General features: G+C 44.0%; 43 protein-coding genes and 2 pseudogenes (2 of these 45 cut by a window edge). 16 read left to right on the top strand and 29 right to left on the bottom strand.

The annotated features are described in order from the left end of the window. The 6 genes from mrcB to purH form a co-directional block, all read left to right on the top strand. Nucleotides 1-1831: the 3' portion of a penicillin-binding protein 1B gene (gene mrcB / locus A7325_RS02915; protein ID WP_068404464.1), read on the top strand. Its footprint begins 668 nt before the window's first position; only the last 1831 of its 2499 coding nucleotides appear in the window; its start codon lies beyond the left edge, outside the window; it ends in the stop codon at nt 1829-1831. Nucleotides 1832-1861: 30 nt separating this feature from the next. Then, the gene (locus A7325_RS02920) at nt 1862-2719 is read left to right on the top strand and encodes a tetratricopeptide repeat protein (RefSeq protein WP_068404466.1); all 858 of its coding nucleotides are present in this window, start codon (nt 1862-1864) and stop codon (nt 2717-2719) included. 161 nt (nt 2720-2880) lie between these two features. Beyond that, entirely contained in the window at nt 2881-3807 is a 927-nt protein-coding gene (prmA, locus tag A7325_RS02925) for a 50S ribosomal protein L11 methyltransferase (RefSeq protein WP_068404468.1), read from the top strand. A 193-nt stretch (nt 3808-4000) separates the two neighbouring features. After that, a complete protein-coding gene (locus tag A7325_RS02930; RefSeq protein ID WP_068404470.1) occupies nt 4001-5314 on the top strand; it encodes a DUF3426 domain-containing protein in 1314 nt (437 codons plus the stop codon). 321 nt (nt 5315-5635) lie between these two features. Beyond that, on the top strand, nt 5636-5905 hold the full coding sequence (fis, locus tag A7325_RS02935) for a DNA-binding transcriptional regulator Fis (protein ID WP_068404623.1): 270 nt from the start codon (nt 5636-5638) through the stop codon (nt 5903-5905). 199 nt (nt 5906-6104) lie between these two features. Next, nucleotides 6105-7685: a bifunctional phosphoribosylaminoimidazolecarboxamide formyltransferase/IMP cyclohydrolase gene (gene purH, locus A7325_RS02940; RefSeq protein ID WP_068404472.1), complete on the top strand. Its 1581-nt coding sequence runs from the start codon at nt 6105-6107 to the stop codon at nt 7683-7685. A gap of 154 nt (nt 7686-7839) precedes the next feature. On the opposite strand, the gene A7325_RS02945 is transcribed toward purH, so the two are convergent. Both A7325_RS02945 and A7325_RS02950 read right to left on the bottom strand, forming a co-directional pair. After that, the gene (locus tag A7325_RS02945; RefSeq protein ID WP_068404473.1) at nt 7840-9714 is read right to left on the bottom strand and encodes a SurA N-terminal domain-containing protein; all 1875 of its coding nucleotides are present in this window, start codon (nt 9712-9714) and stop codon (nt 7840-7842) included. Between the two features lie 463 nt (nt 9715-10177). Continuing rightward, nucleotides 10178-10489: an HU family DNA-binding protein gene (locus A7325_RS02950; RefSeq protein WP_223808465.1), complete on the bottom strand. Its 312-nt coding sequence runs from the start codon at nt 10487-10489 to the stop codon at nt 10178-10180. A gap of 600 nt (nt 10490-11089) precedes the next feature. Here A7325_RS02950 and A7325_RS02955 point away from each other — a divergent pair. From A7325_RS02955 to fdx, 8 genes are all read left to right on the top strand, one after another. After that, nucleotides 11090-11737, top strand: coding sequence for a hypothetical protein (locus A7325_RS02955; RefSeq protein WP_068404477.1), 648 nt, complete (start codon nt 11090-11092; stop codon nt 11735-11737). Nucleotides 11738-12235: 498 nt separating this feature from the next. Further along, nucleotides 12236-12763, top strand: a complete 528-nt coding sequence (locus A7325_RS02960) for an Rrf2 family transcriptional regulator (RefSeq protein ID WP_068404479.1) — start codon at nt 12236-12238, stop codon at nt 12761-12763. Continuing rightward, a complete protein-coding gene (locus tag A7325_RS02965) occupies nt 12760-13986 on the top strand; it encodes an IscS subfamily cysteine desulfurase (protein ID WP_068404481.1) in 1227 nt (408 codons plus the stop codon). The genes A7325_RS02960 and A7325_RS02965 overlap by 4 nt, the downstream gene beginning before the upstream one ends. Nucleotides 13987-14215: 229 nt before the next feature. Beyond that, nucleotides 14216-14629 (top strand): Fe-S cluster assembly scaffold IscU, encoded by a 414-nt coding sequence (iscU, locus tag A7325_RS02970; RefSeq protein WP_068404483.1) that lies wholly within the window; start codon nt 14216-14218, stop codon nt 14627-14629. A 225-nt stretch (nt 14630-14854) separates the two neighbouring features. After that, nucleotides 14855-15175 (top strand): iron-sulfur cluster assembly protein IscA, encoded by a 321-nt coding sequence (gene iscA, locus A7325_RS02975; protein WP_068404485.1) that lies wholly within the window; start codon nt 14855-14857, stop codon nt 15173-15175. A 187-nt stretch (nt 15176-15362) separates the two neighbouring features. Next, nucleotides 15363-15953 carry a Fe-S protein assembly co-chaperone HscB gene (gene hscB / locus A7325_RS02980; protein ID WP_068404486.1) on the top strand — a complete coding sequence of 197 codons (591 nt, stop codon included), beginning with the start codon at nt 15363-15365 and terminating at the stop codon, nt 15951-15953. A 169-nt stretch (nt 15954-16122) separates the two neighbouring features. Then, nucleotides 16123-18000: a Fe-S protein assembly chaperone HscA gene (gene hscA / locus A7325_RS02985; RefSeq protein WP_068404488.1), complete on the top strand. Its 1878-nt coding sequence runs from the start codon at nt 16123-16125 to the stop codon at nt 17998-18000. A gap of 109 nt (nt 18001-18109) precedes the next feature. Continuing rightward, nucleotides 18110-18448, top strand: a complete 339-nt coding sequence (gene fdx, locus A7325_RS02990) for an ISC system 2Fe-2S type ferredoxin (protein WP_068404490.1) — start codon at nt 18110-18112, stop codon at nt 18446-18448. A gap of 101 nt (nt 18449-18549) precedes the next feature. On the opposite strand, the gene A7325_RS02995 is transcribed toward fdx, so the two are convergent. The 6 genes from A7325_RS02995 to A7325_RS03020 all read right to left on the bottom strand — a co-directional run bounded on the left by A7325_RS02995 (nt 18550) and on the right by A7325_RS03020 (nt 29001). After that, entirely contained in the window at nt 18550-19980 is a 1431-nt protein-coding gene (locus A7325_RS02995; RefSeq protein ID WP_068404492.1) for an adenylate/guanylate cyclase domain-containing protein, read from the bottom strand. Between the two features lie 451 nt (nt 19981-20431). Further along, entirely contained in the window at nt 20432-22675 is a 2244-nt protein-coding gene (locus tag A7325_RS03000) for a neutral/alkaline non-lysosomal ceramidase N-terminal domain-containing protein (RefSeq protein WP_227514928.1), read from the bottom strand. Nucleotides 22676-23038: 363 nt separating this feature from the next. Continuing rightward, the gene (locus tag A7325_RS03005; protein WP_068404494.1) at nt 23039-23470 is read right to left on the bottom strand and encodes an HIT domain-containing protein; all 432 of its coding nucleotides are present in this window, start codon (nt 23468-23470) and stop codon (nt 23039-23041) included. A gap of 253 nt (nt 23471-23723) precedes the next feature. After that, a complete protein-coding gene (gene mfd / locus A7325_RS03010) occupies nt 23724-27443 on the bottom strand; it encodes a transcription-repair coupling factor (protein WP_068404496.1) in 3720 nt (1239 codons plus the stop codon). 238 nt (nt 27444-27681) lie between these two features. Then, nucleotides 27682-28224 (bottom strand): ribonuclease E activity regulator RraA, encoded by a 543-nt coding sequence (rraA, locus tag A7325_RS03015; protein ID WP_082894266.1) that lies wholly within the window; start codon nt 28222-28224, stop codon nt 27682-27684. Nucleotides 28225-28299: 75 nt separating this feature from the next. Next, nucleotides 28300-29001 carry an NAD-dependent epimerase/dehydratase family protein gene (locus A7325_RS03020; protein ID WP_068404498.1) on the bottom strand — a complete coding sequence of 234 codons (702 nt, stop codon included), beginning with the start codon at nt 28999-29001 and terminating at the stop codon, nt 28300-28302. 524 nt (nt 29002-29525) lie between these two features. Here A7325_RS03020 and rpsT point away from each other — a divergent pair. After that, nucleotides 29526-29792 (top strand): 30S ribosomal protein S20, encoded by a 267-nt coding sequence (gene rpsT, locus A7325_RS03025; RefSeq protein ID WP_010200097.1) that lies wholly within the window; start codon nt 29526-29528, stop codon nt 29790-29792. 160 nt (nt 29793-29952) lie between these two features. Here rpsT and A7325_RS03030 read toward each other — a convergent pair whose 3' ends face one another. The 20 genes and pseudogenes from A7325_RS03030 to A7325_RS03120 all read right to left on the bottom strand — a co-directional run bounded on the left by A7325_RS03030 (nt 29953) and on the right by A7325_RS03120 (nt 52961). Then, nucleotides 29953-30795, bottom strand: a complete 843-nt coding sequence (locus tag A7325_RS03030) for a histidine phosphatase family protein (RefSeq protein ID WP_068404500.1) — start codon at nt 30793-30795, stop codon at nt 29953-29955. Between the two features lie 106 nt (nt 30796-30901). Then, nucleotides 30902-31699 (bottom strand): metallophosphoesterase, encoded by a 798-nt coding sequence (locus tag A7325_RS03035; RefSeq protein ID WP_068404502.1) that lies wholly within the window; start codon nt 31697-31699, stop codon nt 30902-30904. A gap of 164 nt (nt 31700-31863) precedes the next feature. Continuing rightward, on the bottom strand, nt 31864-32562 hold the full coding sequence (pyrF, locus tag A7325_RS03040) for an orotidine-5'-phosphate decarboxylase (RefSeq protein WP_068404504.1): 699 nt from the start codon (nt 32560-32562) through the stop codon (nt 31864-31866). 86 nt (nt 32563-32648) lie between these two features. Beyond that, nucleotides 32649-33059: a lipopolysaccharide assembly protein LapA domain-containing protein gene (locus tag A7325_RS03045; RefSeq protein WP_068404506.1), complete on the bottom strand. Its 411-nt coding sequence runs from the start codon at nt 33057-33059 to the stop codon at nt 32649-32651. Nucleotides 33060-33132: 73 nt separating this feature from the next. Next, entirely contained in the window at nt 33133-33438 is a 306-nt protein-coding gene (locus tag A7325_RS03050; RefSeq protein ID WP_068404507.1) for an integration host factor subunit beta, read from the bottom strand. 253 nt (nt 33439-33691) lie between these two features. Continuing rightward, nucleotides 33692-35380, bottom strand: coding sequence for a 30S ribosomal protein S1 (rpsA, locus tag A7325_RS03055; protein ID WP_068404509.1), 1689 nt, complete (start codon nt 35378-35380; stop codon nt 33692-33694). A 235-nt stretch (nt 35381-35615) separates the two neighbouring features. Continuing rightward, on the bottom strand, nt 35616-36371 hold the full coding sequence (cmk, locus tag A7325_RS03060) for a (d)CMP kinase (RefSeq protein WP_068404510.1): 756 nt from the start codon (nt 36369-36371) through the stop codon (nt 35616-35618). A 179-nt stretch (nt 36372-36550) separates the two neighbouring features. Further along, complete coding sequence (gene tadA / locus A7325_RS03065) at nt 36551-37102, bottom strand: tRNA adenosine(34) deaminase TadA (RefSeq protein ID WP_082894267.1); 552 nt, start codon at nt 37100-37102, stop codon at nt 36551-36553. Beyond that, nucleotides 37103-37840: a uracil-DNA glycosylase gene (locus tag A7325_RS03070; protein ID WP_068404512.1), complete on the bottom strand. Its 738-nt coding sequence runs from the start codon at nt 37838-37840 to the stop codon at nt 37103-37105. It lies immediately after the preceding gene. 135 nt (nt 37841-37975) lie between these two features. Further along, a pseudogene (locus tag A7325_RS03075) lies at nt 37976-40027 on the bottom strand (AAA family ATPase); the annotation flags it as partial. 396 nt (nt 40028-40423) lie between these two features. Further along, nucleotides 40424-40549, bottom strand: a pseudogene (locus tag A7325_RS14215) (Clp protease N-terminal domain-containing protein); the annotation flags it as partial. Between the two features lie 676 nt (nt 40550-41225). After that, on the bottom strand, nt 41226-41633 hold the full coding sequence (locus A7325_RS03080) for an ATP-dependent Clp protease adaptor ClpS (RefSeq protein ID WP_068404516.1): 408 nt from the start codon (nt 41631-41633) through the stop codon (nt 41226-41228). A gap of 157 nt (nt 41634-41790) precedes the next feature. Continuing rightward, a complete protein-coding gene (locus tag A7325_RS03085) occupies nt 41791-42690 on the bottom strand; it encodes a hypothetical protein (RefSeq protein WP_068404518.1) in 900 nt (299 codons plus the stop codon). Nucleotides 42691-42793: 103 nt separating this feature from the next. After that, nucleotides 42794-43861, bottom strand: coding sequence for an N-acetyl-gamma-glutamyl-phosphate reductase (argC, locus tag A7325_RS03090; RefSeq protein ID WP_068404519.1), 1068 nt, complete (start codon nt 43859-43861; stop codon nt 42794-42796). Between the two features lie 150 nt (nt 43862-44011). Then, a complete protein-coding gene (gene hemE, locus A7325_RS03095; RefSeq protein WP_068404521.1) occupies nt 44012-45148 on the bottom strand; it encodes a uroporphyrinogen decarboxylase in 1137 nt (378 codons plus the stop codon). Nucleotides 45149-45357: 209 nt separating this feature from the next. Further along, the gene (proB, locus tag A7325_RS03100; protein ID WP_068404522.1) at nt 45358-46530 is read right to left on the bottom strand and encodes a glutamate 5-kinase; all 1173 of its coding nucleotides are present in this window, start codon (nt 46528-46530) and stop codon (nt 45358-45360) included. A gap of 109 nt (nt 46531-46639) precedes the next feature. Further along, on the bottom strand, nt 46640-47842 hold the full coding sequence (cgtA, locus tag A7325_RS03105) for an Obg family GTPase CgtA (RefSeq protein WP_068404524.1): 1203 nt from the start codon (nt 47840-47842) through the stop codon (nt 46640-46642). 321 nt (nt 47843-48163) lie between these two features. After that, nucleotides 48164-49609 carry a glyceraldehyde-3-phosphate dehydrogenase gene (locus tag A7325_RS03110; RefSeq protein ID WP_068404526.1) on the bottom strand — a complete coding sequence of 482 codons (1446 nt, stop codon included), beginning with the start codon at nt 49607-49609 and terminating at the stop codon, nt 48164-48166. Nucleotides 49610-49991: 382 nt separating this feature from the next. Further along, entirely contained in the window at nt 49992-51275 is a 1284-nt protein-coding gene (locus A7325_RS13370; protein ID WP_082894268.1) for a lipocalin family protein, read from the bottom strand. Between the two features lie 561 nt (nt 51276-51836). Beyond that, complete coding sequence (locus A7325_RS03120) at nt 51837-52961, bottom strand: NUDIX domain-containing protein (protein WP_068404528.1); 1125 nt, start codon at nt 52959-52961, stop codon at nt 51837-51839. Nucleotides 52962-53166: 205 nt separating this feature from the next. Between A7325_RS03120 and hemP the strand changes: the two genes are divergently transcribed. Further along, nucleotides 53167-53325 (top strand): hemin uptake protein HemP, encoded by a 159-nt coding sequence (gene hemP / locus A7325_RS13375; RefSeq protein WP_227672156.1) that lies wholly within the window; start codon nt 53167-53169, stop codon nt 53323-53325. Nucleotides 53326-53447: 122 nt separating this feature from the next. Here hemP and A7325_RS03125 read toward each other — a convergent pair whose 3' ends face one another. Beyond that, nucleotides 53448-57671 carry the 3' portion of a translocation/assembly module TamB domain-containing protein gene (locus tag A7325_RS03125; protein ID WP_068404530.1) on the bottom strand. 798 nt of this gene lie beyond the right edge of the window, so 4224 of the gene's 5022 nt are visible here — the last part of the coding sequence; its start codon lies beyond the right edge, outside the window; its stop codon occupies nt 53448-53450.

Genomic DNA, 57671 nt, shown 5'->3' on the forward strand with positions numbered 1-57671 from the left:
TAGACAGGGCGGCTCGACCATCACTCAGCAGCTGATTAAAAACTTTTATCTGAACTCCGATCGGACGATGAAACGTAAAGCCAATGAGGCATTGATGGCGGTGTTACTTGAGCTGCATTATAGTAAAGATGAGATTCTACAAACCTATCTAAACGAGATTTACTTGGGTCAAAACGGCAATCGCTCTATCAATGGCTTTGGCCTTGCCTCGCAATTTTATTTTGATAAACCCCTCAAAGAGCTGCGTTTAGACCAACAGGCGCTACTTGTTGGTATGGCAAAAGGCCCGAGCGTTTATAACCCGCGCCGTCATCCAAACGATTCGACAGCGCGCCGTAATACCGTACTGAATAATATGCTAGCAGTCGGTAAAATTAGCCAAGAAGAGTACGAAAAAGCGATAGAAAAACCACTCGATGTGGCAGACAAACCCGTCGAAGGCAAAAGCCAGTTTCCTGATTTTTTAGATATCGTCAAGCGTGAATTGAACAAAGTCTATTATTCTGATGATCTAAAAAACGAAGGTCTGATTATCATCAGTACCTTAGATCCTATTGCCCAATTGGCAGCGGACAAAGCGGTTGAGAGAAAACTTGGTGAGCTACGTCGTCGCGGTAGCAAAACCAAAGATTTACAAGGCGCATTGGTCAGTGCCAATCCTGAAACTGGCGAGCTGGTGGCAGTGGTCGGTAGTGGCAGTGAATTTACTGGTTTTAACCGTGCTGTCGATGCCAAGCGTCAAGTCGGCTCGTTATTAAAGCCGATTATCTATATGACGGCGCTTGAAAGCGGGCGCTATAATTTGGCAAGCTCGGTCGATGATTCACCGATTACGGTCAATCTGAGTGACGGTACTGAGTGGAATCCAAAGAACTATGACAATCGTGACCATGGTTACGTGCCGTTTACCACCGCTTTGTCGCAATCGTATAATCACAGCGCGGTACGTTTGGGTATGGAGTTTGGCGTTAATACCTTTGCCAAACAGCTACAGCGCATGGGCGTAAAAGAGAAAATCCCGCCTTATCCTTCGGCTTTATTAGGCTCGGTTAATCTTAGCCCAATGGATATGCTGGGCGTTTACCAAGTATTCGCTACCGGTGGTTTCCGCACGCCTATTCATAGTATTCGTAGTGTTATTGATGATCGCGGACATATTTTGCAGCGTACCGGTTTAAATACCCAGCGTAGTATTCCGCCTGAGACCAACTTTTTGATTAACTATGCCTTGCAAGACGTGGTCAAAAACGGCACGGCCAGACGCATACAATCGCTTGGCAGCAACTTAAACCTTGCGGGTAAAACCGGCACTACCAACGACTACCGTGATGCTTGGTTTGCTGGCTACAGTGGCAACTATGTTAGCGTGGTTTGGGTCGGCCGTGATGACAATAAGCCCATCGGTCTAAGCGGTGGTAGTGGCGCTTTGCCAGTTTGGGTCGATTATATGAATCGTCTCAAACTGACCCCTGTCGCGCTGCCAGAGCCCGAAGGAATTGAGTGGTTGTGGCTTGAGAACAACTCTGGCAAGTTGTCTAATGAACGCTGTGCTGATGCGCGCTATCTGCCAGTGATGTCAGCGTATCTACCCGAAGAAGCCAGCAGTTGTGCTATTAGCTTATATCAGCAAGAGCGTGCCCGCGAGCAGATACAATGGCAAAATGAGCAAGGCTCTATCAATCAGCAGCGCCGCCGTGAAGGTTTGGATATTCCTAATGGCGAAGCCGTTGATACGGATAACGACGATGGCGATGCTGATAATGCTGAGCAAGAGGGCGGGTCGAGCAATCGTGCCGATACTTGGTATGACCGCGCCGTTGAGTGGTTCTAGGGTTTTTAAGACTTAAAAAAGGGTTTTAACATGGCTTTATTGATACAGCAAACTATCACCGCTAAGCAGGCTATTACTGCTCCATTTAAAATTGCTCGATTTAAAGTTGCGCCGTTTAACCTGCGAACTAAGCTCGTGAATACTACCCTAACGCTTAGCGCCGCTATCGGCGCAATGAGCTTGAGTGCATGCCAAACAGCGCCGACAGTTATCAAACCCGCTCCTGCGCAAACGTCAGTAGCTCAAAATCAGCAGCGAGCTGCAAAACAGCCAGTAACGGTAACCCAAGCACCCATTGTTCAAGGCGATGATAATAAGTACTCTACCGTGCCCAATACAGTGTCTACACAACCAACTTCGACAATGCAGTCATCCGAAGCAGAACAGGTGTATACGCCAGCAACACAAAGTCCAATCATCACACAGCCTGATAGCCAAGATACCATCATCCTTACGCCTTCTCGTGAAGATTACATCCTATCCGAACCATCGATTCCTTCACATAATGAGCTATTGGAGCGGGCGCGGCAAAACTCACAGCAGCGCCGTCAGCAAAGCACAGCCAATAATAGCAACTTGCCAGCCTTTCGTAATCTCATGCAAACAGGTACAGAGCAATTAAAGTCAGGCAATCTCAATGGCGCTGAGAGCAGCTTTACGCGTGCGCAGCGCCTCGCACCCAAATCATCAGCCGTCTATTTTTATTTGGCGCAAGTCGCTCTTAAAAAGAATCAACCACGTAAGGCTGAAGCGATGGCGCGCCGAGGTTTGACCGTTGCTCAAGACAGCACTCGCCGCCGCAACCTTTGGCAAATCATCTTGCAATCAGGACAAGCACAGGGTAACGCTCGCGTGATAAATGAGGCCAGACAGGCGCTGCGCCAATAGGACACATTCTCGTATTTACTATGACGACTGAATCTATAAGCGCTAAAATAGGCTTATAAATTTAGTCGTTAATTTTTTTATCCAGTTTTTTATTGGGTTTAATGACTGTTTTCTTTTACTCCTTTAATTCTTCACTTTTATTTTAGACTAAGGTTACCTTTATGGCATGGCAACAACTGCATTTACAATGTGAAAAAGACAATGTCGATCTCGCTGAGGCACTGTTATTAGAAGCTGGCGCGCTATCAATCGCTTTAGATGACGCAGGCGATCAGCCTTTATTTGAACCCCTTCCCGGTGAATCACCGCTATGGGATGAGGTCATACTCACAGGATTGTTTGACGCCAATACAGATGCTGGCAATCGTCAATTACTTGAGGAGTTAAGCCATGAAATCGGCGCACAAGTACAAGCCAGCCGAACGTGGGTCAACGCTGTCGATGATAAGGATTGGGAGCGCGAATGGATGTCCAATTATAAGCCAATCGAGTGCGCCAATAACTTATGGATTGTGCCTAATTGGCTAACACCGCCGAACCCTGACGCTACCAATATTATTATGGATCCAGGTTTGGCTTTTGGTACTGGCTACCATGCCACTACTCGCCTCTGTCTTGATTGGCTGACCGAGCAAGACCTGACCGATAAAGTTGTGATCGATTACGGCTGCGGCTCTGGTATTTTAGGTATTGCGGCGCTTTTACTGGGCGCGCGTCAAGTTTATGCGGTGGACATTGACCCACAAGCGGTGCTTGCGACCAATCAAAATGCGGCGCGCAATCATGTTGACGACCGCCTGCAAGCATTTTTGCCAGAAGACTTCAATAATTACTGGCAACAAAACGATATAAAACCCGTAGAAATCATGGTTGCTAATATTTTAGCCAAGCCACTCATTGGTTTAGCGCCTTATTTTGCGACCCTGATGGCACCCAAAAGCCGTATCGTGTTAGCAGGTTTGATTGAATCGCAAACCGAGCAGGTCAGCGAAGCGTATCAGCCTTACTTTTCGCTCGATCCTAAGCATGCTTTTACCGCGCAAGAAGATCAACATTGGCAGCGTTTATCTGGTACATTTACAGGCTAGCAACATTTAATTACATCTGTTACGATAGAGGAGCAGTTAAATAATGTTGTGTATTTAACGCTGCTCTATCGTTGCCTGCAAATTATGATGATTACTCTATAAAAAAAGACATAAAAAACTGGCAGCGGTTGGTAAGTGATTAAGCAGTATTAACATGCGGTATTAATACTGATACCTTTTTGGATTCGACCTTATGACTACGCCAATCAAAACCCAGTGCCCTCAGTGTCATGCTATTTTTAATATTAAAAAAACACAGTTAAACCAAAAAACAGCCAATGTTTGCTGTGAACATTGTCAACACAGTTTTTTGGTCAATAACAACCTTATTGTCACGAATGATACAGAGCCGACTGCTGACACTATGGGGCATGAACCTCAATATGATGCATCCACTACCGCCAATACTTCTATTAAGCAAACGTCTACCGTTACGCCAGAAGCAAAAGCCACAACCAAGCTAAACGTCACCTCTGAACCAGAAGATGCAGATATTCTTATCCATGATGATATGGCTGAAGAAGATTTGATAGAGGATCAGTTGATTCACGATGATATGGATATTGCAGATTTTGAAGAGGAAGATTTAGAATACGGTTCGCTCGACAGTATGGACGCTTGGCTAACGCAAGCAGCAGATAGCACCCCTACCTCAACCACGAACAGTAGTGATAAGTCGACGAAAAGCTCAGCGACAAAGCTAGATAAAAGCGCTCACGCCTCTGTTAGTCCCATAGAAAAACCCTCTTTAGCAAACGCTCTTATAAAAGAGCCAGCATCAGCTGCACAAGTAGCCCTTAGCTCAGCGGCAGCTAATGACATCCATGCCAGTATCGATGATAATAGCGATGAGTCTTGGCTTGAAAAATTGCTCAAAGAACAAAATGAAAACGAAGACGGTCATAGTCCAAGAAAAGACACAGATTTATCAGCGCTGCTCGCAAGCATGGGCGTTTCTATCAAAGACGAAGACAACACGCAGGCCGCACGCCTTAAAAGGCAGCAAGCACAAGCCAAGTTTTCACCAACACCTGCTAAGCGCTCGCTTGCTTCATTACTCTGGACATTTGGTTGTTTGGTATTAGCGCTGCTACTTTTTGCGCAGTATGTCATTTTTAATTTGGATAACTTGGTTAAAAATCCTGCCCATGCTGAGCGCTTGCAAAAAGTATCTGCTATCGCCGCTTGTAGCTTACCTAGCGCCAATCTAGCGGCTTTGAGTACAAGCGATATCACTCATCGACCTAGCCGCACCGAAACTGCCAACACCATTAGTGATATCAGCATCACCTTAAACAATCAAAGCACCCAAGCACAACTCCTGCCGCATGTGAAAGTCAGTGTTTATGATAGTGATGCACTTATCGGCGAATTTATTGCAGCACCGCAAGATTATCTACTCAGTACACAGAGCCAATTGGGCGCGACAAGTCGCAAGCAGCTGTTATTTACCATCCCAGTCGCCAATACTCAAATCGACAAAGTAAACGCCGAGCCTATTTATTAACATCAGGCTTGGTAAAATGCCATTTATAAGCAATAAAATTTATTCAAAAGTTTTGCTCTTTTATCAAATTTGTCTTAAATGTTTTAAATCTGTCATCATAAATGATAATAAATAGCGTCAAGCCTAGAGTAATAATAGGGTAATACCCAATCTATTGTTCTGATAGGCTTTGACTTTGTTATAATAGCGCTTAAACGCCTTATGGTTTACGCTTACGCTTAAGGACATTATCTTATGCCACCACATGCACCGTATAATGCCACTCATTTTGACCAGGATATTGAGAGCTCTGCTGATTATAAAGACGGCTATCATCGCTCTATCCATAAGGTAGAAGCTTCCTTAGACAATAGCCTTCATGCGCACCAACCGTTACGTGTGCATGTAGAGCGCGTGGTGCGGCAGTATTTTGCGATGCTCGATGATGAGATGCCAACCGACTTATATGAGCTTATTTTAAAAGAGATAGAGCAGCCACTATTGTCAGTCGTGCTTGAGAAGTGCCGCGGCAATCAGACCAAGTGTGCGCAAATCTTAGGTCTCAATCGCGGTACGCTACGCAAAAAGCTCAAAACTTATGGCTTAATGTAATCTATGGCTGTATGCCAGTCGCTGTTATTTACGACGACCAAATACTACACTCACCGCCCTTATTAGCCCTGCTAACCGACATTCAATTGTATGGCACGTTTATAGTTTATGATCTTATCAAACCCGATATGCTCTGCACTGCTTGCCATTATTACCTTGCCAGACGTTTACGTCAGGCTTTTTTTATGGAAATTTTCTTATGAGTACAACTCCCCTTGCCCTACTATCGGTTTCCGATAAGTCAAATATCGTAGAATTCGCCCAAGGCTTGCTTAAAGCTGGCTTTGGTTTATTATCGACTGGCGGTACTTACCGCTTGCTGACAGAAAATAACGTCGCTGTGACCGAAGTTTCAGACTATACCGGTTTTCCTGAAATGATGGACGGCCGCGTTAAAACGCTACATCCAAAGATTCATGGCGGTATTTTAGGACGCCGCGGTACTGATGACAGCGTCATGAATGAGCACGCTATTGAGCGCATTGATTTGGTCGTCGTCAATCTTTATCCGTTTGCAGAGACGATTGCACGTAGCGACGTCACCATGAACGATGCGATCGAAAACATCGATATTGGCGGCCCTACTATGGTTCGTTCAGCAGCAAAAAACCACGCTCACGTCGGTATTGTGACTGACCCTGCTGATTATACGCGCGTGCTTGAAGCATTAGGCAATGGAACGACTTTAACCGCTGCCCTACGTTACGATTTAGCGGTCAAAGCCTTTGAGCATACCGCACAATACGACGGAATGATTGCCAATTTCTTGGGCAGCCGCGTGAATGAAAACCAAGAGGCAGAGAATTTCTCTCGTACCTTTAACGTCCAATTAGAAAAAGTGCAAGACCTACGCTACGGCGAAAACCCGCATCAAAAAGCGGCTTTTTATGTCGAAAACCATGCCCTAAAAAGCCAGCAAGCCTCTATTGCAACCGCGCAGCAGCTACAAGGTAAAGAGCTCTCTTATAACAATATTGCTGATACCGATGCCGCACTTGAATGTGTTAAAGCCTTTAGTGCGCCCGCTTGCGTGATTGTAAAACACGCCAATCCTTGCGGAGTCGCCGTAGATAGCGATCAAGTCACGGCTTACCGCACGGCTTTTAGTACCGACCCTGAGTCATCTTTTGGTGGTATTATTGCCTTTAACCGCGAACTTACGCTTGCTGCAGCCAAAGCGATTATTGACAATCAATTTGTCGAAGTCATCATTGCCCCAAGTATCGAAGATGGCGTTTTGGAGGCGACCGCTGCTAAGAAAAACGTCCGTGTCTTAGTTTGTGGCGAGTTGCCAACGCCTGAGCAGCGCGACAGCCAGCTTGATTATAAACGCGTCAATGGTGGTTTGTTGGTGCAAGAGCAAGATTTGGGCCTTATTACCGCCAACGATTTAAAAATCGTTACCGACGTCCAGCCAACCGAAGCACAGATTGCTGATTTATTATTTAGCTGGAATGTCGCTAAATATGTCAAATCTAACGCCATCGTTTATGCCAAGAATCAACGCACTATCGGTGTTGGCGCCGGTCAAATGAGCCGCGTCAATTCAGCGCGTATCGCCGCTATCAAAGCCGAGCACGCTGGTCTTGCTACCGAAGGCGCGGTAATGGCATCAGATGCTTTCTTCCCATTCCGTGATGGTATTGATAACGCGGCCGAAGTCGGCATTGCTGCTATCATCCAACCAGGCGGCTCTATGCGTGATGACGAAACGATTGCTGCCGCCAATGAGCATGGTATTGCCATGGTCTTCACTGGTATGCGCCACTTCCGCCATTAATCAGCGGTTAAGATAATGCTATTAAGAAAACAGCGTTGAGAGTAAATAAAAATTGTAATGCATAAAAAAAGCCACTATTAATAGTGGCTTTTTCATATTTAAGGCTTAATAAAGCTCGTTAAAAAAAGGGTTTAACAAATGCCTTATAGGTCGCTTAACGTCCTTGCGCATTGGCCATATTGGCTTCATTAATCTCAACTTTATAGACCATACGTAGATAATCTAGATAATCTTGCAGCTGATCTTGACCCAAATTATCACGAATAATGGCGGCAGTTTGTGCTCTTTGGGCATCAGATAGCGGCGATTGCTGCTCTGTTTTGATGCGATCACCGACCAATAACGTCGCACCCGTTTCAGTCTCACTCGCTACCGCCACGACGCCATTGGCTGCCGCTTGCTGACTAAAGGCTAAGCCGCGCTCTTTTTCGCTCAATTGCGTAGTCTGACGGTTTATCTCGCCCAATGCTTGCAGCTTAACAGGCTGCTTTACAATATCAGCAGGCGTTTTAATAGTGGCCGCCAATTTCTTCGCTTCTTGTAATGCCAGTGCCGTTGCTTTTTGTTGACGCAATATCTGCGTGATTCTTGGCGTCGCCGCTGTTAAAGACAACGTCTTAGTTGGACGATAATTACTTGGCTGTACCCATACCGTACCATTACCAACCTCAATACCCGCAGTCACCGCTTGGTCTTGAATAGTAAACTCATCAAACGCTTGCTTAATTACCGCCGGCTGCGCCAAAGCAGATTGGTTGTTTTCTTTACGATAATCTTTGATATGTTTTAATGGCACATTTTCTTGCTGAGCGATATCTTCAATACTAAAGCCATCTGCTGCCAAGTCATTAATCGCTGTGACTTTATCGGCATACATTTCCTGGCGTTTATATTCTTTGGCTTTAGCGGTTAGCTCTGCACGCATACTCTCTAGACTTGGTATCTTGCTACCATTGTCCTCAGTCACGGTAAATATCTGATAGCCAAAGCTGGTCTTTACAGGAGCACTGACATCACCAACGCTCAAGCCTGCCAGCGCTTTTTCGACAGCTGGCGCATCATTACCAAATACCGCTGGATTAAAACGCCCGATATCGCCGCCTGTTTCACCTGATGGATCATCAGACTCGGCTTTGGCAACCTTGGCAAATGACTCACCTGTCGCAAGGCGGGCTTTAATTTTATCCGCGCGTGCTTTGGCATCTTTACCGGTTAGTAGGATTTGGCTAATTTTACGCTCATCAACCACAGCAAGATTTTGCTTATAGGCTTCATATTGCTGCTGCAAATCTTCTTGGGTGACTTCATTAACTTCAATCGCTTGCGGATTTAGCTGCAAGTAAGCCAAGTCGACCATGGCCGCACTTTTGAGTTTGTCTTTATTGGCGTCATAGTAAGCTTGTATATCACCCTTGCTCAACTTTACCTGCTCAGCATAGTCCTGCCATTTAAAACGATGCAGCCAAATATTGCGCGACTCTAGCTGCAAATCAATCAACTGACTGACCGCTTGCATCGGATAAACTGCGGTACCGACGATGCTGGCATTGAGCTGATCTAGGCTCAACTGGTTGCGAAACTCAGCAAACAGCTGGTTTTTTGTCATATTGCGCTGACGTAAAAAGTTTGCAAACTGCTCGTTAGAAAAATTGCCCTCTGCATCTTTAAAGATTTCTTCTTGGCGCAGCAAGCGATTGATGGTGTCATCAGAAACCGTCATGCCCAGCTTGCCAGCCTGCTGCTCTAGCAAGGTACGATCAATCAGCCCTTTTAGGACTTGCTCGTGCAGCACGTCTTCATTCAATAAACTGGCATCATCAACTTGGTCTAAAAGCTCAGTACGGCGGTTATTGACGGCAGTTTGATACTCGGACAGTCCCACGCTTTTGTCACCTACTTGAGCGATTTGGTTGGGATCGACACCGCCGCCAAAGTAGCTTTCGACACCCAATAGAGCGAGCGGCGATAGGCACAAAATCAATAAAATGCGACCCGGCCAGCTTTTTAAGAAATCGCGCAATTTATCCATAGTTATCTCTGCTTTATTAACCTATATTGATGAAAGACCATTGTAATACTATTAATAATATCAACGCTGTATAAGCAGGCAATGGTAAGAAGAAGAACGTGTGCATTTTATCGCTATAAAATAAGGCGGATTGACGAAGTTTATAACAAGATTTAATAAAAATTCTTGTTTATACAACACCGCTATCGCGCGCCCTATGATACGTGATTTTTGATATATACTCAAAATATTCAGGCGACTATTGCTACTTAAAGCTACAAATTTCAGCACTAAAAAAAGCACCTAATCTTTAGGTGCTTTTTTGGTCATTCGCTCATGACTTAATGAATCGTTAAGTCATGAGTTGCTATCTATTGTTTTACTGCCAACCAACGCTGTTTTTATTCGTGTATCACGTCGTCAACGAGCATTTGATTATTTTATTATAGAATAGCTAAAAAGAGTACAGCTTAAACAAAGCGGCTTAGTTTAAACGCTCTTTTAGGTTTTTACCGGCTTTAAAGCTTGGTACTTTGCTTGCTGGAATGCTAAGTTCTTCACCAGTCTTAGGGTTACGGCCAGTACGCGCTTTACGGTCTTTTACGCTAAAAGTACCAAAACCAACCAATGAGATGCTGTCGCCAGCTTCTAGCGCTTCACCAACACTTTCCATTACTGCATTCAAAGCTTCGCCAGCTTGAGTTTTATTTAGACCACTTTTTTCGGCGATGCTATCAATTAATTCTGACTTATTCATAAAATTTCCTTCAAGTTTTAGGGGGTAAAAAACGCTCACGCCAAGTATTGTATCGCTCTCAGAGTACTTAAGCAATAAAAACCACTGGCCTCACGCATAAACAGGTTTCGCTTTGTTAACGCCTTTATATCAAGGCAGCATAAGGAGCGCAAGCGATTTTACATATTTTTGTGCACTCTACTACGTATTTGACACTCAATGTTACTTAAAACTGCTGCAAATTTTCTATTAAATCGCTACTTTAGCTTATAGGATTTAACGAAATAAAGCACCTATCGTCAAAGCACCTATCTTTGTATTGGCTCTCTTATGCATTTTGCCTTGATAACCTAAATACTCAAATATGATGCAGGTGCTTAAACTCAGTTTTTATACTAACAAGCAAAATTAAAAACTAAAGCATAAACTTGGATCGAAAAATAGCTGCCAAGCCCGACTAATGCATTACCAGTCATAAATTTTGGTGTCTTTATAGATGAGCAAATTATAAGGTAGTGACTGACCAACTGACAGAAACGTGCGTTACTTTTTATGCTAAAGGCGTTACTATAAGCGCGATTGCATTGTACATTTTGGGTTGATTTTGACCTTTGTTTGTCCTTTTATCTTTAACTTACACAATAAAAACGGATTATTTACATGAAGCGTTCTACGTTGTCTCACTCTTTTCTTAATATCATATTGGTGTTTATCGAGTCGGCGCTGACCCTGTTGTTACGTTTAGACCCAGAACTCCGTAAAGCTGCTTATCCACTCGCCAAGCAAGAGACGGTCGTCGCGCTTAGGTTATACTTGCCTCATGTAGAGGTTTTCGCCACCTTTACTACCAAAGGGGTATTATTAGATGATAGATTGCCTATCGGCCGTAGTGAGCCTGACGTTATTATCAACGCTTATAGCGTTCAGGTGATTAACGCCATCATCACCCACGATACTGAGTCGACTGAAAAGCTGCAAATGCGCGGTGAGGCGGTGCAAGTACAGCTGGTCAAGCAGTTTATTATGCAGCTTGGTTTTGGTAGCTTAATTCAAGGGCTGATCAAAAAGATTAAGGGCGGCAAAGGTAAGACCAAACCTACTGAAGCCGAAATGGCAGAAAAAAAGGAGAGTTATAAGCTGCGTATTAAGGAGCAGCAAACTCAAATCAACACGCTGACCATTAAAAACCGTGAGCTTGAAACCACGGTTAAAGAACTGCAAAGCAAGCAGAAGACCTTTATCATTACCGCAATTATTTTTGCAGTTATCGCTATCGCTGCCATTATTGCTTTATTTATCATGACCTAATGCCTTACTAACTGCAGTGTAACGTGTTTTTAAAGTTATTCTTCTAACCTTGTATCGCGTTTAATAGGATGTAGACTTATTAAGCGCTCTTGCTTCCTTTCTGCAGTTCACAGCCTGCGCGTTCGCGTATTTATTCTCTTTTAAGCCTTAATATTACCTATCATTGTTTTTATCAATGATAGGAATAAGTCGCACTCACCATTCAACCACACTTTAATCTTGACTAAATTACTCGGGATTGAGTATAATTACCCTATCGTTGCACACATCGGGTAAACCATCTGCTGTTTAATAGCGACAAGACACCACTTAGTCGATAGATGATTTTCCTAAATAGAAGCGCAAGTACGGCTAGCTACTAACTAGCTTTTAGCAATAAGTCGATTATAAATCTATTAAATCTATAAAGAACCTATTGATAACCCTGCTCTTTTGGAATACGACAAGACTAAGTTCGTTGTTAAATAAACTTTTTATAAAAAGGATTGGAGATAACACATGCGTTTGACTACTCGAGGCAGATACGCCGTGACCGCTTTACTTGATTTGGCTTTGCAAACCAGCCAACAAGACAGCGCCGTCTCTTTATCTGACATTGCTAAGCGGCAATCGATATCTATCTCTTATCTTGAACAGTTATTTTCCAAGCTTCGTAAGCGCGGTTTGGTCACCAGTATCCGCGGCGCGGCTGGCGGCTATCACTTAGCCAAGCCCCTTGATGAGATTGATGTGATGAGCATCATTTCTGCCGTCGATGAATCTGTCGATGCGATGCAGTGCGGCGGACGCGGCGATTGTCAAAGTGGTACAATGTGCCTAACGCATGATTTATGGTGCGCTTTATCAAATCATGTCGAACAATACTTGAAAAATATAACATTAGCGCAATTATTAGACATGGAACATGTGCAGTCAGTCTCAGACCGTCAGCACCTCACGTTTCCAAACGACATTGCTACAAAAGATATGTCCACAAAAGACATCAACACTATTACTCTATCGACCAGCGAGGCAAACCCAGCATGAGCCAACATAACAACCTTATATACTTAGATTATGCCGCCACGACGCCAGTTGCTAAGTCAGTCGCTGCTAAAATGAGCGAATATCTGACGGTAGACGGCATCTTTGGTAACCCAGCATCACGCTCACATGGCTATGGCTGGCAAGCAGAAGAAGCGGTAGAAACGGCTCGTCAGCAAGTCGCTGAAGTGATTCATGCGGATCCACGCGAAATCGTCTTTACCTCGGGCGCGACAGAATCAGATAACCTAGCTATTAAAGGCGCGGCACATTTTTATCAGTCGCGCGGCAAGCACATCATTACCAGTAAAATTGAGCACAAAGCGGTTTTAGATACTTGCCGTGAGCTTGAGCAAGAAGGTTTTGAGATTACTTATCTTGAGCCGCAAGCTGGTACGGGTTTGATTTTGCCAGAGCAAGTACAAGAAGCCCTACGTGACGATACGATTTTAGTATCACTAATGATGGTTAATAATGAGCTTGGTACCATTACCGATGTCGCCGCGATTGGTGAGATTACTCGCAAAGCGGGCGTTGTATTCCATGTCGATGGTGCGCAGTCTGTTGGTAAAATACCTGTTAATCTTGAAGAGATGAAAATTGACTTGATGAGTTTTTCAGGTCATAAAGCGTATGGCCCTAAAGGTATCGGTGCGCTATTTGTTCGCCGTAAACCTCGTATTCGCCTAAAAGCTGAGCAGCATGGCGGTGGCCATGAGCGCGGTATGCGTTCAGGTACCTTGCCGACGCACCAAATTGTTGGGCTAGGTGCTGCATTTGCATTGGCCAATGAGCGTTATGAAGAAGACCATGCTCACGTGGCAAAATTACGCCAAAAGCTGTGGGACGGTCTACAAGATATCGAAGAGATTTATCTAAACGGTGATTTAGAAAACAGCGTGCCTAACATCATTAACATCAGCTTTAACTTTGTTGAAGGCGAGTCACTGATGATGTCGTTAAAAGACTTGGCGGTTTCATCAGGTTCAGCCTGTACTTCAGCGACGCTTGAGCCATCGTATGTATTGCGCGCCATCGGTCGCCCAGATGAGTTGGCCCATAGCTCAATCCGCTTTAGCTTTGGTCGTTATACCACCGAAGAAGATATTGATACCGTCGTAAAACAGATGCATGAAGCGGTAGACAAATTACGCGCCCTATCGCCACTTTGGGATATGTATCAAGAAGGCGTTGATTTAGACTCGGTAGAATGGTCTGAGCATTAATATTTATTCATAAAACTTTAATAGTAAAAAGGTTTAATGGTTATCAGGTATAAGCATTAAACCAAATAATTCATCAGACAATTATAAATACCATTTTTATAATATGTGTTTGACCCCAATTATCGATGAGTAGACAGACATTTAAACTTAATAAGTGAGTTATTTGGAAAGTTACTTATATAACTTAACATTTAAGTGGCTACTCATCATCTAACTAGGAGAAAACCCCATGGCCTATAGTGACCAAGTTATTGATCATTACGAAAACCCACGCAACGTCGGCAATCTTGACAAAAATGCCAAAAACGTTGGTACGGGTATGGTTGGCGCCCCAGCCTGTGGCGATGTGATGCGCCTACAAATCCAAGTCGATGATAACGGTATCATCGAAGATGCACGCTTTAAAACCTATGGCTGCGGTTCAGCAATTGCTTCAAGCTCGCTTGTCACCGAGTGGCTAAAAGGCAAAAGCTTAGACCAAGCTGGCGAGATCAAAAATATGGATATCGCTGAAGAATTGGCATTACCACCGGTAAAAGTGCATTGCTCAGTCCTTGCAGAAGACGCCATTAAAGCCGCCATTAGCGACTATAAAGGTAAGCATGGTACAGCTGCGGCAGTAACAGAAGAAGCAACCAGCTAAATTATATAAAGCCTTGCGCTTATTTATATAATAGGCGCAAGTAGCGAATTTGAAAACAAACATGAGTAATACGACGTTAGAAGCTACTAACGCCCATAAGGTGACAATAACGCTCATGTAATTGTCACCTTTTATTTATTTTTAACGCTTTACTGGCAGTGGTGTTGATAAAAACGCTTTTGCCGCAATTATTATCTCAATTATTGATAGTCAATGGGAGTTGGCATGATTGAAATGACAGAACGCGCCGCTCAGCATGTTCAAGACTTTTTGGACAATCGCGGTAAAGGTGAAGGCATCCGAGTAGGTATCCGTACAGCAGGCTGCTCAGGCTTGGCTTACGTGCTAGAGTTTGTTGACACGCCTGACGAAAACGACACCCGTTATGAAAGCCGTGGCGTCAATATTTTTATTGATCCTAAAAGCTTGGTTTATTTAGATGGCTTAGTGATGGATTATGAAAAAGAAGGTCTCAATGAAGGCTTTAAATTCACCAATCCCAATCAAAAAGGTGAATGTGGCTGCGGTGAATCGTTTACCGTCTAAAGCTCTAAACCAGAGCGCGCTAAACGATTGATATACGAGCGCTTAGCACCTAAAACCTGAGTTAGCGCTTAGATACTAAGTAAGTACTGAACTTTAAAAGACCAGTATTTAAAACAGACAGTAAATAAAACAGCGCATAAGTAAAAGCAAGTCTTCACAAGAATAAATAAAAACAAAGGCAGACGCTATGACAGACATCACGCCAGACGCACAGTTTGATAACTTCTTTGCCCTATTTGAGCAACCTGTACAGTTTGCGGTCAACCAAGAGCGCCTTGATCAGCAGCTGCGTCTGCTACAAAAACGCTATCATCCGGACAACCTTGTCGCTGATAGCAAAAATGTAGCGGATAGTGCACAAGCTAAGCAGCAATCAGAGCAAGCCTCAGCGCTAATTAACCAAGCTTATCAAACGTTAAGAGACCCTGACAGTCGTGCCAGCTACTTGTTGGATATCGCTGGGCAGGCGCAGAACTTAGAGCATTCGATTGCCGATTTGGACTTCTTAGAAGATGCGATGCAAATGCGTATGGATTTGGACGATGCGATTGAAGGCAAAGAGCTTGCCGCGCTAAAGCAACTACATCCGCAGATTACCGAGCGTCTAAATAAACAATCTGAGCGTTTTGATAGTGCTTATCAGAGCCAAGATTGGCAAACGGCGATTGATGCCACGCAAAAATTAAAATTTTTGGTGAAATTAGATGCCGATGTTACTACAGGGCTTGATGAAGTCGCGTCTGCTGAGCATTTAGATGACGACGATTTATACGTTTAACGTCATACTAATTCATTTAAATTGTTTAACTTCGCGGGTAACAAGCCTATATGTAGCTAAGGTTAAAATAACCACTACTATGCCGTATAATTGTAAACATTAAATACTAGTCAACTATATATTATATTTGTACCATTTCTCTTAATTCATTTTATCTTTGAGTTTTCTTATGTCTTTATTGCAAATTGCCGAACCCAATCAAAGTGCCCAACCTCACCAGCATCGTTTTGGCCTAGGAATTGACCTTGGTACGACGCGCTCATTGGTCGCTGTGGTACGCTCAGGCAAGGCGCAAGTTTTGCAAGCTGATACAACGACCGACACCTTATTGCCGTCGGTGGTCTACTATCCAAGTGCTGGCAAGCCCTTAGTCGGCTATGATGCCCTCGCCCACTTAGTAGATGATCCAAAAAATACCATCGTCTCGGCTAAGCGCTTTATGGGCCGTAGCCAAGCCGATATTAAATTTTCCCATCCTTATGAGTTAAGTGGCAGCAAAGACGCCATGCCAGCCTTTGTAACGGCGCAAGGGGAAGTGTCTCCTGTTGAAGTTTCAGCACGTATTTTAGCCGCGCTTGAACAACGTGCCGCAAGCGCTTTACCTGATGATAGTATACAAGGCGCAGTGATTACTGTGCCCGCCTATTTTGATGAAGCGCAGCGTCAAGCCACTAAAGATGCGGCGCAAGCTGCTGGTATTAACGTTTTACGTTTATTAAATGAGCCTACCGCGGCCGCCGTTGCCTACGGTCTTGATCAGCCTACTGATGACAATAGTGAAAACTACTACTTAATCTATGATTTGGGTGGTGGTACTTTTGATGTATCTATTTTAAAGCTCAGCGATGGCGTGTTTGAAGTCTTAGCGACAGGCGGCAATAGTGCGCTTGGCGGTGATGATATCGACCGCTTACTGACCAATTGGCTGATTAAGCAGTTAAATATTGACCCTAAAGACGTGAGCCTGCACGACAAATCCATACTCGCCCAACAAGCAAAAAGCTATAAACAAGCATTGACCGATGCTGAGCAAGTCGATATCGACATTGTTGTCAATGAGCGCTCTTTTCAAGGTGTGTTACGCCGCGACGATTTGATAACAATTGCAGAGCCTGTCAGCCGCCGCACGTTAAGTGTCTGCGAGCAAGTCCTGCGTGATGCCAAATTATCTGCCGCTGACTTAGATGAAGTCATTTTGGTCGGTGGTTCTACCCGTATGCCTGCGGTGCAGCAGGTGGTGGCAGATTTCTTTGCTAAAGAACCGCTTTGCCGTCTTAATCCAGATGAAGTTGTAGCTTTAGGTGCGGCACAAACGGCGCATCAATTGGTCAATGGCGATAGTGATAATGGCTTATTATTGCTCGATGTGACGCCTTTATCGCTCGGTCTTGAGACCATGGGCGGCTTGGTTGAAGTGCTGATTCCGCGCAACACCCCTATTCCCGTCAAAAAACGACAAGTCTTTACCACTTACCAAGATGGTCAAACCGGCATGGTCATTCATGTAGTGCAAGGCGAGCGTGAAACAGTGGATAACTGCCGCTCACTTGGACGCTTTGAGCTATATGGTATTCCGCCGATGAAAGCGGGCTTTGCGCGTATTGAAGTGACCTTTAGTATTGATGCCAATGGTCAGCTGACCGTCAGTGCGCAAGAAACAACGACCAAGACTGAAAGTAAAATTGAGATTGTGCCATCTTATGGTCTGTCTGATGAGCAAAAAGAGCAATTATTAATCGCAGGCTTTAAGTATGCGGAAGAAGACAAGAATGCGCGCTCGCTAATTGAGACCAAAGTAGAAGCGGAACGTGAATTATTGGCGCTACAGTCGGCGCTTAGCGAGTTTGCGGCGTTAATCTCACCTGAAGAGCAGCAGTCATTGACCGAGAGCATGCAAGCCTTGCAAACCGCGCTTAGCACCGACGACTTAACCGTTATTGAAAGCGCGCAAGGCAAATTAAAGCCACACAGTGATGCTTTTGCCGCGCGTATTATGAATCAAAGCGTCAAAGCAAGTATGTCGGGTACCAGTGCGCAAGATTGGTAGTAGATAGCATTTATACCACTCATATGATAGGCGCTTAAGACACTCACTTAGCAACCTTACTAGATTGACCTTTTTTATTTTTAATTGATTAGCAGCGGACGAATAACTTATGCCAAAAATTACAATATTACCTCACCATGAAATCTGCCCAGAAGGCACCGAAGTCGAGCTAGAATCGGGCACAAACTTATGTAAAGCGCTACTTGAAAAAGGCATCAAGATTGAACATGCCTGCGAGATGTCAAAAGCCTGTACTACTTGTCATGTCGTGGTGCGTAAAGGATTTAACACCTTAGATGAGATGGACGATATCGAAGCGGATTTATTAGACCGCGCGTGGGGTCTGGAGCCTGATTCACGCCTATCGTGCCAAGTGATGCTTGAAGATGATGATTTAACGATTGAGATTCCTAAATACACGTTAAACCATGCGAAAGAAAATCATTAAATAATAAAGCTGAAGCATGAAATGAAACTAAAAAATCCAGTTATGATAAATAACTGGATTTTTCTTTTTATAAATACTTTCAAGTCGCAATCAATCTGTACCTAATTATGACTGATATTTTCCTGCTTACTTGCTGTGACTATCTCAAGCAGCGCCGCCTGCTCTTCTTGTTCGATACGGGCAAGCGCTAGATTCAAGCGATTTCTGATATCTTGATAGTCATTATTTTGCATGTCTTTAAAGTTCAAATGCAAATTAAAACCAGGTAGCGTATGATCTACCCATTTTGACAACTGACCTTTATTTTCATCAGGGTCGAGTACTTGCCACGCGCTTACCTTATTATCAAAACCTTTGAGCTGAAAAGCACCGACATATTCACAGTCATAATCATGCGAAATATAATCATGGGTACTTTCGCTAATAAATATCTGGCCTTTACCCGCGACTGCCTCAAGCCGTGAAGCAAGGTTGGCCTCTTTCCCAATCAGCGTATAGCTCAAACGGTTGTTACTGCCAAAATTGCCGACGTGACAGTAGCCGGTGGTAATGCCGATACGGATATATAGTCCCTCGAAACCGAGCAGCCGCCATTTTTGCCGTAAAGTGCGCATTTCACGGCGCATATCTATCGCCATTGCCACACAATCGAGCGCATCTTGGCGCGGCCCTCGACTGTTCGGCTCGCCAAAAAAGCACACCATCCCATCGCCGATAAACTTATCCAACACCGCGCCGTGCTTATTGGCGATTAACGTCATACAGTGCATATAGGTATTTAGAATGTCCGCCAAATTGTCAGCGCTCAAACTATCGGACAATTCTGTAAAGCCAACAATATCTGAAAACATCATCGTCAGTTTGGCGCGTTTATTTTCGACACTAACGGGACTGTCAGATTTAACGATTGGTTCCCAAACTTGCGGCGGTACAAAGCGCGTCAGTTTATTAATGACAGAAACCATGGTATTTAAACGTCCAGCCGCTTGCCGCGCTCGCGCTTCATAATCTACATAATCACGATAAACATGGCGAAAATGGCACAGTATCACAATCATACTGGCCAATAACACCGCAGGGGTAACAAAGCTGTCGTGACAGTCCATCTCAGTACTATTTAAAGTCACACTGACGTAATAAAAGACAATGACCGTCACTACTGATGCAGCGAGAAGTTTAAGATGGTTTTCAGGGCTACTAAGAATAATCCGCAGACCGATGAGCGCTGCTAGACTGAGCGAAATCACTGCACAAAACTGTATCGAACCTATGACCGCTGAAGATAAAATAATAACAATGTTAGACGTCCAAAAACTGGCTGGCCGGCGATAGTTATAGATTAAAATCAGCAAACTCGGCAGACAAACCACGACAGCGAGCGCCATCGACGTCGGACTAAAGTTGTAATGTATTGCGAGCAATACGACCGTTAGTATTAAAACAAAAATTTCTGGATAATCAAATCGATAGGCATTGCTATTACTACCACCCTGTACAGGAATCTTTGGGCTTGTGGTTTCAAAAAATGCCATGGTCAAGGTTCGCTTAAAGGAAAACTGTCGAAGGTTTGAATAAAAATTAAAGCGGATCTTCTATTAACATATGTTTTTGTGCAGTCTTTAGATTAATAAGTATTTAGGTTAATAAGCATTCAGGTTGCTAAGCCCTTAAGTTAACAAGTAAATGCGTTAATAAGTAAATCGCTTTATCAACATTTGATAATATAAGTAGATAGGAAATCTATCTATTATACGGCTTTAATGCTGACTTACCTAGGACACTGGTAAGTAAAAGCATACCACTTGTCGCTTATTAGCCATAAAAAGCAGTGTGAAGCTCATGGTCAACGAAAACAATCCTAGTTAAAAACGACTTGAGTTAATAACCATGACAAAGACAAAAAAGCCAGATAATATCTATCTGACTTTTGCGAAGTGAAAAATAAATATAAGTCCATACTCAACGACTATTTGAATAAGGCAATTATTGCACGCTAAAACTATTAGAAACGCCTGAATAAGGCTTAATCTTATGCGTCCAACCGTTCTTCCAGTCGCCTTGATGGGTCAAGCGATAAGTGCCTGCTGGGGTGTCCTTAGCTATTCGCCAATCAATGATGGCTTTACTATACGCCGCTCCTTCGAGCTGCCACGTATAAGTGGTATCAAAATCACTGTCACTTAAATAATCGACCCATTTACCATTGTCAAGACGCTGCACTTTTAAGAAGCTGTCTTCGGTACGTAGATTGTTTTTAGGATGAGCGCCGCGGAATACTGCCGTAGCAATGTCACCCTTTTGATAGCTGGCTTTGGGCTGAGTGAGGGTTTGTCCCCAAGTTTGCTTTAAAGGCTTATCGTCGAAGACCACGCCTGGACGCTCGTTAAAGGATTTGCCTGAGCGATCAGGCGGTGTGGTTCTGTCATAGACTTCTATACCATCACGTAGCGCTGCCGCTAGTTGAGTATATTCTTGGATATAAGCAGCGGTTTGATATGGACCATACTCAGTAGACGCGCCTTCGTAATGCTGAGTAGCAAATTCTTCGCGCGTGGTCAAATAGCCGCTATAGTTATTCGCCAAACCATTAATAATAACGGTATCAACCCCCGAGTCTTGTAGTTGAGCAAGCACGGCAGCGCGCATCCGGCGTCCGACCATGGTCGTCGGCTCGGCAGGGATAGCAACGAGAGCAATATTACCGATACGCATCAGTTGCACCGGCTGCTGAGTATTAATCCAGCCCCAACTTCCCGTTGGCAATAAGACTTGTTTTTCCGCCTGACAATCATCTTGGCTAACGGTCGACACTATACCAAACGCGCCGCGCGTTAAACTGCCCAAAAATGATTGATCGACTTTATTGATATCGTCATTGATACGGAAATTTTCTCGGGTCATGCCCTCATACATACCAGGTATGTTCGAGGGGCCATTCTCCCCGCCAGCGGCAAACGAGTAACCACGAGCTGGCATACATAAGACTTTATTACCCGCGCCATTGGTGAATTTACCATCGACCTGATAGCCCTTTAAATCAATCCAGCGCGCGCGTACATCCACGGGTCCAGTAACCGGCACGCCTTGATGCCAAAGCTCAACCGCTTTATCCAGCTGCATCTGCCCATCACGTCTGACGTTTTCCCACTCGTTACTACTACCTTGAAAGCCGGGTTTTGAGTTGGCATTACCACCTATGGCTAACACATCACCCTCGTCAGCATTGGCAAAAGCTGCGACAAACGGCTTGTCTGATTCTCCGCCAAAAATCTTTTCCGCACCGCGCTGAGCAAAGCCCTTATTATCAGCACTTAGATGCATAAATTTATTACTAAAACTGGTTGGATGCAGCGCAAACCAATTAATCAGACCGACTGGTGTGCCATCGGCAGCATCAAGACGTAGCTGGGTCATGGTTTCATTGACATTACTATCAAAATCTTTGGCGTCGTTATTATTGTTATAGGCAAACTCTGAGCGATTGACTGTCGCGCCCTTTAGCTCGCCTTGCGCCAAAGATAGTGTCCCTGGCGTCAAGGTAGCGTGAGCGCGTTTAATTGAGGTGACAATACCATTGACGATAGCATTGAAGTTTTGGCTGCTATAGCCTGCTAGCGTGTCATCGGTACTGGCAATTTGATACAGCTGCTGATGTGAGTAACCGGCGTTACCCACATGGGTATGCGTGGCGGTGAGCATGACATCGTCATCGTTATATAAGTCACCATAATCCGCTTTTAGACGTTTAATGACCTCAAGTTTTACTGCGGTAAACATCGCGCCCATATCTGCTGATACATAGACGACACGTTTGCCCGCATTTTTATCCGCTTCGCCGATAATAAAAGCATGAGAGTACAAACGGTCGTTGATACCTTGTACCACCTGCCCCGCCGCATAACCAAACATGCCAGTTTCGGCAGCAGCACCAGTGATATCCGCCTTACCGCTACCTACTAAATACTGGCTTGTCGGCATCGCTCGCATAGACATGGCAGAAGCACTGTGATTAAACGTGACAGAGCTGTCCGCTGCGTCAGTAGCGTTTTCACGAATCGTTGGCCCCGAATCGGACAAGGCTGCAGCAGATTGCACGGATGCCGACTGTACTGACACAGCTTCCGTTGAATCCGTCTCACATGCCGTTAGGCTCAATACAGTGGTACAAATAGAGATGAGTAACATAGAAGGTCGTAATAACGCTGGAGAAGCAGAAGAAGTAGCCATTTGTTATCCTTAACATAGAGTAAAATCTTCAACTTAAAAATCTCAGTCTAAGATTAAATATCTCGCAACCTATGTGCGCGCTCAATCAATGATAACTATTGATAACTACCAATACACATCAATCCACTAAAATGGCTGCGAGTAGATAAGTTGGCTATATCCATTTAACCAACCCCCTCTCTAATATAACGATTAACAAACAAATGTGTAATATCTAATGGTAACAAAACCTTCCATTACCCTTAAAAACCACTTCACTATGATTTTACTTTAAGCATGCCTACTTAAATAAAATGACTCGAATAAAACGACTTAAATAAAAAGTACTAAAGTCACATTTATCAACCATTATCTAAAGCTTAACTACATTTGCCAATCGAACGGCATTTGATGATGACCACGCAGCGCCATCATCAGCGTTTGCTGCATTTGCGCCAACACTTCTTTGGTATAAGGGACAGCAGGAATACCCCATACTGGATTTGGCCATTGCATGTCGTTTTGATAGCGGACGATATGATGAAAATGTAGCTGTGGTACTTGATTACCGAGGGCGGCGACATTCATTTTATCTGCTTGGAAAGTCTTGGCAAGTTGGCTTGATAACCAGCTCGACTCACGCAAAAACTGCGTTTGGTCTGCCTCAGATAGCTCGTACAATTCTTTGATACCTGATACCCGCGGTACCAATATTAACCATGGAAACTGACAATCATTGATTAAACGACAGGTTGATAATGGGAAATCACCCACTAAAAAACTGTCGGCTGCAAGTTTATGATGAAGTTGGAACATAATGACGGTTCTCTTGTTATGACGCTCAAATAAAAGGAATTAAAATACCGAAAAGCAGAACTGAATTTACTAAACTAAAATACGCTTAAAACATTATGCTTAAAGAAACAGCAGGCTAAATATAAGATGCCGCTATTTTATCAGTTATCCAAGCGATAAAATAGCGCCGTGACCGATTGTCTTAGCGTATGGTATTTGCTGTACTTAAACGATTTCGTAAATGTGCTTGGTTTGCCGATACAAATAAACAAAGCTAAACAGCATCCGTCACCATATGTTCGCTAAAATAGCGCAATAGCTCTTGAATTGCGCTGACGCGCTGCTGCGGGGTTGCCAGCTTATCGGCATCCTGATAACGAATGCCAGAGGCACCATTCATACGATAGCGCTGCCCATTGCTCTGAATCAACTTAATAATCGCTAAGGCATCGACCGGCGTATCAGGTGCAAACTCTAATGTCATGCTATTACTATTGGCATCAATCTTATTAATCTTTAGCGGCTCAGCTTGTATACGCAGTCCGTGAATGGCGAATAACTGCTTGGTTTGATCGGGTAATATGCCAAAACGGTCAATCATTTCGGTACGGATATCGGTCAGGGCTTCTTTATCATCGGCATTACTGATGCGTTTATAAAACAACAAACGCTGATGCACATCGTGTAAATAATCCTCTGGTATCAACGCCGAACTATGCAAGTTAATCTCGCTGGTCAGCGACAATGGCGTACTCAAATCCGGCTCTTTACCAGCTTTAATCGCTTTTGTCGCCCGCTCAAGCATATCCATATATAAGCTAAAGCCAATCGCTTGCATATTACCACTTTGCTGCTTACCAAGTATCTCGCCAGCACCGCGAATCTCTAAATCCTCACTTGCCAGCATAAAGCCTGCGCCCAGTGTATTAGCGCGCTCAATCGCATGTAAGCGGCGCTTAGCATCGCCTTTAAGACCTTTGATAGAAGGCACTAGCAGATAACAATAAGCCTGGTGATGACTACGGCCAACACGACCTCGCAGCTGATGCAATTGCGCCAAGCCAAACTTATCGGCGCGCTCAATGATAATCGTATTGGCATTGGGCACATCGATACCGGTTTCGATAATGGTCGAACAGACTAGCACGTTGAACTTTTTATGATAAAACTGCTGCATCACTTGCTCAAGTTGGCGCTCTTGCATTTGCCCATGCGCAACCCCTACTCGTGCTTCAGGCACCAGTTCACGGACGGTCTCTGCCATACGCTCAATACTGGCGACATCATTGTGCAATAGATAAACCTGTCCGCCGCGTAGTAGCTCACGCAAGATGGCTTCTTTTAATAAAGCATCGGTCTTTTGCATAACAAAGGTTTTAATCGCCAGACGACGTGCAGGCGGGGTGGCAATAATCGACATATCACGCATCCCTGAGAGCGCCATATTAAGCGTTCTAGGGATTGGCGTCGCGGTCATCGACATACTATCGACGTCGGTCTGAATCGCCTTGATACGCTCTTTATGGCGTACGCCAAAACGATGTTCTTCATCGACAATCATTAAACCCAAATTAGAGAACTTCACATCAGGTTGCAGAAGTTTATGCGTACCGATAACAATATCGACCTTACCCGCTGCGAGGTCTGTTAACACCGTATCTTGATGTTTTTTACCACCAAAGCGCGACAAGGTTTCAATACGTACCGGCCAATCAGCGAAACGGTCACGGAAATTGTCTTCATGCTGACCTGCGAGCAAGGTTGTCGGCACCAATACTGCCACTTGATAGCCTGCGCTGACCGCAATGAATGCCGCACGCATAGCGACTTCTGTTTTACCAAAACCAACATCGCCGCAAATAAGACGATCCATCGGCTGGTTCTGTCGCATGTCTTCCATCACCGCATGAATGGCATTGGCTTGATCAGGCGTTTCTTCAAAGGCAAATTGACTGGCAAATAGCTCATATTGCGATGGGTCGATTTTAAAATGAATACCGACTTTCGCTTCGCGCCGTGCTTGCATATTAAGCAGCTCGGCCGCCACGTCATGGATTTGCTCAAGCGCCTTTTGCTTGGCTTTATCCCATTTACCGCTACCAATTTTATGTAATGGCGCAAGTGCAGGGTCACCGCCACTATAACGGTTAATCATTTGTAAATTGGCAACCGGTACATAGATACTGGCGTCATCAGCGTACTTTAGGTGGATAAACTCTTGCTCGCCGTCACCAACATCGAGCGTAATCAGGCCATTGTAACGCCCAATACCATGCTCGATATGCACCACTGGACTGCCTTCGGTGATTTCGGTGACGCTTTTAACCAAGAACTCTTCTGATACCCCACTTTGCCGGCGACGACGCGTTTGCAGCACTTGCCGGCCAAATAATTGCGTCTCACTAATCACGACCAAGCGCTCAGGCACGTAAACGCCGCGTTCAATAGGCGCAATGGTCAATCCGACTTGCGGTAACTTATTATTATTATTCTTCGATTTGTCCGCTGCTAAAAACGCCTCAAAGCTATCGTAAGCTTTGACATCTATTTTGCCTTTAAACAGTTCAATCAAAATCTCACGCCGACCCGCCGTTTCTGCCACAATTAATACAGGTGTTGCTGTTTGCGCTTGCAACTCTAAAAACGCTAACAGTTCGCTAAGGGGTTCGGCTTTTTGATGATTGACTGGTAGTTGTGGCGGCTCTTGCGCACTTAGTGTCACTAGCCCTTGTTTTTTTGGCGGCAGGGTTAATGGTTCAGATGCTAAGGTTGCGTCATCGTTATCAATGCTATCAATCGCAGCGACATCAGTCATGGTCGCAAGCTCATTACGCGCACTCAATATCACTCGCGGATAATGATTAAGATGTTCGTTTAGACTATTTGATAATAAATATAACAATTCAGGCGCAACGATGGGCTTGTCAATATCGTGACGGCGCTCTTCATAACGGCGCTGAATTTGTGACCAATAATCTGCCTGTTTTTCGTTAATCAGCTCATCGGTAATAAACAAGGCATCGCTTGGCAAATAGGAAAACAAACTACTTTCTGCCATCCAATCCTTTAAATCAAAAAACAGTGGCTGATAATACTCAAGTCCGCTACTGGCAATACCTGCCATGACATCTTTATGCAGCTCAGATTTGCGGCTACTGGCATTGGGGAACATGGCGGCAAAGTTGGTGCGGAACGTCTCCCGCCCTTCATCGAGCGGAAACTCTTTAGCGGGTAGTATTTGAAATTGCTTAATGGGCTTTGAGATATCTGGCAGTTTATGCAGCAGCGATAGCGATTCTTTGCCCATGCTGCTATCGTTGCCGCTTATCATGGTTTTGAGGTCATCAACGGTCAATGTGCGCTGGGTCTGCGGATTAAAAAAGCGAATGGTCTCAATTTCATCATCGAATAAATCTAGGCGTAGCGGAAATGGCTGACCCATGGCAAAGATATCAATGATACTACCACGTACGGCAAATTCGCCCGGCTCAAAGACGTTCTCAACCGCGCGATAACCCGCCTTTGCCAATAGTTCGCGCTGAGTATTGATATCAAATCGATCACCGACACTCAAATCAAAATGCTGCCCTATCAACCAGCTTGGCGGTGCGACACGGTGCATCAATGCCTGTACCGATATTAACAATACCCCTGACGTTGGCATATCCGTTAACAGGTTAATACGCTCGCTGACGATATCTTGATGCGGAGACAGCTCATCATAGGTCAGCGTTTCCCAATCAGGGAACACATAAGCATCGACGCCGCAAAATGCCAACTCCGTCTCTATCTGGTTAAGCTGATTTTGGTCACGCGTCACCACAACCTTTAGACGGTCAGCCACATCCCATAGCGGCGTTTGTACCAGACTTGCGAGCCACAAGCTACTGACTGCTCCATGCACAGGCGCCAGCCAACGCCGCTCGGCATTCTGGATAGGAAATAACTGCTGGTTAATAGGGTCAAAGGCGTCGGTCAAAGCAGTGATAGACATAAAGGATAGGGTCAACGTTAAGAGTCAGAAAGCTATTATACGAATATTTGCGCAATTACCAAAATTTATGCCGTAACGGTTTGTCACTTAGCCTTGTTATGAAAAAACCAAAAACTAAACAATTGATAAAACGCATATTCATCTATAACGACAAGCTACTTAAATACAAAAACCTCAACGATTAAGCTGAGGTCTCGGAGTTATAACCATTAAGCTACTGTTAAAGTATAAGCTATTTTTAAATTAATGGTTTTTCGCTTGCGATAATGCCGTTATTGTCGGCATAAACAAACATACCTGAGTTTAACGTTAAATCACCAAAGCGGATTTCAATATCGGTTTGACCTTCATCGCGGCGATTTGATTTGCGCGGGATGCAACCAAGCGCCATGACACCGATATCCATTTGCGCCATATCATCTACATCACGCACGCAGCCATATACCACCACCCCTGCCCAGCCATTATCAATCGCTGATTGCGCAATCATATCGCCGAGCAACGCGCAGCGCATTGAACCGCCACCGTCAACGACCAAGACTTTGCCATTGCCGTCTTTATCTTTGCCATCGCTGTTTAATAAGGATTTTACACGGCTATTATCTTCAAAGCATTTTACCGTCACGATTTCACCGCAAAATCTGTCTTTACCGCCAAAGCTATAAAATGATTTGCCTTCAATATTGGGCAAACATACCTGCGACTCAGGATTGGCATCTAATAAATCACAAGTGACAAAGTTGTCTTTATTCATCGTGGTTGTTTCTGCTGTGTCTGACATCGTGACGCTCCTTGTTAAGTTAAATAGTTGAATTATCTATCATGAAATCTGAGTTTTTATTAATTTATGTTTAGGCTATTTTTTGACTTTGGTCATTGCTAGTAGCTGTTTATTTTCGATAATTTCCGTGTCTGTAATGGTAGGCTCACTACGATATTTATTACGCTGATACACCTCATGCGCACTCATCGCCATCGCACTGGCAACGCGCTTGGCAGAAATAGGATGCAAGGATAATGACTCGGGGACGATTGGCGAGATCAGTTTAAAGGCTTTTTGACCAAAGCTTTCAAGCGGACGGCCTTTATGCTTGCCAAGTAATAGTGATGGTCGAAAAATCACCAACTGGGTAAAACCTAGCGCCATAATAGACTGCTCTGTTTCCGCTTTGACCCGATTGTATAAAAAACGGCTGTCGATATCGGCATTCATTGAGGACAATAAAAAGAAGTTTTCCACGCCTTTCGCACGGCACAATGTGGCAAAATTGACATTATAGTCGTGGTCAACTTTTCGAAACGCTTCATCACTACCTGCTTGTTTTTTGGTGGTACCAAGGCAGCTAAAGGCATCGGTCTTACTATCTGCGCCGACACTGGCAAATATTTCAGCCAAGTTATCAAAATCATTGACCTGATAAAAGCGCATGCTGGCATTGATGTAGCGAGGCGGCCGCCGTGCAATCACAATCAACGTGTCATAAAGCTCACTAAGCTGCTTAACAAGATGCTGTCCGACCAGTCCTGTTGCGCCAATTACAATTGCTTTTCGCTGCATAGCCTATCCATTTATATCATGTTGGGGTGTTTATAATGCTAAAAATGATGTCTTATAGAAATTGTTTGCTTTGGTATCATACCTAAATTAACAACTCGCTAGCGCTATTCTACACAATTTATTGTAAGAGATTTTATCAACGGTTAGGTTTATGGGAATCATTCAGAATTTTAAGTCTAACTTTTGTTATATAATTCACTTGTTAGCGCGATAAACCCTTTAATTAAACCTTTAAGATCGGCTAACATAACTTCTTTTAGCATTAATCATCAAATATATTGTTCTAAGCGCAATAATTTGCTAAGATAACCGGCTTTACACGTCAACGCTGTTTAATTATTCCAAACAGTTCTGGCACGAGCGATGCTCTATTACTATTAGGTGCTTTAATAACAGATAAGTGCCCTCATAATAGACATCGACATCATGTTTGGCGAGAGGCTGCTCGTCACCGATGATTGTTAAACCCATTATTATTGCAATCAACATTCATATTTTTATCTGTCTTTATCAAGGAGATACGCGTGGCTAATACTGCACAAGCTCGTAAACGCGCCCGTCAAAACACCAAACGTCGTCAGAACTCTGCGTCACAACGCTCTATGGTTCGTACTTATCTAAAACGTGTTGATGCGGCTATCGCTGCTAAAGATTATGACGCGGCTACCGAAGCTTACAAAAAAGCGGTACCGGTTCTTGATCGTATGGCTGACAAAGGTATTATTCATAAGAATAAAGCTGCTCGTCGTAAGAGCCGCCTAAACAAAACTATCAAAGGCCTACAAGCTTAAGATTGATTGCGTTTAGACCGCATCGCACTTGATGGTGTGATGACCAAAACCTTGCTACTGGTTTTCATACTGGGGCAAGGTTTTTTTATGCCTATTTAAAAGGTAACCGTTACTATTTAAAAAACATTATAAGGCTAATTAAATACTCCAAAAATAAAGCCTATGTCCATTTTACTTCTGGTGGCAATAGTAATTTGCTTGGATGAAAACCAGCGGCACGGTAGCCCTGTAATAAATCGCTGATTGGACGAATATATACTTGCCCGCGCCAAACGAAATAGGCATTGGCTTGCTCAAAAGGCTTATCATCAAACCACAAAAACACCCCTTCCATCATCTTTGGCCAATCATTCCAATCAATCTCAACCACGTCTAGCATCACTGCCAAAAACGCTGATAGTAACGTATCATGACTGACGGCGAGCATTAAATGCCCATGTTGCGGCTGGTTTTGATAAAAAAGCGATAAAAGATCAAGTCCGCCTTGATAAGCATTTTTCGTGCCTTCAAGATTGCCTTGTAAGAAGCGATTGATAAAGTTTAGCACACCAATTTCTTTAAAAATCGGGTTGGCAATCTCAGGTTCGGTCACCAGACTGCCAGGTTCAACCAGTAGCGATTGATGGGCAATATCACGTCGTAGTCCCGCACCCTCTTGCATCAGCTGCGCGGTATCAATACAGCGACCAATCGGACTTGAGATACTATCAACATCGAGCGAATACGGCAAATGTTCTGCTAGCCAGCGCCCCCAAGACTTTGCCAACACGCGACCTTTTGGCGTTAGCGGCAATTGATAACTGGCAAAACCATTACCATCAGAGCGCTCGCGCAGAGAATGTCTGGTAAATAAAATCAGTCTTTTATCTACCGGCAACAAACCGACCGAAGACATCATACTGTCAGGTAAGTGAGAAGGTGCAGGTGCGTTCGGCCTGAGGTTCGTAGGCTTTTCAGCCGGTGTCGATCGTCCCGATGGGGTATTATTAGGCAATTTACTCATGATAGTAAGCGTAGCAGATTTATTGATGAGAATGAACAAAATATAAGGTCAGTTGCACTATAGCTTATTCCGCTACATATCGATATAAGCGCTTGGTTAACAGGATTTAGCCAATATCCACCACTTTGTTCCAGATGAACGCCAATTCGGTACTGCTCACCTCATTAGGATAAGCACGCGGATTGACTATCACCCGCGTTTTATTAATTTGATAATCAAAGGCTTCATGGGTATGGCCATGTACCCATAGCACAGGTGCCCAGTCCTCATGCATCCAGCTCGATAAATCACTAACAAAGGCGGCATTACTCGGCAAGTTGGCAAATTTCTCAGACACAGATAATGGGCTAATACTATGATGACTCATGACCACCGTTTTTTTACCCAATGCTTGCGCCGTTATCAGCGCTTGCTGTAGCCATTGACGATGTGCAGTATGGATTTGTATCGATACTTCAGGAGAGAACAGCTCGCCACCCGCATAAATTTGCTTATAATCGCGCATAAAACGCCTAGCCGCTGCCATCGTATCGGCATCGGCTTGATATTGATAGTCCGTCCATAACGTACAACCTAGAATCCTTACCTTACCGATGTCAATATACTGACACTGTAAAAAGCGCACGCCCTGCTCTAATTCACTATCATAATTATCCCAAGTGGCAAGCTTTTTATCGAAATGCAGCACATCTTCGCCGAAGTATTCATGATTGCCCGCGATGGTAATCAAAGGTACTTGCAAATGCGCTGCCTGCTCTTGTAGCCATGGCATACCATCATCGCTATTGGCAGTATCTCCCGCTACCAATACCACGTCTGCGTCCGTTTTAGGGATGCGCCCTAGTGGATACGACTGCCGCGCATAACTATCAATATGTAAGTCACTTAAAATCTGTAATTTCATAGGTTTTACTATTATCCAATCAAACTATTTGCAAAAGTCAGCTTTTTCCTCAGCTTACGATTAGCGTGAATTTAACCAGTGTAGCAGCTTTTCGTTAACGAGCAAAAAGTAAAAAAGACAGCGGATTAGGCTGTCTTTTTTTATTATACGGTCGATCTATAGCGCTAAAGACTGTTCAATATCAATTGTAATTTAGCCAAAGGATCAACAGCTTGGGTGATTGAGCGACCAATCACCAAGTAATCAGAACCATCTGCTAACGCTTGCTTCGGTGTACAGATACGTTTTTGATCATCAGCATTGTCGTCTGGCAAGCGAATACCAGGAGTAATCAATTTAAAATCTTCACCACATAATGCTTTAAGTGTTTTTGCTTCTTGTGCTGAGCATACTACCCCATCAAGACCTGCTTGCTTGGTCAATTGTGCCAAACGGCTCACTTGGGCATCTAGGCCGTCGGTGATACCTGTTTGCGTCAGTGCCTGATTGTCCATAGAAGTCAGCACGGTTACGGCGATTAGCAGGGTTTCAAAATTACCGTTCAACAAGCGCTGCTTGGCTAATGACATGGCCTCAAGGCCCGCACTTGCATGCACGTTGACCATCCATACGCCAAGCTCGGCTGCTGCAAGTACCGCTTGTGCCGTGGTATTAGGAATATCGTGAAATTTCAAGTCCAAAAACACGTCAAAATCACGCTGATGTAGCGCTTTAACAATTTCAGGACCACAGCGGGTAAACAGCTCTTTGCCTACTTTTAAGCGACATAACGCTGGGTCTAATTGGTCAGCTAGTGCTAAAGAGGCATCTTTAGTCATATTATCCAGTGCAACGACGACTGGAGAATGGATGGTGTTATTCATAGTTGTGCCACGTTCTATCAGTTTATTAAATGATTATTATTAAATTATTATATAAACGTCTCAATATAAGAATGCTTAGTTAGCACTCAATGCTCACGCTTTTGCTTGGTTAAAGTAGCACCATCGTCTACATCGATAACGCTGCCGTCTTGTACATTGGTCGCTGTCGCGCCGTAAACCGCTTCTTGTACTGATGGTGCGTTTGCCTGACGGTCAATGACGATATTGGCCTGCGTCACCTGCTCTTGCAGATTGGCATTTAGCTTTTGTAACCGTGAGATTTCCCACTTATTTTGTAGCACACGGAAGATAAGCAGCGCGAGTAGCATGCCAATCACAATGCCTAGTATCAAGCACAGAATCAGTAATAAGCCCAAATTCATCGTTGGTGCTTGGGAGAAAAGTAGATTCACCCCAACTTCGGTATTATTGGCCAATACCAAACCGAGCGAATAAGCGAAGCTTAAAAACAGTAATACCAGCAGTAAAATACGCATCAGAGATATCCTTTTATGTTGAATCGTATGAACCGTTTAACAAAGAACGCGACATTCTGACGGCTCTGCTTACCTAACCGTTTGCTACCTTGGCATTGACAGCTTCACGTAGCGCTTTGCCCGGCTTAAAGTGTGGAATGGCTTTTGCAGGTACGGGTACGCTTTCGCCTGTTTTAGGATTGCGCCCCATACGGGCACGGCGATGATGAAGACAAAAACTACCAAAGCCACGCACCTCTACTCGGCCGTCATTGGCTAAGGTATCGGTCATCAAATTTAATATTTCGCGTACTGCATCATCGACGACAGTGTCTGTCATGTTGTCACAATTCGCACTCAGATTACTAATAAATTCGGACTTGTTAATTGCTTGCTGCATTATCACATGGACCTTATTGATTAATGGATAAGATGATATGAAGTAAATGAACCGTTTAGGTCTGTTTAATTTAACTTTCACATCTCGTTACTCAATGTTGCAAATGATAGCGGATATTGGCATAAATAGGAATAAGAGTTTCCTTTTTTACCATAAAACCTTACTAACTTGCCCCATACTCAAATTTAATCACAAAAAAAAGCGACCGGAGTCGCTTTCTTTTTATAGTATAACTATATCAACAAACTACCGCTTACTGCATTTGTTCTTTGATCAAGTCACCAATGGTTTTTGGCTGTGCATCAGAACCGGCAGCAGCAGTCGTACCAGTGCTTCCCAATTCTTTAATCGCTTGACGCTCTTCAGCTTCGTCTTTGGCTTTGATTGACAAGTTGATGTTACGAGTTTTGCGATCAACACTGATGATTTTCGCTTCAACATCATCACCAACAGATAGATGCTTGGTTGCATCTTCAACGCGATCACGTTGAATCTCAGAAGCACGTAAATAAGCTTCTACTTCGTCAGCAAGTTCGATAGTCGCACCTTTCGCGTCTACTTCTTTTACTTTACCATTAACGATAGCACCGCGGTCATTGTTGACTAGGTATTCGTTGAATGGATCAGAGCTTAATTGTTTGATGCCTAAGCTGATACGGTTGGCTTCTGAATCTACAGACAATACCATTGCTTCAACGGTGTCGCCTTTGTTGTAGTTACGGATAGCTTCTTCGCCAGTTTCGTTCCAAGAGATATCAGATAGATGAACAAGACCATCGATACCACCGTCTAGACCAATAAAGATACCGAAATCAGTGATAGATTTAATCGTACCAGTGATTTTATCACCGCGCTCATGTTTCTTATCAAACTCATCCCATGGGTTAGCAAGAGTTTGTTTGATACCTAAGCTGATACGACGACGTTCTTCATCGATATCAAGGATCATCACTTCAACTTCGTCACCCACTTGCACAACTTTTGATGGGTGGATGTTTTTGTTGGTGTGATCCATCTCTGATACGTGGACTAGACCTTCAATGCCTTCAGAGATTTCAGCAAAACAACCATAGTCAGTCAAGTTGGTTACGCGAGCTTTAACAACGCTACCCACTGGGTATGTGCCGCCAACGTTATCCCAAGGATCTGTACCAAGTTGTTTTAGACCTAAGCTTACGCGATTGCGCTCACGATCAAACTTCAATACTTTAACTTTTAGATCTTGACCAACTTCAACCACCTCAGATGGATGCTTGATACGGCGCCACGCCATGTCAGTGATGTGTAGTAGACCATCAATACCACCAAGATCAACGAATGCACCGTAATCAGTTAGGTTCTTAACGATACCTTCGATCTCGATACCTTCTTCAAGCTTGTTCAATAGCTCTTCACGCTCAGCTGAGTTTTCAGCTTCCATAACAGCGCGGCGACTTACCACGACGTTGTTACGTTTTTGATCAAGTTTGATAACTTTAAATTCTAGCTCTTTGCCTTCTAGATGCGTGGTATCACGAATCGGACGGACGTCTACCAATGAACCTGGTAGGAACGCGCGAACTGAACCGATATCAACGGTAAAGCCGCCTTTTACTTTGCTAGAAATAATACCTTTAACGATCTCATCGTTATCAGAGATTTTCTCAAGGAAATTCCAAGTCTCAACGCGTTTGGCTTTTTCGCGTGACAGTAAGGTTTGACCCATACCGTTATCAACCGCTTCAACCACGACGTCGACTGTGTCGCCAACTTCAACTTCAAGTTCGCCTTCTTCGCTTAAAAACTCTTCACGAGCGACGATACCTTCAGATTTAAGACCAGTATCTACTGTGATCCAATCGCTATCGATGGCTACAACAGTACCAGTAATAACCGAGCCACGCTCGATATCAAGACCTGTTTCTTCGATGCTCGCTTCAAATAGTTCAGCAAATGATTCCATTATGTCTACCTTTGTATAGCCGTATCCTGTCCAGCACAGTACGGATCAAATGTATGACTGTATAAAACGAGAATACTGGTTTTATATCTTATGCAGTCATATAAAAAAACGGTTGTTGCTAATAAGCGATTTTTTAGCGAACTCACTAGCAACGACTGTCTTACTTATATTTATACAATTTTATACTAAAACGGAAGCCATAGGAAACCTTTTAGTACTTAAAATGTTGTTTTTATTAACGATTAAAACAAACACCCTTATCTTGACAATGTTTTTTTACCAACTCATAAACCGCGTCAGCGTCTAGGTTTGAGCTATCTAAAACCAGTGCATCTTCAGCCGGTTTTGACGGTGCCGTTGCTCGGTTTTCATCACGCTCATCTCGCGCTTTAATCGTTGCCAGAATCGCGTCAAAGTCGGCCGCCTGCCCAGCTTTTAATAGCTGTGCCACGCGGCGCTCTGCACGAGCGGTAGCGCTTGCGGTCAGATAGACCTTTACATCGGCATCGGGGAAAACTACCGTGCCCATGTCGCGACCATCCGCAACCAATCCTGATTGGGTTGCCATATCTTGCTGCAATTTAAGCAATGCTTGGCGCACCTTTGGATAAACTGCAACTTGTGAAGCATAACCGCCAACGGTTTCATTGCGTACTTGCTCACCAATCTTAGCGCCATTGACAATAATATCCACGCGCCCTGAATCGCTATTAGGCTCAAAAACGATCTGTAAGCTTTGGGTCAATTCTAATAACGCAGTCTCATCAATCGCTTGGTTGGCATCTGCTGTAATCAGACCTGCTTCAAACGCTTTTAAACCAACGATGCGATATAACGCCCCTGAATCAAGCAGCTGATAGCCCAAAGTTTGCGCTAAGCGCCACGTAACCGTGCCTTTACCTGCCCCACTTGGACCATCAATACAGATAACCGGATAGCGCAATGACGGCGTCTCACTATTGTCATTAGTATTAGGTATAAAAGCAGACATAACACTCACTTAATCGTCGGCAGAGCTGACATCGTGGTAAACAAAGAATTTCCCTACGCTATCAAACGCTTGCACGGTAATAGACAGATTCGTAAGCAAATAGGGCGATAGTATAGCAAACATAACTCCCTATCACTAGCAGTGAGACTAATATCTTGTTAATCATTTGAACGGTTTTTTTATCTTTTTTTTCGTTTGGACGCTTGCCGACGTTCACGAAAAAAAGCCTTTAGCATTTGACTGCTATGCTCACGGCACAGACCTTTATACACTTGAATACGATGATTATAAAAAGACTCGGCAGCCAAGTTCATTTGACTACCAACCATACCAGCCCTCGGCTCGCTTGCTGCATAGATAAGTCTATCGACGCGAGCATGAATCAGCGCGCCAATACACATAGTACACGGCTCTAAAGTCACATATAACGTTGTCTGAAGCGGCAAGCGATAGTTGTTTAAACGCGTGCAGGCATCCCTTAACGCGATAATCTCTGCATGCGCGGTTGCGTCATGGCGTCCAATCGGCTCATTAAAACCTTGACCTATAATCTGCTGATTGTGTACCAGTATTGCTCCTACGGGCACTTCTTCACGTGCAGCGCCTTGCTTAGCAAGATTAAGCGCTTGTTGCATCCAGTTGATATCTTCGACTGCCCAAAGTTCATCTGTAGCAAGTTGGTAGTTAATTGCCTGAAATGGCTGCAAGCTTATATTCTGTATATTTTTCATTTACTGTGGCAATTGCCAGTCAATCGGTTTTTGGCCATGTTGTATTAGATAATCATTGGTCTTAGAAAACGGCTTAGAACCAAAAAACCCGCCGCGGTTGGCAGCCAACGGCGATGGATGTACAGCGGTCAGAATCAAATGTTTATCGGTATTGATATATTTGCCTTTTTTCTGCGCTTTACTGCCCCACAATATAAATACCGTATGCTCTGTTTGTTCATTGACCACGTCAATCACGGCGTCGGTAAACTGCTCCCAACCTTTATTTTGATGGCTGTTTGGCGTGCCTTCTTGTACCGTAAGCGAGCTGTTTAATAACAACACGCCTTGCTGCGCCCAATAAGTCAGATCGCCATGTTTTGAAGGAGCGATTCCGATGTCACTCGCCATCTCTTTTAGCACATTATTTAAAGACGGCGGTTTTGGTATGGCTTTTGGTACTGAAAACGATAAACCCATCGCTTGCCCTGGACCATGATAAGGGTCTTGACCCAGTATCACCACCTTCACCTGTGATAATGGCGTTAGATTTAACGCATTAAACATTAAGGGCGCTGGCGGATAAATACTATCATCTGATTGATAAGCTTCTTTTAAAAAAGCGCGCAAGTTATCCATATTATCAGAGGTCAATTCTTCTGCTAAGGCTTGTTTCCAGTCGTCCGGTAAGCGCACATTGTCCAAAATCGCTTGTTTTTGGGCCTCGGTTTTCGTAGATTTTTCATCAAACAATTCCATGATAGGTCCTTTTTTATTTTTTATAGGAGGATAAGAAATACGATTATTCAATAAATTATAGCAATAAAAAAACGGCTACCATTGTAACCGTTTTTATAACACCGTAACCGTTGTTATTATATCAATAGCAAAAACTTAGCTAGCTAGTGACTCAGAATCTGGATGCGGCTCATGGGTTTCAACGACCGTTAAGATAATACGACTGTCGGCTGAACCTTTATCCGAAGATTTACCGCTAGTTTTATCAAGCTTAACCGTATCACCGTCTTGCTCATTGGCTTCTTTTGGTTCTAAGCTTAGATGGACTACCCCACCGTTTACCAAGTCGCCAAACAAAATCATACTCGCGAGTGGCTTTTTGATCTCGTCTTGAATAAGGCGCTGCATAGGACGCGCACCCATGAGGCGATCATAGCCTTTCTCCGCCAAGTAATCACGGACTTCATCGTCAATCTCGAGCGTCACTTGCTTGTCATCGAGCTGTACTTGTAGCTCAACCAAGAACTTATCGACCACAGAGACGACGACCGACGTATCTAACGCGTTGAACTGAATAATCGCATCCAAACGGTTACGGAATTCAGGGGTAAAGACGCGTTTGAGTGCTTCGGTATTGTCGCGGCTGTGATCTTGCTGAGTAAAGCCCATCGAAGAGCGGCTGATACTTTCAGCGCCGACGTTAGTGGTCATAATGACGATCACTTGCTTAAAGATAGCCACGCGGCCGTTGTTATCAGTCAACGTACCGTGGTCCATCACTTGTAATAACAAGTTAAAGACATCAGGGTGTGCTTTTTCGATTTCATCAAGTAACAACACGCAATGTGGATGCTGATTGATTTTTTCAGTCAGCAAACCGCCTTGGTCATAACCAACATAACCGGGAGGCGCACCAATCAAACGTGACGCCGTATGCGCTTCCATGTACTCTGACATATCAAAGCGGACCAGCTCTACACCTAACAAATTAGCCAGTTGACGTGATACTTCTGTTTTACCAACCCCGGTTGGACCAGCAAACATAAATGAGCCAATTGGTTTGTCTGGTGCTTTTAGACCGGCACGCGACAGTTTAATGGCATCTGCCAAGGTTTCAATCGCTTCATCTTGACCAAATACTAAGTGTTTAAGATCACGATCTAAATGCTCAAGAATGCTCTTATCATCACTTGATACGGATTTGGGCGGAATACGCGCAAGCTTAGCAATGATGGCTTCGATATCAGCAACATCGATTTTTATCGGTGCGCGTTTGCCTTTAGATTTTTCAGACCCGCTCGCACGATCATTGGCTTTTGCCGTATCTGCTTCCTCTTGCATTTCATTGGAAGTGCTTGTTGTATCAAAGCTGTCATCGTCAGCATCACCCCCAAGACCTTCTTCATCGGCATCGATTTGCGCATCAAAGTCTTGTTCTAAATTGGCAATAAAGCTTTCTTCAGCGTCAATATCGTCTAGATCCGCGACGATACCTAAACGCTTATAAGCACCGGCTTCATCAATAACATCGATGGCTTTATCGGGTAAAAAGCGCTCGTGAATGTGTTTCGCCGATAATTGCACAGCAGTTACCAAGGCTTCGTCGGTATATTCGACGTTATGAAACTCTTCATAACGCGGTTTCAACCCACGTAAAATATCGATACTGTCATCGACACTTGGCTCTTTAACATCAATTTTTTGAAAACGACGTGACAAGGCATGGTCTTTTTCAAACACCTGACGATATTCAGTAAAGGTTGTTGAACCAATACAGCGCAGCTCACCATTGGCAAGCGCTGGTTTGATTAAGTTTGAGACGTCCATATTGCTACTCATTGACGAGCCTGCGCCAATAATCATATGAATCTCATCGATAAACAAAATCGCATTGGGTTTTTTCTTTAACGCATCAAGTAGTGATTTCATCCGTTTTTCAAAATCGCCGCGGTACTTAGTACCAGCGATTAATGAGCCAATATCTAGACTATAAATCACGCAGCCATTTAAAGGTTTTGGTGCTTTATCATTGATAATCAGCCACGCCAACCCTTCAGCAATAGAGGTTTTACCAACGCCTGGCTCACCGACCAATAGTGGGTTATTTTTACGGCGACGGCATAATACTTGAGCGGCGCGCTCAATCTCAGGACCACGACCGATTAGTGGGTCAGTTTTACCTTCAGCAGCGCGCTGGTTTAAGTTGGTTGCAAATTCAACCAAAGGATCTTTACTGGTTTTTTCTGACGCACTACGGCGCTCACCAGTCATTGAAGCACGTGGCTCAGATGGCTCGTCTTTGTCTTGACCATGTGATAAATACTGGGTCAGCTCAAGGCGGCTGATGCCCTGCTTTTTAAGCAAATAAACGGCATAAGTATCATGCTCTGAAAACATCGATACCAAAATATCAGAACCTTCAACTAAACGCCCGCCACCAATAGACTGCACGTGGAAAATAGCACGCTGCAAAATGCGGTCAAAGCTCTGGGTGGGTTGTGGTGATTGTTCAGAATCTGCGTCCACGGTTGGCGTATGCTTATTGATATAAGCTTCTAGCTCACTACGCAACGTTGAGACATTGGCATTGCAAGCAGTCAACGTATTGGCAGCATTGGTATTTTCCAATAACGCCAATAGGAGATGTTCAACAGTGAGATACTCATGCGATTTTTGGCGCGCAAGTGTCATTGCTAAACGCAAAGAAACTTCAAGATGACGACTTAACATAAGGACTTCCTACGGTTGTACCTATCTTATTATTGATAGCTTTATGAATGAGTTAGTAACTAAATCAGGGCGATAGATGGATTGTTCAAGGGCAATGTTGAGTTTATTAACAGACATTACTGAATGATGTCTTCCATGGCTTGAATACTATTTGCGTCTTACCTTTATCTCAACATGATACTTAACCATAGTCAATCTTTTAACGCTGACTAAAATGTATCGAAGTGTCCACTAGACCTTTATTGCGCAGTATTTATTGTGCAGTATTAAAGCGACAAATAGGCAAAAAACACTTCGAGCGTAAGTTTTCGAAAGTAACGGTTGAATTTAACAGAGATAAAAGGTGCTAAAACGATATGAAAAAATGTGGGGTTTAATACGATTAAGTGTACAAGGGTATACTTTAATATATGGGTGATATGAAAAAAAAATCAAGCAGAAAATGCAAAGCTAGGAAGATTAATAAAAGAGAATTAAAGGAGTGACAATAAATTTAAAAAGGCAGGAATCAAGTAGACAAATAGATTAGAGCAAACCATTGGCTAATACATCAGGTTTGCTCTACGGCAGAGTTCTTATAATAAATAAAAAGGTAAGAAATAAAAAGGTAAGAAATAGAGAAGTGAGTAAAATCAACCGAAATTAGAGAAAACTTAAGACAAAATAGGCTAAAAAATTATTCACCCTGATGCGGCTCGATTTGAGTCAATAAAGGATAACCTTCACGGTGCGCCAAGCTATTGACTTTTTTGGCTTTGGTTTCAGCGATGTCTTTTGGATAAATGCCTGCAATACCCTTGCTGCTATTGTGAATGGTCAGCATAATTTCAACTGCTGTATCCATACTATGACGAAACTCTGATTGCAGCACATAGACGACAAACTCCATCGGCGTGTAGTTATCGTTATACATGACCACTGCATACATCGGCGGTTTTGCTACTTCTGGCTCAGCGACCAATACATCGGCTTGCGGTGAAGTTTCGCCCTCGGTATCACCATCTTGCGCTAGACGCAGCGGCGTATTTGGGAAATGCCAATCGGCAACGGTTGGCGTTGAATGTAATATCGGTTGTTTTATCATAATTAGCGTACAAATTAATAGCGATGCTGTAACAGCATAAAGAGGATTAAAAAGAGTAGCAGACCTGTCTAGCTATCACTTAGCATATGACAAGAAAGTATTAATACATTAAAAATCTAAAATTCAATAAAATAAAGTTCAATAAAATATCAAAAACTTAAGGTTCAATGGGGCTTTCATCAACTTCTGGCAAATCTAAAAGTGACAACGGCATGCTATCAACCTTATCACCAAGCTTCCAGTCGTATAATTGCTCCAATTCTTGTCCGCCTGCGCTTAAGCTTAATTTCACTTGCAAAGGTTTAAAGCCTGTTGGCATCATAAAGCGGCCGCGGATTCGCGTTATGCCATCGATAGTATAACTTGCCGGCTCAAGCGGCACTTCTACAAAGTTATTATCATTCAACAAGGTTAAAGTAGGTTTTAAGCGCTTAGCTTTGCCGTCGCTGGCAAGCATTGCCACATCAAAGCCGTACTCAAAAGCGTTTTCAGGCAAAGGTTTGATTTTCGCCCCAAGTATTTGTAAAGGCATACCGCCATTTTCACTAACAAGCTCAGCATATATCTCATTAAGTTGGGCTAATTGTTTATTTTCAACCGTCAATTCCTGTTGATTTTCACGTAGCTCTTTTAAATTTGCCAAACTTATTTCTAACTCTTGCTTAGCGGTTGCCGCTTCATTAGTGGCAATTTTGCTGCTAAGGCGTAAATCTTTCAGCTCTTGCGTGGCTTCTTTACTGGTAATCACCGCTTGCTGAGTTTCTGCCTGCATCGAATAATAGCCGCGCTGATAGCCAAGTTTATGACCAAATGCGAGTCCAACTCCAGCGGTCACCAATACCGTCACTACGAATAATGCCAATACTAAGGTAGAAGCGCCTCGTTGCTTATTACTAATAAGCGAGTTGCTAATAATAGGGCTATTTATCAGCGCATGACTCTGTTGGTAATGAGAATAAGAGAGATGCGCATCGTGCCCCATATCATAGGAAACAGAGTCTTGGCACGATACTCGTGCAGGCTGTTGGCAAAGGCGTGGTGCACTCTTCAAACGCATTTAGACGATATCTCTTAACAGTAAAGGCAGGTTATTATAGCGGAATTTATAATCAATACCTAGCACCATAAATATGAGGGATTTGTTAATAGCTAGACATCTGTTAAGGAACGATAGGGGCAAAGTCTAAGCCCATCGATTCATCGAAACCAAACATCACATTCATATTTTGTACGGCCTGTCCAGCAGCACCTTTCACCAAATTGTCTTGCACGACAATCACCGTCAGCTCAGCACGCGCATTGTCTTGGTGAATACCAATACGCAAACGATTACTGGCTCGCACGCTGCGTGTATCAGGATAAAGCCCCTTTGGCATCACATCGACAAACGGCTCTGCCGCATAGCTTGTCTCAAATACTTGCTGCCAATCGATAGCAGTGCCTGCTTCGGTAAGCTCTAAATGAATAGAGCTCAGCATGCCGCGTATCATTGGTACCAGATGCGGTAAAAAACGGATACGATGGTCAAACTGGCTCTCTAACAATTGAGCAACGCCCTGCTCAATCTCTGGTAAATGCCGATGACCTTCAACGCTATAAGCTTTGAAATTATCGGTGGTTTCCGCATAGTTAAGCGCAAGCTTCGCTTGCCGACCCGCGCCCGAAACGCCAGATTTTGCATCGATAACGATACGTGACTCAACCAGCCTTTCGGCTTGCTGATTTTGCGCATCGATAATAGGTTTTAAGCCCAAAATAGCGGTGGTTGGATAGCAGCCAGGGTTACCGACAACTAACGCATTGGCCAATTTTTCTCGATTGATTTCAGGTAAGCCATAAACGGCGGTCTTTAACAATTCAGAACAGGCATGCGCTTGCTGATACCAATGCTCAAAATCTGCTAATGACTGCAAGCGAAAATCGGCGGCCAAATCAATGACCTTTACACCCGCTGCCGTTAATGCCTCTGCTTGCTTCATTGCCACGCCATGTGGGGTCGCAAAGAATACCACATCGCATTTTTGCAAGGTCGCTAGCGTCTCATCACCTAAATCGCTAAAAACTATATCGGAGATACCGCGTAAGCTTGGGAATATCTCATCAGCGCGGGTGCCAGCTTCGCTACGTGAGGTTAGCAAATCAATAGACACTTCAGGATGGGCAGATAATAAGCGAATCAGCTCAATACCTGTATAGCCTGTGCCGCCGACAATCGCTGCTGAAATCATAAGATATTCCTTTTTCTTTTAATGCGTAAATATTTAGATAGAGATAAGCTCTACATCAAAGTTAAACCTTGTTGCTTCTAAATATAAGCGCTATTACTAGCGCTTTTAAACGTTCATTTTTTAATAATTAACGATATTAAATTTTATAACTTAAATTTTATAATCATGTACCGCATCGATAAAGACTTTGGCATTATCAGGATTGACCCACTGGGTAATACCGTGACCTAAGTTTGCCACATAGCCGGTTTTTTCGCCACTGGCGTAAGCGCTATCGAGCATCGCGTTGACTTCAGCACGGATAGTTGCAGGCGAGCCGTACAAGGTTGCGGGGTCTAAATTACCCTGAATGGCTTTGCTACTTTGTAGTTTTTTATGTTGCTTGGTCAATTGGCGCTGACTTTCTGTCAATACTTGACGGGCGCGATCAATAGGCATTGTCCAGTCTAAACCTAGCGCATCGGCCTCACTATCCGCTTGCACATCGAGCCACAATCCACCGCCTTTGGTAAATAGTACGACTGGGATTTCTGGATGACGTACCTTTAGCTCAGCGACAATACGCTTATTATAGGCATGCGAGAAATTCACAAACTGACGATGACCAAGCGCCCCGCCCCAGCTATCAAATATCTGCAAAATTTGTGCGCCAGCAACCACTTGCGCATCCAAATAATCAATCACTGACGTTGCCAATTTATCTAATAATTGATGTAAAAACTCCGGATTGCTATATAAGAAACCCTTGGTATAGCGATAATCTTTTGAGCTGCCGCCTTCAATCATATAAGTCGCTAGCGTCCAAGGGCTACCCGAAAAGCCGAATAACGGCACTTGTCCGTTTAGTGCTTTACGAATGCTCGTCACCGCGCGCATGACATAATCAAGCGAGTCATTCATATCGAGTACCGGCAATCTGTCTAAATCCGCTTGCGTACGAATCGGATGCTTAAACTTCGGACCCTCGCCCGTTTCAAAATACAGTCCTAGCCCCATGGCATCAGGAATGGTCAAAATATCACTAAATAAAATTGCGGCGTCCAAGTCATAACGGCGCAGCGGCTGCAAAGTGACTTCGGTCGCACGCGCCGTATCTTTACATAGGCTCATAAAATCACCGGCTTCGGCACGGGTGGCTTTATATTCTGGTAAATAACGGCCGGCTTGGCGCATCATCCATACGGGCGTGGTATCTATGGGCTCAAAGCGGAGTGCTCGTAGCAATCTATCGTTTTTTAAAGGCGCAAAGTTCTGCTCAAGCGCATGGTTACTGTCTGAAGCACTCATGTACAACTCTCCAAAACAGCCCTATATTCAATAAAATAAATAACAGGGCAAGATAAAATAAGTGAAAGAAAAGATTAATAAACGCTTATAACGCATAGATAGCGGCATTTAATCCTAAAAAGCTTCATAATGATTTGATATCAGCTTCTTTATATTAAATACCATTTACTATTAAGCTTTGAGAACACCTACCGATTAAAGGGGTATAACTACACGGTTAACGCTAAATTGTCGCGATGTACCATGACCACACGCTCTTCCTTGTTACCAAGGATTCTATCAAACTGCTCTGTACGCTCGCGAGCCACGCGGCAAGCGTCACGCGATGAGAAGTTCACTTGACCAACAGCGATACGCTCGCCCGTGTCTTGATTGACAATCTCTACCACATCACCTTCATCAAAATCACCGCGAACCTCGACGACGCCAACTGGCAATAAGCTCTTGTGATGTTCGACAACCGCTTTTGCAGCCCCAGCGTCTACAATGAGCGTGCCTGACATGCGCAAATGCGCCGCTAGCCACTGTTTACGAGCAATGATTTTATCGGCATCATTAGTAGTCAATAACGTACCGACCGCTTCGCCAGAAACCACACGCGTAATCACATCGTCGATAGCGCCACTGACAATAACCGTTGGACAGCCGCCCATGGCAGCTAAGCGTCCAGCACGGATTTTAGTCAGCATACCACCGCGACCAAGTTTACCGCCATCGCCAGCGATATCAAATAAGTAATCGGCCATCGCGCGCTCTTGACGAATCATTTTGGCATTCGGATTGTTACGCGGATTATCAGTAAAAACGCCTTCTTGATCGGTCAAAATAATGTATAAATCGGCATTGACCATCGCCGCCGCCATCGCGCCTAAGGTGTCATTATCGCCGAATTTAATCTCATCAATGGTAATGGTATCGTTTTCATTGATTACGGGCAGCACACGCCATTCTAATAACTGCGTCAATGCTCCCGTGGTATTTAAATAGCGACTACGATTAGACAAATCATCATGAGTTAATAATAGCTGCGAGCTTTGAATACCATGCTGAATCAATGCTGACCACCAGGTTTCAATCAAGCCCATCTGTCCGATGGACGCACAAGCTTGTAGCGCCGCCAGTTTCCTTGGGCGCTCGTCCAGATTCATCCGCACCACGCCTTCAGCAACCGCACCTGACGACACTAGCAATACTTCCACACCTTGCTTATGCAGTTTGGCAATCTGCTTTGCCCATTCGTAAATGGCAGTTCGATCAAGCCCTCGTCCATTATTGGTTAATAGCGATGAGCCAATCTTGACAATAACGCGCCGAATATCAAAGTTGCGAGCTTGCTTAACAAACCTTGCTTCTTCTGTCGTGTTCTCTATGTCAACTGCCATATAAACTCCTGTTGCTAGGGTAAATGAATTACGTGAATAATATTAGAACTGTACGCACACCTATTTAAAAAACGAAACATTAACTTTTGCCAATTTAACCTTAGATATATTAAGGAACGTATACCACTTCGACGCCATCGTCGAAATCGTCATCGTCGTCTAAATTGGTACCTTCACGCGCTGCTTTACGAGCCGCACGATAGGCTTCACGCTGCGCTTCGGTATTCAAACGAACTTCTGCTTCTAAGCGCTCAAAACGCTCTTTTTGGGCTTCAGCAAAAATCGGATCTTCGAGTTCACGCTCACGCTCGCGCTCGATCTCATTCATCAAATGGTACTTAATCGCATCAACGCCTTCGCCGGTCAAGGTTGCGGTACGAAATACCATACCTGTCCAACCAAGCTCAGCCACAATATGGGTACAAAGCTCGTTTAAGTCTTCTTCGGCAACCTGATCAATTTTATTTAGCACCAAAATCTGTGGCAAATTGGCCAATTCAGGTGAAAAACGCTCAAGCTCATTTAAAATCACGCGCGCGTTTTCTACTGGGTCGCTGCCATCGATCGGTTTTACATCAACCAAGTGTAACAGACGGCGTGTACGAGCGACATGCTTTAAAAAACGAATGCCAAGTCCTGCGCCTTCTGACGCGCCTTCGATTAAACCCGGAATATCTGCCATCACAAATGAGCGGTGACGACCGATATCAACCACGCCTAAGTTTGGCACTAAGGTGGTAAAGGGATAATCGGCAACCTTAGGTTTGGCGGCAGATACCTGACGGATAAAGGTTGATTTACCCGCGTTAGGTAAACCAATCAGACCAACGTCAGCGACTACTTTTAGCTCAAACTTCAGCACCTTTAATTCGCCTTCAAAACCTGAAGTGGCTTTGCGCGGTGCTTGGTTGGTCGAGCTTTTAAAATGGGTATTACCCAGACCGCCGTCGCCGCCTTTGGCAATCAGTAGCGTTTGACCAATTTCAATCAAATCGCCTAATACTTCGTCGGTTTCGGTATCAACCACGGTCGTACCAATTGGAACTGGCAAATAAATATCGTCAGAGCCTTTACCTGAACAGTTCTTACTATGACCGTTTTCACCGCGCATGGCGTCATAACGACGGGTATAACGGTAGTCAACTAAGGTGTTGGTATTGTCATCGGCAATGACATAGACATCGCCGCCCTTACCGCCATCACCACCGTCAGGGCCACCACGTGGGACATACTTTTCTCGGCGAAAACTGGCGATTCCGTTACCACCGTCACCTGCTTTTACCGTTACGACGGCTTCATCAATAAATCGCATCTTTCGTTCCTTTATTTACCATCTCGTTTATCAACTTACAGTCAGCGACTGTATTTTAGATGGTAGCTATATGTTTGGTAGTTATGAATAACTTAAAAAAATATAAAATCTTCTTTAAAACGGCATTTACTAAAATGTCATACCACGCTTAGCATTTAGCATGACAACAACACCCGATAACCATTCGGACTATCGGGTGTTTGAATACTGCCGTTAATAATTTACACCGATTTATCTAGGATAAAACTTACTTTCGTCCCGCTATTTTGCCTTAGCATTTTATCTAAATACAAACGGCTAAGATAGCAGCTGTGCAAATTTTTACGCTGGAATTTGCGCATAGCTGATGCCAGCCATTTGCGTGGCCAAACGTAACACCTGCGTGCTATAGCCAACTTCGTTATCGTACCAAATATAAACGATAGCATGATTGTCTGTCAAAATCGTCGCTTGCGCATCGACGATACCGACATGCGTATCACCAACAAAATCAGTTGATACCGCTTCGGTAGAATCTGTATAAGCAATCTGAGTTTGCCACTGACTGCTATTAGACACTTTACGCATGAACTCATTTAACGCCTCGGCACTGGCTGGCGCCGTTTTAAGGTTTAAGTTCAAAATCGCTAAGCTGACGTTTGGCGTTGGTACACGAATCGCATTACCCGTCAATTTACCGCTAAGCTCTGGTAGGGCTTTACCGACCGCTTTTGCCGCGCCAGTACTGGTGATAACCATATTCAATACCGCGCTGCGGCCACGGCGATCAGCTTTATGATAATTATCAATTAAGTTTTGATCGTTGGTGAACGAGTGAATAGTTTCTACGTGACCGTTTTCGATACCGTATTCATCATTTAAGACTTTGAGCGTTGGGGTAATCGCGTTGGTGGTACAGCTCGCTGCACTGACGATAGTGTCATCGCCGACCGTATCGTTATTGACGCCATAAACGACGTTTTTAATATCACCACCAGCTGGTGCTGTTAATAATACTTTTTTCACACCAGTCGATTGTAAATGCTTGCCAAGACCGTCTTCATCTTTCCAAATACCAGTATTATCGATGACCAATGCATCGTTGATACCATAAGCCGTATAGTCAATCTCGCTTGGGTCTTTGGCATAAATAACTTGTACAAAGCGGCCATTGATAATCAAACCATTGTTTTCATCATCGACAACGACGCCACCAGCGAAGCTACCATGGATTGAATCACGCTCAAGCAATGAAGCACGCTTAGCCAGATCGCCCGCTGCTGCTGGACGCACCACAATGGCTTTTAGCTGTAAGCCTTTAGCGCTTGACGCTTGTGACAATAAAAGACGCGTTAAGATACGACCAATACGGCCAAAACCGTATAGCACCACATCCGTTGCGCCATTGCTTGCAGCGTTATTGTTGTTAACAGACTCTAATGCCGCTTGTAAATCACTGTCATTAGCAATCAATTGACCAACATCGATACGCGCCGCTTGGATGTCTTTATTCTCTGCAAGCGTTTTAACCATCGCTAAAGTATCCGCGACAGCGATAGGTTTAGCACCTTTATCACGCAGCGCGACTTTTTGATGCAATGCCAGTATTTGACCCACAGAGGTTGTATCTAGCGTATCACCAAACAATGTCACTTGCACATCTTGCTCATTATAAAGCTTATTTAATAAGCCCATAAGCTCGATGGCTTGTTGCTCTTGTTGGTTATAATTGCTCAAATGGTCTTGATGTAATTGGCGTAAGGTATCAGCGTTGCTCACGAGAAACATCCTTTTGGTCAGTAATTAGGTAGCAGAAAAGTAGGAAGAAATATAAATAGATAGGTCATCATTGTTTAAATAACGATATTAAAACGGTCATGCTCGACTTTGGCGGTAGTGATTGGCAATAGTAACTATCACTAACTAGCTAGCGTTACAGTCTTTATCGTAACCGTCTTTAGATAAGGTAGATTCTAGCCTAAAACGCCCTATTTTGCTAGTGATAACCGAATTTGACGTACTTATCGCGTTTTTCATAGCTTTATAAGTTACTGCATAAAAATAAAGGCAGCTTGCGCTGCTGCTCTATTATCAATTAACGATAAATCAAACAAAAATATGATAATTATAAAATACTTATATGGTTATGCCATGTATGGTTATGAAAAACTTAAGGAACCAACTTTACCGTCTGATTGGTCTGCAGGGTAAGTTTAAATTCTTTTAAATCGTAGCCCTGCTTTTGGGCAATTTGGCGATATTTTGCATAGGTCTCTTGGCTAACATTCGGCGAACGAGCCAGTAACCACAGATAATCTTTATCTGGCGTGCCAACCAATGCCGTTTTGTAATCTGCATCACGAGCAAGTACCCAATAATCGGCGCGGCCAACAGGCAACCAGCGAATCCACGACGGTAAAAAAGTAACCTTTAATTTACTACCCGAAGCATCAGCAGGTTTAGCTAAGCCTTCTGCGGTAATGGCTGAACCATCTTGCGCTTTACATTGATTAAACACCTTAATGCCTGAACCGTCAGTTTTTTCAATATAAGTCGCCGTCACATCACTGGCACAGTTGCGCTGGAAATACATCGGTAAACGACCTATCTCATACCAAGTGCCGGCATATTTTTTGAGATCAACGCTATCAACTGTGGTTGGTACGCTAGCAGATTTATGGATAATTGCATTTGGCTTAATGGATAACGTCTCTGTGACGGTTTTAGCCGTTGTTGCGTTCGCTGTCACCCCAGCTTTAGCCGCGGTATTGACAGGCGGTGTTGCCGCATAGGCTGAGAACGCAGCCAATGGGATAATAATTGCTAGAGCAATACCTGTATGCTTGATAAGTCCATTCATAAATATACGCTCTGGTATTGTTGGTAAACCCATATCTTCATTGCCGTCGTCTGTATCAACAGTTTCAGCAGTAATAGACTTATTGGATTTAGTATTACCATTTAAGCTTTTCGCTGAGATGTCTACAGCAGCATCAATATTGATATCGGTAGTATTGATATCAGTAGTTTTTTGCACTTTCTTATAAGCAGGCGCTTTTTTGTATCCGCCGCCATTTTGAAAACTATTGCTTTGCAAATCTTGAGTGCTTTTAAAACTTGTATTATGGTTATTTTGATCGTGATTGCTGCTATCAATCAATACAGACTTTGCGGCTTTAGGCGCGTTTTGTCCACTCTTTTTATAGACAAATTCATTATCTGTTGCTGATGCCTTTAGGGTGACATCGCCTACTGGCATATCGTTCGCGCTATCATTGTGATAGCTAGCATCATTGCTGGCATCACTCGATTGTGACGTATTATCTGTCTTGCGATAACCTTTTTTTAAATAGTTTTTATCAAGATAATGCTGACTTGATTTAGTCTGCTGTGATTGAGAACCAGCTGCCTGCGAATCAGGCCATGCTGACTTAGGTAACTTATTGGTTTTCATAGGAGTACCATTTATTAATAGTGTTAGTTAAAATTTTTCATTTATCAAATTTTATAGCGATTAACTCAGTATAAATAATGCTCAACAATTACTTTAAATACAAAAGACAGATGAGTGAAAATTAAATACTGGATTACTTATATTTACTATACCTTTCAGTGGCGCTGTGATGAATAAAATCACGATAGATAAGAAGTGGGTGGATAGCAATTGGTTAAATAGCAAGTGATTGGATAAAAAGTTGCTAGATGAATTGCCCTTAACAAACTGATTCTGCGCCCTTTGGTAATTTGCAGGTTTATAGTAATGGCAAAGGGCTAAGCAAAACAGTGTAGCAATGTAGGAAAACGCAACGGTTTGTAAGTAATTCTGTATTTACGCCATACAAGCAATACATGGTTACCTTGTGTAAAAATAGATTTAAAATCAGTGGTTTGCCCCCATTAAACCTCACTCTTGTATGGCCTTACATTTGCTTTCAGTTTTTGATTTACCTTTCATATTTTGGTTAATTATTGGCCTAAAATATACTCTCAAATACTATAAAGACCATGTTAAAAATTACCGTAAAAACTGACTAATGCCAGCAACAGCAATGCCGCCATACTGCTCTGCTTGAGCCCTCATTGCTGGCGATAAACCACCTAAGCCAATCACTGGTATATCGGCTAATTCTGCTAATATCGACCACGCTTGCCAGCCAAGTGGCTCGACATCAGGATGGGTTTGGGTTGCTAAAACTGGCGATAGAAAAATACCGATAACGGGTGATAATTGTTGCTCTAAACGTCTATGCGCCAACTTATTAGCGGCAGCGACACTTTCGACGTCATGACAACTTACAATCAGTGGATAGTTTAATAAACCGTCGTGAATTGCATTTTTGCTTTGGTGAACATCGTTATTAATATCGCTTAAGCCGCGTATAAGCTGCGTCTGGGTTAACTGCTTTGCGACGATTTGATGGTTTATAGCTTGCTTATGTGCTTGGTCGCTTTCAAATTCAGCTGGTACAATCGCCTGTATATCTGCACGCAAGCGTAATAACTGCGCTATATTATTATCTGCATCCATGGCTTTTGGACGGACATAAACCCAAGCATCATGCGCCAAATGCGCTGCATGAAACTGTAGCCAAGTTGCTGCTGGATCAGCCGCGTCGTTAAAGTGTGCCAATGGATAAGTAATTGCTATCTGTTGTGGTAAGCGCAACCATGCAAGAATGGTTTTATTAGCGGCTGGCAGTTGATAATCTCCTGCCAATAACTTCGATTTATCCACCCAAGTTAATGCTTGACCCTCCAATCCCTGCTGGCAATGTCTATGCTGTTCATACTGCTGCGCACTTAGTGCTACCTTGTAAACCTGCAAACATACCTGCTTATCACCATAGTCATGATGCAGCCGACCGAGTTTCACCGCAGTATTATTTGCGACATCAATGCCCGTCTCTTCAGCCACTTCGCGTATCAGCGCTTGCTGAGCGGTTTCATTAGCATCTATCTTGCCGCCTACAAACTCATAACGATTACCTTGATGCTGCGATGCATTTCTGAAGCCGAGCAAATACTGATGCTGATAATAAATGACCGCCACCGCAACATTGACGATTTTTAGCGGTTTATGGGCACTTGCCTCATTTTTAGCGAACAAATTTTTGCTTGAATCCTCTACATGACTGCGCATCTATTGCCCTTTATAATGGTACGATTGTTTTGACTTATAGCGTTTGTAAATGCTGCTTTATATAAGTTTACATAATAACTGTGATTTATTTTATCAAATAGCTTGCAAAAGCCTTCAATGTAAATGATAATTATTATCGTTAATAACTTACTTTACCCCACTGCCTTATCTTTAATTATTTTATCAAAAGGAATTTACTATGAGCATGGTCATCTCTCGTTATTTAAACTGTCGCGAAAACCGCTTGCCTACGCTGCAATCACAGCACCTATTTGCGCTAACCAAAGAAGTGCGTATCGAGCACGAAGGCGAAGAATATCGCTTACGCTTAACGCGCAATAACCGCTTAATTTTGACCAAATAAATCAACTGCTCACCGCATAAAAAAACGCCTTTTGATAAAGGCGTTTTTTATTGCATTAAATGAACCACTAACAAGCGACTTAAAAATCGACAGTATAGTAAAGCTATTAAAAGCTTAAGTGCTTAGAACTGCCAACTATAAACCACATCGACCGCGTTTTCCGCCGCTGAAGTTGCTTCGACATAAATGCGGCGCGTTAGCTGATAACGGATAGATAGGCTATTTTGTGCATTAAACACCCCGACTCCGTAGCGAATATACAAATCAGGGGTCACATAACCAGTAACGTTGACGTTGGTGTCATCACTACTGCCTGATGCATCAACGGTTAGGCTTTGGAAGCCAAACGCTTGACCTATCTGATTGGTCAGATTGCGCGTGCCACTCAGCCCAAAGCTTAGTCCCGCCGCCGCAAGGTTATTAGTCACCTGCGATTTAAAGCCTTGCTCACTGATTTGCGTCGCGCTCTTATTATTAATACGGCCCGTTATCAAGGCATTCATCGCTTGCTGCTGGGTTAAGCCAGCATTGTTAAAGACGATAATATTTGGATTTTCTGTATTGCCTTTAACGCGTACGCCGACGGTCTTACCGCTGATGGTTTTAACCGCCTCAATGCTCAGATTTGGTTTCATCACGTCGCCATTAAAACGCACCTGACCGTAATTCAGCTCTAAGCTCTGACCAAAAATATTGACATTGGTACGGCGAGAAACCTGCACGACGCCTTTGGCGCGCATAACGCCTGTGCCATTTTGGGTGACATTAATCGCCCCTGCTAACGGAATCACTGCACCAAAACCGCGGAAATTGATGTCATCGCCCAAGTCAATACCGATGTCGGCATTGATTGACCAAGGTTTTGAAATCGCTAAAACCTCATCAATATTACCAATCAAACGGCGATCAAGCACTACCGCATCTTCGGTTTGGGTAATGATATCTTCACTGGCTTCTGGTGGACGAATGGTCGCTGACGGCACACTGACCGCGCCAGTAATATTGACATAACGGTCACCCGGACGCACGATAATGTCGATATCAGGGTTAATCTCAGCCAACAATAATGGCGGCTGAGTCAATACCAAACGCTCGCCAATGATGCTGAGCTTAGCTTGCAGTTTTTGTTGCCAATTTACCGTACCAGTCAGCTTGCCCGTACCGGTACCACTATTAAAAGTGCCGTCGATATTCGCCTGCGTACCACGAATTTTGGCATCGACATTGACTTTTCTTAAGTTGATAGGTAAATCTAGCATCGCAATACGGCCATCTGCCAATTTCACATCGCCATAAAACTGCGGTTTATCGAGCGTCCCACCCAAACCACCTGCCATAGTAATATTGCCTTCGAGCACGCGCATACCGGGGAAGAAAGGCTTAAATACTGCTAAATTCAACTCATTGAGCACCAGCGCACCCGAGATAGGTTTCGGTGTTTTATAAGGGTCAACGATGACCTCAGCATAGCCACGCGCACCGCGACCAGTATTGATATCCGTGCGCAGTTTGATGCCTTCAGGGACCGACAAAGCAATGACCGACACACGCTTATAAGGCAAGGTAACCGGCTGACTATCGCCATCTTGCATTAAGCCGATTTTGCCGTTGTCAGAATACAGCGTGGTATTGATCGTCGGCGGACGACCACGTTGCCAACCGACGATGGCTTTACCATTAATTTTCGCTTGCCAATCGATATCTTTGGGTAAAAAGACCGAGAATAGTGAAGTATCCAAGTTTTGTACCGCTAAATTGACTTGACCTGCCGCTGGTGAAGCAATGAGATTCTCACGCAAACACAGCTTGCCCGTTTGGTCGGTCGCCTGCCAACAGTGGGCGGCAAGCTGCACTTTTAAGTCGGTAGAGTTATTGCCCTGCTTTTTGGGTAAATTGACAATCAACTGCGCAGGTTGTAGTTGGTTTAACGTCGCATATTTTGATTTGATACGTCCTTTACCAATCACCCCTGACCAACTGAGCTTATCGCGATTAAAACCACCCTTGAGCCGAGCGGCGATAGCAAGTTCATCATTTGCCACTTCAAGATTGACCACATGCGCCTGCTCAGTGCCATTAAAAGTGGCATTGACCTTTTTAAAGCTCTGACCTGCCGCATCCAAACCTTCGGCGCTAATAATAAGCTGGCTTGGGCTATTGGCCAAATTGACGAGCTTACCGCGGATACGTCCTTGACGCAAAATAAAGCCCGGTAGCGCCAGTCGCTCACCAACCAAGTCAATATAAATCGTGGGCAGCGCCTGTCCTGCCGGCTGCGATAAGGTTGCGCCGCCCGTCACTTTACCAGCAAGCTTATCTGAGAGCTGGTCAAGACTGGTGATATTAATCTTAGCTTGTAGCTGCTTAGCATTGCCATTAGCAGTAAGATAATTATCGCCCCAACGTAGCACCAAATTATTGGCATTTAAGCTATCGATTAGCGCATTAACTTGCTGATACTGTGCTTGTGCATCCTGTGCTTGTAAGCGTTTAAAATAACTGCCCAAGTCTTTTGGTAGGCGAAGCTTCGCCGCCAAACTACCTTTGGCACTGAGCGGCTGGCCTTTTAGCACGCCACTTAGGTTAACTTGTTTGATATTAACGATTTGCTGATTGTCACCCCAGCGCCCATCGGTATCAATAGTGCCAGTGATGGTACTTGGGATATCTTTAAAGAAATAACCCAAGTTAAAGCGATTCATCACCGCTTTGACATCCCAAGCGATACCTTTACGCACATCGACCGTACCATTGGCATCGATACTACCTGCGGCGCCGACATGGCGGAAACGCTTGATACGAATCAGCTGCGCGTCACCACTGGCGTCAATGCTAAGTTTACCGGCTGGCAGTTGCTCAGCATCTAATACACCATCAAATTTCACCGCAAAGTTTTTCAGCTTACCCTTTGCGTTAGCATTAGTATTGGCTTGGTTCTTTGGCGGCGTTTGCCACACGCCGCTGGTTTTTAAATCACCAGTGATAATGGCAGCGTTATTGGGTAAAAAATAGCCAAGGTTAAATTTATCAAAGCGGCCATCGACTGTCCAGCCAATGTTTTGACGTAAGTCAATGACACCGTTCGCTTTTACTGCGCCGGCTTCACCGTTATAGTTGAGTTTACGAATACGAATCAGCTTTGGCGTACCAGCAGCATCAATCGACAAGCTGCCCTTTGGTACGTCAGCGGTATCAATATGACCATCAAAACGAGCATCAAAAACAGACAGCTCGCCGCCGATAATATCGACGCTGGCATCACCGCTGCCCGTGATACCAATAGCGCGGCTATCTTGGCTGGCATCGAGGTTTGCTTTTAAATCGGTATTAGTAAAGCTAATAATATGGCGCTGACCTTTGACACGGTTTTTACTGATATTGAGCATACGCCCGCGCGCATTGATATGCCCTGTTAAGCGCTCAAGCGGTAAGTCACTACGATATTTTTTGGGTAATAAGCCATTGGTACGCGCGTCAATTTGCCACGTTAGCGGGCGTTTTTTACTGGCCAGTTGAATCTGCCCTGTACCAGATAGGTCGCCTACTATACCTTTGTAATTAAGACGGTTGATATTAATCACGTCGCCGGCTTTACGCACGCGCACATCGTAGTTGCCTTTAGGGGCGACATTTAACTCATTAATCACCGCTTTGCCATCGACCGATAAATTCGAGCCGCGGATAATAACATTGGCTTGTCCGCTTGTACTGTCGACATTACCGATATTTGGCAGATTGCGGCGTACCAGATTTTGCCACTTGGCGTCGATATACCAAGGCGTGACTTGCTTAGCATTGGCGCTGCGACCACGAGCAGGCGTTTTGCCGCGCACGATATTGGCATTGAGATGCTCACCATCGCGCTGACGCAAATCTGCATCCATCTCTAGATTGCCATTTTTATTTTTATGCTGATAATGTACCGATAAGCGACCATTGAGCTTTTGTGGCGCATAGGGTTTAAAGTCGGCATATTCATCTGGAATCGCCTGACGAATATCAAAATTACTGCCCGTGGCGCGGACTACCGCATCAAAACTCTCTTTCCAGTCCAAAATACCTTGCAATGTCAAATTGCCTGCTGGTACTTGCGCATCCAAACGATCAACGCGCAGCTGACTGTTGGCGATAATACCGCGACCTTGATAGTGACCCGATGGGATATCTTTGGCGGTCAGCTCGGTATTGATACGCAAACGTATCTCCGAGATGACGCCCGACGCGGTCGCCATGCCGCTTTTTAGGTGGATATTTTGGCTATCGGCATAAGGAATTAAAATATCGTCCCATTTAAGTTTCGCTTGAAACGGCGAACCTTCATCTAGGCCCTGCACCACAAAATCACC

The organism is Psychrobacter sp. SHUES1 (assembly GCF_001652315.1).
GTDB lineage: Bacteria > Pseudomonadota > Gammaproteobacteria > Pseudomonadales > Moraxellaceae > Psychrobacter > Psychrobacter faecalis.

Excerpts from the sequence above, each read along its gene's own strand:
- A7325_RS02920 (WP_068404466.1), top strand. The coding sequence starts at position 1,862 with ATGGCTTTATTGATACAGCAAACTATCACCGCTAAGCAGGCTATTACT.
- prmA (WP_068404468.1), top strand. The coding sequence starts at position 2,881 with ATGGCATGGCAACAACTGCATTTACAATGTGAAAAAGACAATGTCGAT.
- A7325_RS02930 (WP_068404470.1), top strand. The coding sequence starts at position 4,001 with ATGACTACGCCAATCAAAACCCAGTGCCCTCAGTGTCATGCTATTTTT.
- purH (WP_068404472.1), top strand. The coding sequence starts at position 6,105 with ATGAGTACAACTCCCCTTGCCCTACTATCGGTTTCCGATAAGTCAAAT.
- A7325_RS02945 (WP_068404473.1), bottom strand. The coding sequence starts at position 9,714 with ATGGATAAATTGCGCGATTTCTTAAAAAGCTGGCCGGGTCGCATTTTA.
- A7325_RS02955 (WP_068404477.1), top strand. The coding sequence starts at position 11,090 with ATGAAGCGTTCTACGTTGTCTCACTCTTTTCTTAATATCATATTGGTG.
- A7325_RS02960 (WP_068404479.1), top strand. The coding sequence starts at position 12,236 with ATGCGTTTGACTACTCGAGGCAGATACGCCGTGACCGCTTTACTTGAT.
- A7325_RS02965 (WP_068404481.1), top strand. The coding sequence starts at position 12,760 with ATGAGCCAACATAACAACCTTATATACTTAGATTATGCCGCCACGACG.
- iscU (WP_068404483.1), top strand. The coding sequence starts at position 14,216 with ATGGCCTATAGTGACCAAGTTATTGATCATTACGAAAACCCACGCAAC.
- iscA (WP_068404485.1), top strand. The coding sequence starts at position 14,855 with ATGATTGAAATGACAGAACGCGCCGCTCAGCATGTTCAAGACTTTTTG.
- hscB (WP_068404486.1), top strand. The coding sequence starts at position 15,363 with ATGACAGACATCACGCCAGACGCACAGTTTGATAACTTCTTTGCCCTA.
- hscA (WP_068404488.1), top strand. The coding sequence starts at position 16,123 with ATGTCTTTATTGCAAATTGCCGAACCCAATCAAAGTGCCCAACCTCAC.
- fdx (WP_068404490.1), top strand. The coding sequence starts at position 18,110 with ATGCCAAAAATTACAATATTACCTCACCATGAAATCTGCCCAGAAGGC.
- A7325_RS02995 (WP_068404492.1), bottom strand. The coding sequence starts at position 19,980 with ATGGCATTTTTTGAAACCACAAGCCCAAAGATTCCTGTACAGGGTGGT.
- A7325_RS03000 (WP_227514928.1), bottom strand. The coding sequence starts at position 22,675 with ATGGCTACTTCTTCTGCTTCTCCAGCGTTATTACGACCTTCTATGTTA.
- A7325_RS03005 (WP_068404494.1), bottom strand. The coding sequence starts at position 23,470 with ATGTTCCAACTTCATCATAAACTTGCAGCCGACAGTTTTTTAGTGGGT.
- mfd (WP_068404496.1), bottom strand. The coding sequence starts at position 27,443 with ATGTCTATCACTGCTTTGACCGACGCCTTTGACCCTATTAACCAGCAG.
- rraA (WP_082894266.1), bottom strand. The coding sequence starts at position 28,224 with ATGTCAGACACAGCAGAAACAACCACGATGAATAAAGACAACTTTGTC.
- A7325_RS03020 (WP_068404498.1), bottom strand. The coding sequence starts at position 29,001 with ATGCAGCGAAAAGCAATTGTAATTGGCGCAACAGGACTGGTCGGACAG.
- A7325_RS03030 (WP_068404500.1), bottom strand. The coding sequence starts at position 30,795 with ATGAGTAAATTGCCTAATAATACCCCATCGGGACGATCGACACCGGCT.
- A7325_RS03035 (WP_068404502.1), bottom strand. The coding sequence starts at position 31,699 with ATGAAATTACAGATTTTAAGTGACTTACATATTGATAGTTATGCGCGG.
- pyrF (WP_068404504.1), bottom strand. The coding sequence starts at position 32,562 with ATGAATAACACCATCCATTCTCCAGTCGTCGTTGCACTGGATAATATG.
- A7325_RS03045 (WP_068404506.1), bottom strand. The coding sequence starts at position 33,059 with ATGCGTATTTTACTGCTGGTATTACTGTTTTTAAGCTTCGCTTATTCG.
- A7325_RS03050 (WP_068404507.1), bottom strand. The coding sequence starts at position 33,438 with ATGCAGCAAGCAATTAACAAGTCCGAATTTATTAGTAATCTGAGTGCG.
- rpsA (WP_068404509.1), bottom strand. The coding sequence starts at position 35,380 with ATGGAATCATTTGCTGAACTATTTGAAGCGAGCATCGAAGAAACAGGT.
- cmk (WP_068404510.1), bottom strand. The coding sequence starts at position 36,371 with ATGTCTGCTTTTATACCTAATACTAATGACAATAGTGAGACGCCGTCA.
- tadA (WP_082894267.1), bottom strand. The coding sequence starts at position 37,102 with ATGAAAAATATACAGAATATAAGCTTGCAGCCATTTCAGGCAATTAAC.
- A7325_RS03070 (WP_068404512.1), bottom strand. The coding sequence starts at position 37,840 with ATGGAATTGTTTGATGAAAAATCTACGAAAACCGAGGCCCAAAAACAA.
- A7325_RS03080 (WP_068404516.1), bottom strand. The coding sequence starts at position 41,633 with ATGATAAAACAACCGATATTACATTCAACGCCAACCGTTGCCGATTGG.
- A7325_RS03085 (WP_068404518.1), bottom strand. The coding sequence starts at position 42,690 with ATGCGTTTGAAGAGTGCACCACGCCTTTGCCAACAGCCTGCACGAGTA.
- argC (WP_068404519.1), bottom strand. The coding sequence starts at position 43,861 with ATGATTTCAGCAGCGATTGTCGGCGGCACAGGCTATACAGGTATTGAG.
- hemE (WP_068404521.1), bottom strand. The coding sequence starts at position 45,148 with ATGAGTGCTTCAGACAGTAACCATGCGCTTGAGCAGAACTTTGCGCCT.
- proB (WP_068404522.1), bottom strand. The coding sequence starts at position 46,530 with ATGGCAGTTGACATAGAGAACACGACAGAAGAAGCAAGGTTTGTTAAG.
- cgtA (WP_068404524.1), bottom strand. The coding sequence starts at position 47,842 with ATGCGATTTATTGATGAAGCCGTCGTAACGGTAAAAGCAGGTGACGGT.
- A7325_RS03110 (WP_068404526.1), bottom strand. The coding sequence starts at position 49,609 with ATGTTTCTCGTGAGCAACGCTGATACCTTACGCCAATTACATCAAGAC.
- A7325_RS13370 (WP_082894268.1), bottom strand. The coding sequence starts at position 51,275 with ATGAAAACCAATAAGTTACCTAAGTCAGCATGGCCTGATTCGCAGGCA.
- A7325_RS03120 (WP_068404528.1), bottom strand. The coding sequence starts at position 52,961 with ATGCGCAGTCATGTAGAGGATTCAAGCAAAAATTTGTTCGCTAAAAAT.
- hemP (WP_227672156.1), top strand. The coding sequence starts at position 53,167 with ATGGTCATCTCTCGTTATTTAAACTGTCGCGAAAACCGCTTGCCTACG.